This is a genomic window from Paenirhodobacter enshiensis (assembly GCF_000740785.1).
Classification (GTDB): Bacteria; Pseudomonadota; Alphaproteobacteria; order Rhodobacterales; family Rhodobacteraceae; genus Rhodobacter; species Rhodobacter enshiensis.
On record NZ_JFZB01000012.1, the window covers coordinates 112,627 to 165,802 of the forward strand.

48 protein-coding genes and 1 pseudogene (1 of these 49 cut by a window edge) are annotated in these 53,176 nt (G+C 68.4%); 17 read left to right on the top strand and 32 right to left on the bottom strand.

The window, feature by feature from the left end; all coding sequences use genetic code 11:
• The 7 genes from CG50_RS08495 to CG50_RS08525 form a co-directional block, all read right to left on the bottom strand.
• Positions 1–506, bottom strand: partial view of a MacB family efflux pump subunit gene (locus CG50_RS08495; protein ID WP_036637088.1) — the 5' portion only. It extends 1,468 nt beyond the left edge of the window; only the first 506 of its 1,974 coding nucleotides appear in the window; its start codon is at positions 504–506; the stop codon falls past the left edge of the window.
• Positions 506–1,726: an efflux RND transporter periplasmic adaptor subunit gene (locus CG50_RS08500; protein WP_051909753.1), complete on the bottom strand. Its 1,221-nt coding sequence runs from the start codon at positions 1,724–1,726 to the stop codon at positions 506–508. The genes CG50_RS08495 and CG50_RS08500 overlap by 1 nt, the downstream gene beginning before the upstream one ends.
• 280 nt (positions 1,727–2,006) lie before the next feature.
• Positions 2,007–2,663: a potassium channel family protein gene (locus tag CG50_RS08505; protein WP_036637090.1), complete on the bottom strand. Its 657-nt coding sequence runs from the start codon at positions 2,661–2,663 to the stop codon at positions 2,007–2,009.
• A 1-nt stretch (position 2,664) separates the two neighbouring features.
• The gene (locus CG50_RS08510; protein ID WP_036637092.1) at positions 2,665–3,837 is read right to left on the bottom strand and encodes a low temperature requirement protein A; all 1,173 of its coding nucleotides are present in this window, start codon (positions 3,835–3,837) and stop codon (positions 2,665–2,667) included.
• Positions 3,838–3,863: 26 nt separating this feature from the next.
• Positions 3,864–4,157 carry a DUF924 family protein gene (locus CG50_RS08515; RefSeq protein WP_036637096.1) on the bottom strand — a complete coding sequence of 98 codons (294 nt, stop codon included), beginning with the start codon at positions 4,155–4,157 and terminating at the stop codon, positions 3,864–3,866.
• Entirely contained in the window at positions 4,154–4,411 is a 258-nt protein-coding gene (locus CG50_RS08520) for a hypothetical protein (RefSeq protein ID WP_036637098.1), read from the bottom strand. The genes CG50_RS08515 and CG50_RS08520 overlap by 4 nt, the downstream gene beginning before the upstream one ends.
• Positions 4,408–5,157: an SDR family NAD(P)-dependent oxidoreductase gene (locus CG50_RS08525; RefSeq protein WP_036637101.1), complete on the bottom strand. Its 750-nt coding sequence runs from the start codon at positions 5,155–5,157 to the stop codon at positions 4,408–4,410. The genes CG50_RS08520 and CG50_RS08525 overlap by 4 nt, the downstream gene beginning before the upstream one ends.
• Positions 5,158–5,268: 111 nt before the next feature.
• Here CG50_RS08525 and CG50_RS08530 point away from each other — a divergent pair, with 111 nt between their 5' ends.
• Complete coding sequence (locus CG50_RS08530; RefSeq protein ID WP_036637104.1) at positions 5,269–6,183, top strand: LysR family transcriptional regulator; 915 nt, start codon at positions 5,269–5,271, stop codon at positions 6,181–6,183.
• A gap of 57 nt (positions 6,184–6,240) precedes the next feature.
• Here CG50_RS08530 and CG50_RS08535 read toward each other — a convergent pair whose 3' ends face one another.
• The gene (locus tag CG50_RS08535; protein WP_081880351.1) at positions 6,241–7,338 is read right to left on the bottom strand and encodes an AraC family transcriptional regulator; all 1,098 of its coding nucleotides are present in this window, start codon (positions 7,336–7,338) and stop codon (positions 6,241–6,243) included.
• Positions 7,339–7,412: 74 nt separating this feature from the next.
• On the opposite strand from CG50_RS08535, the gene CG50_RS08540 reads away from it, so the two are divergent.
• The 4 genes from CG50_RS08540 to CG50_RS08555 all read left to right on the top strand — a co-directional run bounded on the left by CG50_RS08540 (position 7,413) and on the right by CG50_RS08555 (position 11,871).
• On the top strand, positions 7,413–8,846 hold the full coding sequence (locus CG50_RS08540; protein ID WP_036637109.1) for an APC family permease: 1,434 nt from the start codon (positions 7,413–7,415) through the stop codon (positions 8,844–8,846).
• Positions 8,847–8,930: 84 nt separating this feature from the next.
• The gene (locus CG50_RS08545) at positions 8,931–10,070 is read left to right on the top strand and encodes a tyramine oxidase subunit B (RefSeq protein ID WP_036637111.1); all 1,140 of its coding nucleotides are present in this window, start codon (positions 8,931–8,933) and stop codon (positions 10,068–10,070) included.
• 9 nt (positions 10,071–10,079) lie between these two features.
• Positions 10,080–10,502 (top strand): Rid family hydrolase, encoded by a 423-nt coding sequence (locus CG50_RS08550; RefSeq protein WP_036637113.1) that lies wholly within the window; start codon positions 10,080–10,082, stop codon positions 10,500–10,502.
• Between the two features lie 76 nt (positions 10,503–10,578).
• Positions 10,579–11,871: an NAD(P)/FAD-dependent oxidoreductase gene (locus CG50_RS08555; RefSeq protein WP_036637114.1), complete on the top strand. Its 1,293-nt coding sequence runs from the start codon at positions 10,579–10,581 to the stop codon at positions 11,869–11,871.
• Positions 11,872–11,898: 27 nt separating this feature from the next.
• On the opposite strand, the gene CG50_RS08560 is transcribed toward CG50_RS08555, so the two are convergent.
• The 8 genes from CG50_RS08560 to CG50_RS08595 all read right to left on the bottom strand — a co-directional run bounded on the left by CG50_RS08560 (position 11,899) and on the right by CG50_RS08595 (position 22,008).
• Positions 11,899–13,245, bottom strand: a complete 1,347-nt coding sequence (locus CG50_RS08560; RefSeq protein WP_036637118.1) for an aspartate aminotransferase family protein — start codon at positions 13,243–13,245, stop codon at positions 11,899–11,901.
• A gap of 35 nt (positions 13,246–13,280) precedes the next feature.
• Positions 13,281–14,333, bottom strand: coding sequence for a phosphotransferase (locus CG50_RS08565; RefSeq protein WP_036637120.1), 1,053 nt, complete (start codon positions 14,331–14,333; stop codon positions 13,281–13,283).
• A 75-nt stretch (positions 14,334–14,408) separates the two neighbouring features.
• Complete coding sequence (locus CG50_RS08570) at positions 14,409–15,545, bottom strand: M20/M25/M40 family metallo-hydrolase (protein WP_036637122.1); 1,137 nt, start codon at positions 15,543–15,545, stop codon at positions 14,409–14,411.
• On the bottom strand, positions 15,545–16,702 hold the full coding sequence (locus tag CG50_RS08575; protein WP_036637124.1) for a M20 aminoacylase family protein: 1,158 nt from the start codon (positions 16,700–16,702) through the stop codon (positions 15,545–15,547). Before CG50_RS08575 ends, CG50_RS08570 begins: the two co-directional genes overlap by 1 nt.
• Before the next feature lie 40 nt (positions 16,703–16,742).
• Entirely contained in the window at positions 16,743–17,663 is a 921-nt protein-coding gene (locus CG50_RS08580) for a CobW family GTP-binding protein (RefSeq protein WP_036637126.1), read from the bottom strand.
• A complete protein-coding gene (locus CG50_RS08585; RefSeq protein WP_036637128.1) occupies positions 17,660–19,168 on the bottom strand; it encodes an amidohydrolase family protein in 1,509 nt (502 codons plus the stop codon). The genes CG50_RS08580 and CG50_RS08585 overlap by 4 nt, the downstream gene beginning before the upstream one ends.
• Before the next feature lie 24 nt (positions 19,169–19,192).
• Entirely contained in the window at positions 19,193–20,518 is a 1,326-nt protein-coding gene (locus tag CG50_RS08590; protein WP_051909754.1) for a C69 family dipeptidase, read from the bottom strand.
• Positions 20,519–20,529: 11 nt separating this feature from the next.
• Positions 20,530–22,008, bottom strand: coding sequence for an amidase (locus tag CG50_RS08595; RefSeq protein ID WP_036637130.1), 1,479 nt, complete (start codon positions 22,006–22,008; stop codon positions 20,530–20,532).
• A 199-nt stretch (positions 22,009–22,207) separates the two neighbouring features.
• Between CG50_RS08595 and CG50_RS08600 the strand changes: the two genes are divergently transcribed.
• Complete coding sequence (locus CG50_RS08600) at positions 22,208–23,632, top strand: amidase (protein WP_036637132.1); 1,425 nt, start codon at positions 22,208–22,210, stop codon at positions 23,630–23,632.
• Between the two features lie 4 nt (positions 23,633–23,636).
• Here CG50_RS08600 and CG50_RS08605 read toward each other — a convergent pair.
• From CG50_RS08605 to argE, 11 genes and pseudogenes are all read right to left on the bottom strand, one after another.
• Positions 23,637–24,500, bottom strand: a pseudogene (locus CG50_RS08605) (GntR family transcriptional regulator).
• A 79-nt stretch (positions 24,501–24,579) separates the two neighbouring features.
• Positions 24,580–25,992 (bottom strand): amidase family protein, encoded by a 1,413-nt coding sequence (locus CG50_RS08610; protein ID WP_036637135.1) that lies wholly within the window; start codon positions 25,990–25,992, stop codon positions 24,580–24,582.
• Positions 25,993–26,006: 14 nt separating this feature from the next.
• On the bottom strand, positions 26,007–27,620 hold the full coding sequence (locus CG50_RS08615) for a gamma-glutamyltransferase (protein ID WP_051909757.1): 1,614 nt from the start codon (positions 27,618–27,620) through the stop codon (positions 26,007–26,009).
• 35 nt (positions 27,621–27,655) lie between these two features.
• Positions 27,656–29,050: an amidase gene (locus CG50_RS08620; RefSeq protein WP_036637138.1), complete on the bottom strand. Its 1,395-nt coding sequence runs from the start codon at positions 29,048–29,050 to the stop codon at positions 27,656–27,658.
• 10 nt (positions 29,051–29,060) lie between these two features.
• Positions 29,061–30,590: a M81 family metallopeptidase gene (locus CG50_RS08625; RefSeq protein WP_036637141.1), complete on the bottom strand. Its 1,530-nt coding sequence runs from the start codon at positions 30,588–30,590 to the stop codon at positions 29,061–29,063.
• A gap of 9 nt (positions 30,591–30,599) precedes the next feature.
• The gene (locus CG50_RS08630; RefSeq protein WP_036637142.1) at positions 30,600–32,234 is read right to left on the bottom strand and encodes a dipeptide ABC transporter ATP-binding protein; all 1,635 of its coding nucleotides are present in this window, start codon (positions 32,232–32,234) and stop codon (positions 30,600–30,602) included.
• Positions 32,235–32,251: 17 nt separating this feature from the next.
• Positions 32,252–33,163, bottom strand: coding sequence for an ABC transporter permease (locus tag CG50_RS08635; protein WP_036637144.1), 912 nt, complete (start codon positions 33,161–33,163; stop codon positions 32,252–32,254).
• A 108-nt stretch (positions 33,164–33,271) separates the two neighbouring features.
• Positions 33,272–34,213, bottom strand: coding sequence for an ABC transporter permease (locus tag CG50_RS08640; protein ID WP_036637146.1), 942 nt, complete (start codon positions 34,211–34,213; stop codon positions 33,272–33,274).
• A gap of 7 nt (positions 34,214–34,220) precedes the next feature.
• Positions 34,221–35,810, bottom strand: coding sequence for an ABC transporter substrate-binding protein (locus CG50_RS08645; protein ID WP_051909758.1), 1,590 nt, complete (start codon positions 35,808–35,810; stop codon positions 34,221–34,223).
• Positions 35,811–36,172: 362 nt separating this feature from the next.
• Complete coding sequence (locus CG50_RS08650; RefSeq protein ID WP_036637148.1) at positions 36,173–37,099, bottom strand: 2-hydroxyacid dehydrogenase; 927 nt, start codon at positions 37,097–37,099, stop codon at positions 36,173–36,175.
• Positions 37,100–37,107: 8 nt separating this feature from the next.
• Entirely contained in the window at positions 37,108–38,235 is a 1,128-nt protein-coding gene (gene argE, locus CG50_RS08655; protein WP_036637150.1) for an acetylornithine deacetylase, read from the bottom strand.
• A gap of 276 nt (positions 38,236–38,511) precedes the next feature.
• On the opposite strand from argE, the gene CG50_RS08660 reads away from it, so the two are divergent.
• The 4 genes from CG50_RS08660 to CG50_RS08675 are packed head-to-tail and all read left to right on the top strand — an operon-like array spanning position 38,512 to position 42,487.
• Positions 38,512–39,279 carry a LamB/YcsF family protein gene (locus CG50_RS08660; RefSeq protein WP_036637152.1) on the top strand — a complete coding sequence of 256 codons (768 nt, stop codon included), beginning with the start codon at positions 38,512–38,514 and terminating at the stop codon, positions 39,277–39,279.
• Positions 39,280–39,293: 14 nt separating this feature from the next.
• On the top strand, positions 39,294–40,244 hold the full coding sequence (locus tag CG50_RS08665) for a 5-oxoprolinase subunit C family protein (RefSeq protein WP_036637153.1): 951 nt from the start codon (positions 39,294–39,296) through the stop codon (positions 40,242–40,244).
• A 42-nt stretch (positions 40,245–40,286) separates the two neighbouring features.
• Complete coding sequence (locus CG50_RS08670) at positions 40,287–41,240, top strand: hydroxyacid dehydrogenase (RefSeq protein WP_036637155.1); 954 nt, start codon at positions 40,287–40,289, stop codon at positions 41,238–41,240.
• Entirely contained in the window at positions 41,237–42,487 is a 1,251-nt protein-coding gene (locus tag CG50_RS08675; RefSeq protein WP_036637222.1) for a hydantoinase/carbamoylase family amidase, read from the top strand. The genes CG50_RS08670 and CG50_RS08675 overlap by 4 nt, the downstream gene beginning before the upstream one ends.
• Before the next feature lie 25 nt (positions 42,488–42,512).
• On the opposite strand, the gene CG50_RS08680 is transcribed toward CG50_RS08675, so the two are convergent.
• From CG50_RS08680 to CG50_RS08690, 3 genes are read right to left on the bottom strand one after another with little or no spacing between them, the layout of a single operon-like run.
• Complete coding sequence (locus CG50_RS08680; RefSeq protein ID WP_036637156.1) at positions 42,513–43,301, bottom strand: SDR family oxidoreductase; 789 nt, start codon at positions 43,299–43,301, stop codon at positions 42,513–42,515.
• Position 43,302: 1 nt separating this feature from the next.
• Positions 43,303–44,220 carry a dihydrodipicolinate synthase family protein gene (locus CG50_RS08685; protein WP_036637159.1) on the bottom strand — a complete coding sequence of 306 codons (918 nt, stop codon included), beginning with the start codon at positions 44,218–44,220 and terminating at the stop codon, positions 43,303–43,305.
• Between the two features lie 10 nt (positions 44,221–44,230).
• Entirely contained in the window at positions 44,231–44,644 is a 414-nt protein-coding gene (locus CG50_RS08690; RefSeq protein WP_036637161.1) for a VOC family protein, read from the bottom strand.
• A 102-nt stretch (positions 44,645–44,746) separates the two neighbouring features.
• Between CG50_RS08690 and CG50_RS08695 the strand changes: the two genes are divergently transcribed.
• From CG50_RS08695 to CG50_RS08725, 7 genes are all read left to right on the top strand, one after another.
• The gene (locus CG50_RS08695; RefSeq protein ID WP_051909760.1) at positions 44,747–45,664 is read left to right on the top strand and encodes a LysR family transcriptional regulator; all 918 of its coding nucleotides are present in this window, start codon (positions 44,747–44,749) and stop codon (positions 45,662–45,664) included.
• Between the two features lie 152 nt (positions 45,665–45,816).
• Positions 45,817–46,803, top strand: a complete 987-nt coding sequence (locus CG50_RS08700) for a TRAP transporter substrate-binding protein (protein WP_036637163.1) — start codon at positions 45,817–45,819, stop codon at positions 46,801–46,803.
• A gap of 92 nt (positions 46,804–46,895) precedes the next feature.
• A complete protein-coding gene (locus CG50_RS08705; protein ID WP_051909761.1) occupies positions 46,896–47,438 on the top strand; it encodes a TRAP transporter small permease subunit in 543 nt (180 codons plus the stop codon).
• 10 nt (positions 47,439–47,448) lie between these two features.
• Positions 47,449–48,747 carry a TRAP transporter large permease gene (locus tag CG50_RS08710; protein ID WP_036637166.1) on the top strand — a complete coding sequence of 433 codons (1,299 nt, stop codon included), beginning with the start codon at positions 47,449–47,451 and terminating at the stop codon, positions 48,745–48,747.
• 57 nt (positions 48,748–48,804) lie between these two features.
• Entirely contained in the window at positions 48,805–49,524 is a 720-nt protein-coding gene (gene pxpB / locus CG50_RS08715; RefSeq protein ID WP_036637168.1) for a 5-oxoprolinase subunit PxpB, read from the top strand.
• 13 nt (positions 49,525–49,537) lie between these two features.
• Positions 49,538–50,710 carry a M24 family metallopeptidase gene (locus CG50_RS08720; RefSeq protein ID WP_036637169.1) on the top strand — a complete coding sequence of 391 codons (1,173 nt, stop codon included), beginning with the start codon at positions 49,538–49,540 and terminating at the stop codon, positions 50,708–50,710.
• 150 nt (positions 50,711–50,860) lie between these two features.
• Positions 50,861–51,505 (top strand): GntR family transcriptional regulator, encoded by a 645-nt coding sequence (locus tag CG50_RS08725; RefSeq protein WP_036637171.1) that lies wholly within the window; start codon positions 50,861–50,863, stop codon positions 51,503–51,505.
• Positions 51,506–51,542: 37 nt separating this feature from the next.
• On the opposite strand, the gene CG50_RS08730 is transcribed toward CG50_RS08725, so the two are convergent.
• A complete protein-coding gene (locus tag CG50_RS08730; RefSeq protein ID WP_036637174.1) occupies positions 51,543–52,292 on the bottom strand; it encodes an SDR family NAD(P)-dependent oxidoreductase in 750 nt (249 codons plus the stop codon).
• Positions 52,293–52,454: 162 nt separating this feature from the next.
• The coding region (locus tag CG50_RS08735) for an ABC transporter permease (RefSeq protein WP_036637227.1) at positions 52,455–53,176 on the bottom strand (722 nt) is incomplete at its 5' end.

Genomic DNA, 53,176 nt, shown 5'->3' on the forward strand with positions numbered 1-53,176 from the left:
TCGGCCAGGATGATCTCGCCGCCGTTCATCAGCGCCCGGGCGATCGAGACACGCTGCTGTTGCCCGCCCGAAAGCTGCCCCGGCCGGTGGTCGGTTCTTTCGTCGAGGCCGAGCCGCACGAGAAGCTCCACGGCCCTGCGATGTCGCTCCTCACGCGGTGTTCCGGCATAAATGGCCGGAACTTCCACGTTTCCGGCCGCCGTCAGCTCGGCGAGCAGATGATAGCGCTGGAAGATGAACCCGAAATGCTCGCGGCGATAAGCGGCGAGTTCGTCGGCCTGAAAGGCGGCGACATCCTTGCCGTAAAGCCGGAAGCTGCCGGCGCTTGCGCGGTCGAGGCAACCGATGATGTTCATCAGGGTGGACTTGCCGGAGCCCGATGCCCCGACGATCGCCACCATCTCGCCCTGACCGATCGTCAGGTCGATGTCCTGCAACACCCAGGTCTGTCCGGCCCCGGAGGGATAGCAGCGCCCAATTCCTCTCAGCTCGATCACGGCGTCCATCACATCCCCATCGGCGGCATTCTTTTCGGGGCAGACGAGATGGCGGCCGTATCTCCCAGAACGACCTTCTCCCCTTCCGACAGTCCCGAGACCACCTCCGCGGTCGACTTGTCGCTCGCGCCGAGCCGGACCGCACGAACCGAGACCGTGCCGTCCTGTCCGAGAACCCTGACCGTGCGGCCACCGGATTCGTCCGGGTCCGAAAGGGCGGCCACCGGAACCGTGAGGACATCCGTGACGCTGGCGACGATGAAATGCACCTCCGCCGTCATGTAGGTCAGCAACCGCCCGTCGGCATTCGCGATATCGAAAGTGCCGATATAATAGATGGCCGTGTCGCTGCTGCTGGACGACGAGGTGGAGGACGAACTCGACGATGTGAGCGCGGAATCCTTCTCGACGTCTTCCGGCGCGGGTTCGACGAAACCGAGCTTCGCCTCATACCGGTTCTGCCGATCCCCGACGATGGTGAACCAGGCTTTCTGCCCCGGCTTCACACTCACGACATCGGCTTCCGAGATTTCGGCGCGGACGGTCATGACGTCGAGTTGCGCGACAACGACGATTGTCGGCGTCGACTGAACGGCGTTGACCGTCTGTCCCTCCTGACTCACCACCGCGATGATCGTTCCGTCGATCGGCGCCGTGATCCGGGTATATCCGAGGTCGACCTTGGCGTTGTCGACATCCACCTGTGCCTTCGTGACCTGCGCCCCCAGAGAGTCGATCTTCAGCCGGGTCACGTCGACATCGTTTTGAGCGGCATCGAGGTCGGACTTCGCGCTGCCATGGGCGGCATAGGTCTTTTGTTCGCGCTGAAGAACCCCTTCGTAATAGCCGAGGTTGATCCGTTGCTCGGCCAGCTGAGCCTGAACGTCCGCGAGCGCGGCCTCGGCGCTGCGCAGATCGTTCGTCTGGGTCGAGGGGTCGATCTGGGCGATCAGATCGCCGGCTTTCACGGTATCGCCGAGCTTCACGTTGAGCTTCTCGATCCGGCCCGACACCTGAGCACCGACCGCCACCCAGCGGTGCGGTTTCAGTGTCCCGGTGGCCAGAACGCTGCTTTCGACAGACCCCCGGGTCACCGTGGCCGTGAGATACCCGCTCTGCGGCGATGCGCCCAGCTTGCCGCGATACAGGACATAACCCGCAAGAGCCACGAGACAGACGGCCGCGATCCCGATCGCCCCCCAGCGAAACCTCGACGCGAAGACCGTCATGCCCAAATCCGATACGTCATTTTCGTCATTGCTCAAACACCCTTTGCCCGCTCTGCGCACGACAGGCGGCGCCGGCACCCGTCGCGATCTGCAACGTCGCCCCTTCGCCTCGTTCGCGGCGGCAGCCGCAGCGATTTCCGCCGCGGACCGCAAGCGCTCTGTATCTGCGCCTCGGACCGGACCGGCGCGGCGCCGGCACGCAACTTACAGCTGAGGGGTTCAACGGGCAAAGGCCCCGGTTCCGTCGGGGCCCGCACGATTTTTCATCGGGATCGCGGGCTTATTCGCGGCTGGCGTGCAACCCGACCAGCCGCGACAACAGCAGCACCGAATAGAGCGTGCCGCCGATCGCTTCGAATGCGGCGACGGACTGCGCATAGAACCCCACCGGGGTAATGTCGCCATAGCCGACGGTGGTCATCGTGACATAGCTGAAATACAGCAACTGTTGCCAGCCGACCGGCACGCCCGAACCGGCCACGAACGATCCCGGCGCCGCCCATTCGATGAGGCCCAGAAGCGCCGCGAAGCCCGAGCCGATCACCAGATAGAGCGAGGTCGCCGCCAACAGAACATCGGTCATCACCTGCCGCCCCGAGAAGGTGTATCGCACCAGAACGACAACCATCCCGAGGTGATAGAGGATCGAACTGAGATAGACCGCCAGCGCCGCTGCGGGGCCCGGGTCGCACGAATTCGCCAGACCGGCGGCCAGGACCGCCAGCCCGATGCCGGCCATGCCCGCCCGCAGCCCGCCAGATCCGCTCAGTGCCCAGGTTCCGAACACGAAGATCGAGGCATAGAACGCGTAAAACAGCGCCGGCCACGGCATCCCTGCGCCCGAGAGCGGATAAGTGAGATTGTGGATCACGATCGCGCCAAGCAAAAGGCCGTTCGCCCGCACCCGGTTGCGCGCGGCAGAGAAGCGCGCCGCCATCTCAGCCGGCCCTCCGGTGCCCGAGGGCGGCCATCGCGATCATGATGGCCAGAATGCCGGCCCCGAGGGCAAGGCCGCTCAGATGCAGGGTCAGCGCCCCACCTGCCCAGACGGCAAGTGCCGCCACCGCGACGGGATAGAGCACGCGCAGACGCCCGGCGATGACCCGATGAAAGATCGTGCACCCGAACAGGAAAAGCGACGGGCCCGAAAAGGCGACAACGGCGGTTTCGGCATGGGCCGGGTCATGCGGATGGGCCACGATCATCTCGATCGCCACGGCGGTGACGATGGCGCCGCACACGGCGATGCCATGTGCATAGGCAAGGCCTGCGCGCGCCAGGCTGGCATGGTCGGTCTCATGTGCGAAGCGGTGTTCTCCCGGCCCCGAGAGATCGACGAAACAGACCCACCAGATCGTCACGATCAGCAGGAAGCCGACCGTCGCGGCCAGCGCGGTATCGGGGTGAATCTCATGGCCGACCAGATAGCCGCCGAGCAGCAGGATCGACTCGCCAAGCGCGATGATGAAGATGAGCTGGTTGCGTTCGAACAGATGCAACCCCTTCAGCGGCCAGCTCGCCATCGGCGTGGCGCCGAGGCCCGGCAGCCAGAAACCGATATAGGGCGCGGCATAGTCGATCAGAACGGCCAGAACCCACAGCGTCAGTCGCATGTCCGGCACCAGCGCGCCGGCAATCCAGAACAGGCCTGAAATCGCACTCCAGCCGCCGAGCTGGGCATAGTTGCGCCCCATCGCCTGCCCGCGGAAGACAAGTGCCATGTAGCCCGCCCGGATCAGCGCCATCGCGACATAAGCCAGCGCGAAAAGACCCGCGCGTTGTGCGAAGGCCTGCGGCGCCGCCACTGCCATCACAAGCGCGCAGCCCATCAGCACGATCATCAGCACACGCCCGCCGGGATGGTCCGGGTCGAGCCAGTTCGCCGCCCATGCGGTATAATTCCACGCCCACCAGACCGCGGCGAAGAGCGTGGCGAATTCCAGCGCCCCGAGCCCGCTCGCATGGTCCAGAAGGTAATGCGACAGCTGCACGATGGTGAAGACGTAGACCAGATCGAAGAACAGCTCCATCGTGGTCACACGAGGGGTCTGATCCGGCGAGAGATCGCGCAGGGCACGCGGCGGAACGAGGCGGGACAGAAGACGGGGCATGGACTTCTCCTGACTGGAACGCGGTATCATCCCCGGAATCCGCCACCGGCCAAATAATGGGTCTCGTCGGGGGTCAGAGGCGTGCCCGGGATCGGCAGACGATGCGCAAAGCGGGCGATGATGTCGCGATGGCGCCCGGCCCGGGCATCGCTATCATACATCCGGCGAGTGCCGCGAAAGGCGTTGCGCTGATACCGATCGGGCAGGATCGCGAGCGCGAGGCAGCCCTCGGCTGTGTCCTGCCCGCCATCGAGACCGCCCGCCTCATCCGGACGCGCGCGCCACCGGCCGATACCCCGGCAGATCCGCCCCTCATTCATCCGAAGCGCCGCGCGATCAGCCAGGCAAGCGCCACAGGCAGGGCGAAAACCAGCGCGAAGACCGGCACCTCCTCGCGCAGCGCATATCCCGCATGGGCGACGCCAACCCACAGATTGACCGCCGCCGCCAATGCCCAGAGTCCGGCGAACACCGGCACGATCCGGACAAGCGGAATCCCGCGCCAGACCCCGAGACCGAAGAGCGCGGCCATCAGAACCAGACCGCCGAGAATGACCGCCAGGGTATGGCTCACAGGAACATACCGCCGGATACTTCAATTCTCTGGCCATTGACCCATTTCGCACCCTCCGAGCACAGGAACGCCACCACCGATCCGATATCGTCGGGACGTCCGGCCCGGCCAAGTGCCGTCTGCCCCGCGATGAAGGCGTTGATCTGGGCATTGTCGCGCACCGCGCCCCCGCCGAAATCGGTCTCGATCGCACCGGGGGCCACCGCATTCACCCGGATGCCGCGCGCACCCAGCTCCTTCGCCTGATAGCGGGTCAGCACCTCGACCCCGCCCTTCACCGCGGCATAGGCCGCATATCCCGGCAGCGCGAACCGCGCGAGTCCGGTCGAGATGTTCACCACCCCACCCCCGTCGCGCAGCAACGGAAGAAGCTTCTGCGTCAGAACGAAGGCAGGCCTGAGATGCGTTGCAACCATCTGGTCGAACTGCGCCTCGGTGGTCTCGGCGAAGGGGACATTGATACCGACGCCCGCGTTGTTCACCAGATAGTCGAGCCGGTCCGCACCGAGGCCCGCGATCACCGCCCCGAGCGTGGCGATGAAACTGTCATAGCCCGCACTGTCGGTCACATCGAGTTGCAGCGCGGCGGCCTGCCGGCCCATGGCCCTGATCTCGGCGACCACCGCATCTGCCTTGTCGCGATTGCCGAGGTAGCTCAGCACGACGTCGGTTCCCGCCCCGGCGAGGGCAAGGGCCATGTCACGGCCCAGCCCCCGGCTGGCGCCCGTTACAAGTGCAAGTGTCAATCCGGCTCTCCTGCGAAGTCCGCTTCCGTCGAGAGGACCATAGCCTGTGCAGGCCAGCCGGATAAACCTGCGACACTTGACATCATTTACCAGAATTTGCGAACAATTCTCATGGACCGAATTCAACAGATGCACGTTTACGTCCGGGTCGTGGAAAGCGGCAATTTCACCCGTGCGGCCGAGGCACTCGGTCTGCCGCGTTCGACGGTCTCGGCCACGGTGCAGGCGCTTGAAGATCGTCTCGGCGTGCAACTGCTGCAACGCACGACGCGCGTGGTGCGCCCGACGCAGGAAGGTCTGCAATTCGTCGAGACGGCGCGCGAGCTGATCGACGCCATGGCCATGGCCGAGGGACAGTTCCGCCATCGCCCCGAGGAGATTTCGGGCCGGCTGCGCATCGACATGCCCAGCCGGATGGCGCGGTGCCTGGTGATCCCGCATCTGGAGACCTTCCGCGAGCGCTTTCCCGCGGTGACGCTCGACCTCAGTGCCACGGACCGGATGGTCGACCTCGTTTCGGAAGGGATCGACGCGGTGGTGAGGATGGCCGAACTCGGGGACAGCGAACTGATCTGCCGCAAGATCGGCGTCGTGTCGATGCTGACCTGTGCCAGCGCCGGATATCTTGCCCGACATGGGCGACCGGAGCATCCCGGGGACCTCGGCGCGCATCTGCTGGTCAACTATGCGCTGCGGATGCCGGCAACATCCGCCGAGTGGGACGGGACCGAAAACGGCCGGCCGATCGCCGTCCCGATGCAGAGCCATCTTTGCGTCGACAATGCGGAAAGCTATGTCGCCGGGGCACTGGCGGGACATGGGCTGATTCAGGTGCCCGCTCATGACGTCAACGGCGATCTCGCTGCCGGTCGGCTGGTCGAGGTTCTGGCCGGTTTTCGCCCGGCCCCGGTGCCGATCTCGATCCTCTACCCCCGCAGACGCTATCTTGCGCCGCGCCTGCGGGTCTTCATGGAGTGGATCGCCGATTTGCTGCGCTCAGAGGGGTTCGTGGCGCCGGAGGCGTGACGGTTTGCGCGACCTCCATTCCGGGCCCGGAGCGCTCCGGACCCGATTGCGCCTGGCTCAGGGTGCGTCAGGACGAGCGCGCGCGCGGACCGAGGGGGCGTGGCCCGTCCAGCCCCGGTAGGCGCGCCAGAACGCCGTTCCGTCCGCGTAGCCAAGGGCGGCGGCAATCGCCTCGATCGGCTGCGTGCCCGCGTGCAACATCTTCTCGGCCATCTGCCGCCGGCATCGCTGAACGAGACCGCTGAGCGACGTGCCCTCGGTCGCAAGCTGCCGCTGCAGGCTGCGCGGCGACATCTCCAGTGCCGCGGCGACCGAAAGCAGGTCGATGGGCTGCAACCCGAGACGGCGCGAGATCAGCGCGTCGACCTGCTCCGTCAACGAGCGCGCGGGGTCTGACAGGCTCATGTCCATCAGGTGGCGCTCGATCAGGGCGATCAGATCGCGGTCCTCGGTGCGGTGCTGACGGTCGGCCTCGGCGGCCGACATCAGAATGCGGTTGGCGGATTGGCCGAACAGCACCGGACACCCGAACCAGCGTTCCAGAAGCGCCCGGCGGTCGTGCGCGGGATGAAGGAAGTGCACCTCCTCCGGCCGCCAGCGCCGATCGAAGGCGGTGCGCACCAGTCCGCACAGCGCGGCCAGCGTGAATTCGGCATCCTGCCGCGAGGGCGCGATGCCCGGCGCGACGATGCGGTAGCTGAGCACCAGCCTCTCCCCGCCGTCTTCCAGCGCGACGGCGGTGCCGGTCTGCAACGCCGGACCGAACCGCGCCATCGCCGAGATCCCTCCGCGGATCGTGCCGGCCTGGATCGCCAGAAGACCGATGGGGGCCAGGTCTCCGGGACGACAGGCGAAACCCAGACGCGCCCCCAGAACAGGATCCCCGGCCGCCTCCGCCGCCTGCTCGAACAAGGCCAGATAGGCGCGCAGGGGAATCGGGGCATAGGGGTCCGTCGGCCGAGTCGTCGGCAACCCGTTCGCGCGCAGCAGTTTTCGTATCGTGCCGTCGTTTTCAGCGAAGTGGCCCAAAATCGGCTGAAGAACTGACGCCCGTATGGACAGGATTTTCGGCAGCGCAGGCGTGGTTGCGGACAAAGTGACCCCGATCCGGTCATGACGGAAGATTTGGCGCATATTATCGGATAACTGGCGCATTGTGCAATAGATCGCCGCCCGGACCGCTCTGTTAGTCGGTGCATCCAACGAAAAGAAGCACAACGGGGAAGGTCATGGCACATCAGTCGCAGGGCGGAGAAAACCGCCTGCAGGGCAATTCGATCGGCATAGCGCATATCGTGTTTTTCGTCGTCGCGGCGGCGGCTCCGATGACGGCGGTGGTGGGCGCGACGCCGCCTGCCTTCGCCTTCGGCAACGGGGCGGGCGTGCCGGGGTCCTTCATCCTGTCGGGCCTGCTCTATCTGCTGTTCTCGGTCGGGTTCACCGCGATGAGCCGCCACGTGAAAGGGGCGGGCGCGTTCTATGCCTATATCTCGCGCGGGCTCGGCCCGATCGTGGGGATCGGCGGGGCGTTCATGGCGCTGCTTGCCTATTTCGCGGTTCAGATCGGCATCTATGCGCTGTTCGGCGTGTTCATGGCGGGCACGATGGAAGGGCTCGGGATCGCCGCGCCGTGGTGGGTGTGGGCGCCTCTGGCCCTGATCGTCGTGGTGCTGTTCGGGCGGCGCAACATCGCGATCTCGGGGCGCATCCTGGGCGCGTGCATGTTGGCCGAACTGGCGATCTTGCTGGTTCTCGACATCGCCATCGTCGTGCACGGCGGCGCCGAGGGGCTGAGCTTCGCCGGCTTCGAGCCCGCGCAGGTCTTCGCCCCCGGCCTCGGCGCGACGCTGGTCTTCGTGCTGGGCTCCTATGTCGGCTTCGAGGCGACCGCGATCTTCGGCGAGGAAGCCCGTCAGCCCGAGCGCACCATTCCCCGCGCCACCTATGTCGCGGTGGTGCTGATCACGCTGTTCTACGCGTTCTCGACCTGGGCCATCGTGCAGTTCTACGGCCCCTCGACGGTGCAGCAGACGGCTGCTGCCTCGCTCGACGGGTTCTATTTCGCCGCCGCCGAGACGCTTCTCGGCCCCTGGGCGGTGGGGCTGATGAACATCCTGCTGCTGACCAGCCTGTTCGCCTGCCTGCTGTCGTTTCACAACACGCTGAACCGCTACTTCTACACGCTCGGCAAGGAGGGGCTGGCCTGGGCCGCGCTCGGAGCGGTGCATCTGCGGCACGGCTCGCCCCATGTGGCGGGCGTGGTGCAGGCGGTGCTGGTGGCGCTGATCCTTCTGGGCTTCGCGCTTTCGGGGGCCGACGCCTACACGGTCGTGTTCTCCTGGATGTCGGCGCTGACGGTTCTGGCGATCCTGGCGGTTCAGGCGCTGGTTTCGGTCGCGGTGATCGCCTTCTTCCGCTCGGCCCCGGGCGCGCGCCCGTCCTTCACCACGACAATCGCGCCGGCACTGGCGACGATCGGACTGAGCGGGGCGTTCGTGCTCGTGTGCTCGAACCTGCCGATGCTGACCGGCAGCGACAGCCGCCTCGTCATGGCGCTGCCGGTGCTGGTGATCGGGATCGGCCTTCTCGGCGGGGCGATCGCGCTGTGGCTGCGCGCTGCGCGCCCGGTGCTGTTCGCCCGCCTCGGCCGGACCTTCGAGTGACCCGGCCGGCGAAGACCCGTCCGACGAAACACCTCGCGTTCCGCCCGGAGCGGTGCGCGCAATCCTCTGACAGAAAGCAGACCCATGACCGACCCGACCCGAATTGACTTCATCTACCTGTCGGAACCCGACATGATCCGCGCCGGCGTGACCGACATGCCGGCCTGCGTCGACACGATGGAAGAGATGTTCGGCCTGCTCCACACCGGCGATTATCGCATGGCGGGCGCGAACAACGACAGCCACGGCGCGATGGTGGTGTTCCCGGAAAGCTCGCCCTTCCCCGACATGCCCAAGCCCACCGCGGACCGCCGCTTCATGGCGATGCCGGCCTATCTGGGCGGTCGTTTCCGCACCGCCGGGGTGAAGTGGTATGGCTCGAACATCGCGAACCGCGAAAAGGGGCTGCCGCGCTCGATCCTGATGTTCACGCTGAACGACGCGGATACCGGGGCGCCGCTGGCGTTCATGTCGGCAAATCTGCTGTCGGCCTATCGCACGGGGGCGGTGCCGGGCGTGGGCGCGCGTCACCTCGCTCGCAAGGATGCGAAGGTGGTGGGCATTCTCGGGCCGGGGGTGATGGCGAAGACCGCGCTCTCCGCCTTCATCGCCGTCCGGCCCGGCATCGACACCGTGAAGGTCAAGGGCCGGGGCCAGAAGAGCCTCGACAGTTTCCTCGCCTGGCTGGCCGAGACCTTCCCGCAGGTCACCACCGTCGAGGTCGTCGACAGCCTCGAGGCGGTGGTGCGTGGCAGTGACATCGTGACCTTCTGCAGCTCGGGCGAGGTGGGCGATCCCGAGACCTATCCGACGGTGAAACGCGACTGGGTGAAGCCCGGCTGCTTCCTCGCGATGCCGGCGCTGTGCAATATCGACGCGGGGATGCAGGCCGCCGACGTGCGCAAGGTTCTCGACAATACCGGCCTTTACGAGGCCTGGTTCGAGGAAGTGCCGAAGCCCGCCCACAAGGTGATCCCGGTGATCGGCGTGAAGTTCATGGACATGATCCACGAGGGCAAGATGACCCGCGACCAGATCGAGGATCTGGGCGCCATCGTCAAAGGCGATCTTCCCGGACGGCGCAACGACGACGAGATCATCCTGATGTCGGTCGGCGGAATGCCGGTCGAGGATGTCGCCTGGGGCACCGTTGTATATCGCAATGCCATCGCCCGGGGGATCGGCGTCAAGCTGAACCTGTGGGATGTGCCGACGCTGCGCTGAGGGAGCGACATGAGCAAAATCATCAAGGTCAAGAGCGGCAACCGGCTCGAGGATATCAGCAGCTATTCGCGCCTCGTCGCGGTCGGCGACTGGATCTTCGTGTCGAACACCGCAGGGCGCAACCCCGAGACCAGGGAGATCCCCGAGGACGTCACCGCCCAGACCGAGCAGGTCTTCGCCAATATCGAGGCCGCGCTGAGCGCGGTGGGCTCCGGGCTTGGCGATGTGGTCTCGGCCAGGGTGTTCATCCAGACACCCGCCGACACGCCGGCCGTGATGGAAATCTTCGGCAACCGGTTCCGCGGGGTCGATCCGGCCCTGACGGTGACCTGCCCGCCGCTCGGTTCGACCGTCTACAAGGTCGAGATCGAGGTGACCGCCTTCCGCGGCGCGGCCCACGCCGAAACGGAGCGGCTCTCGACCGCGCGCTGAGCGCCCCCCCCCGAACAACCGGGGCTGCCCTGCGGGGCGGCCCCTCCCGATCAGGCCTCTTGCTCAGGAGCACCCCATGGCCCCCGCCGTCTTCCCCGTCGAGACATCTTCCCATATCCCCGAGGCCACCACCGTCGTGGTGATCGGTGCGGGCATCGTCGGACTGACGGCGGCGCTGACACTGGCCGAGCGGGGCATCCCCGTCGTCGTTCTGGAAAAGGGACGTCTGGCGGGGGAACAGTCGTCGAGAAACCTCGGCTGGGTGCGCAAGATGGGCCGGGCGCCCGCCGATGTGCCGATGGCCGTGGCCGCCGACCGGCTGTGGGCCGAAATGCCCGCGCGCACCGGGATGGATGTCGGCTACAGGCAGGCCGGGATCATGTATCTCGCCCGCACCGAAGCCGAAATGGCGATGCACGCGGGCTGGCTGAAGGCGGTCGACGCGCTCGGGCTCGACGCGCGGCTGCTGACGGCGGGAGAGATCGACGCGCTCGTGCCCCGGGGACGGGGCACCTGGGCGGGGGGCATCGTCACCCCCTCGGACGGGCGCGCCGAACCCGGACTGGCCGCAAGCGCCATCGCCCGCGCCGCCATCGCGAAAGGCGCGACGATCATCGAGAACTGCGCGGTGCGCACGCTTTCCCTCTCGGCGGGAAAGGTCAGCGGCGTGATGACCGAACAGGGTGAAATCCGCTGCGATCAGGTGCTTCTGGCCGGCGGGCTGTGGTCGCGCCGGTTTCTGGGCAACCTGGGCGTATCGCTGCCCACGCTGCCGCTGGTATGCTCGGTCTTGCGCACCGCACCGATGGAGGGGCCGGGCGAGATTGCCGTGGGGGGGCCGGATTTCTCGTTCCGCAAGCGGCTCGACGGCGGTTACACGATCACGCAGCGCGGCGCGCTGAACGCGCCCATCCAGCTCGACCATCTGCTGATCGGGATGCGCTATCTGCCGACGCTGCGCGCGCAGCGGCAATTTCTGCGTATCAAGATCGGGCGGGATTTCCTGCGCGATCTTGCCCTGCCGCGTCGCTGGGGGCCCGCTGGCCCGTCCCCGTTCGACCGTGTCCGCACCATGGATCCGCCGACCGACCCGGGCCTGAACGCCGAGGCCATGAAGAACCTGTGCGCCGCCTGGCCCGAGTTCGACGCGGCGAAGATCGTCGAGACCTGGGCGGGGACGATGGACATCACCCCGGATTCGACCCCGGTGATCGACCGGGTCGGGCGCATTCCCGGGCTGACCGTGGCCTCGGGTTTCTCGGGGCACGGCTTCGGCACCGGGCCGGCGGCGGGCCAGCTCGCCGCCGATCTGGTGACGGAGGCAAACCCGCTTATCGCACCCGATCCCTATCGCCTGTCGCGGTTCTGAGGGCGGCCCTGCCCCGCCCCGCCCGCCTTACAGCGCCGCGAGGACTGCGGAGAATTCACTCAGCAGCCAGTCGGCATCGGTGTCCGAGAACACCAGCGGCGGGCGGATCTTGAGGACATTGGCCTCGGGCCCGGTGGCCGAGATCAGCACCCGGCGCTCGCGCAGATCGTTGACGATCCGCGCGGCGAGCGCGGCATCGGGGGTGCGGGCGGCACGGTCGCTGACCATCTCGACGCCGATATACAGGCCCGCGCCGCGGATGTCGCCGATCGCCTCGTGCCGGGCGGCAAGCGCCGTCAGCCCCTCGCGGATGCGGGCGCCGACGCGGGCGACATTGCCCTGCACGTCCTCGTCGCGCATGAAATCGACCACCGCCTGCGCGGCGGCCATCGCCACGCCATTGCCGCCGAAGGTGTTGAAATACCGCGTGTCGCGGCCGAAGCTCTCGACGACCTCAGGGGCGACGGCGATGCCCGCGACCGGGTAGCCATTGCCCATCGGCTTGCCCATCGTCACGATGTCGGGGTCGATGCCGTGGCGCTGGAAGCCCCAGAACCGATCCCCCGAACGCGCGAAGCCCGATTGCACCTCGTCGGCGACGAACAGCCCGCCCGCGGCATGGACAGCCTCGGCCACCGGCTTCAGCACGCCCGGCGTCGCGAAAATCCCGTCCGAGGAGAACAGCGAATCCGCGATGAAGGCGGCCAGCCCGTCGCCGTGGCGCTTCAGCTCCCAGGCCTGCTCCGCCACCGCCTCGGCCATCTTCTGGCCGAGTGTGTCGGGATCCATACGATAGGAATCGGGCGCGGGCACCCGACGCACCCAGGTGCCCAAGGGCGATGCATCGCCGAGCGAGGGCGAAAACCCGGCCGTCAGATGCGAATTGCCGTGATAGGCCTCGGCGGTGACGATGATGCCGTTGCGCCCGGTGCGATGGCGCGCGATCCGCATCGCGAGGTCGTTCGCCTCGGACCCGGTGCAGGTGAACATCATGTGCCCGTTCGCCGCGATCCGGCCGCCGAATGTCGGCAACATCTGCTCGGCGTAATCGAGGATGCCGTCCTGAATGTAGCGGGTATGGGTGCACAGCGTGCCCATCTGGCGCGCCACCGCCTCGACCACGCGCGGATTGGCGTGCCCGACCGAGGCGACGTTGTTGTAAGCGTCGAGATACTCGCGCCCCTCGGCATCGAACAGCCGCGTGCCCTCGCCACGACAGACCGCGACCGGGTGGCGATAGAACAGCCGATACGCCGGGCCGAGCAGCCGCGCACGCCGCGCCACCGCCGCTTGCGTCGCGGCATCGAGGCCTTCCGTCGCCGCCGGATTGAAAGCGTTCACCATCTTGCCGGGGGCGGAGCGTTCGGGGGACATGCGGGGGCTTCCTTCCTGTCAGTTGGGATATGCGTTCAGAGCAGCAGCGCCGAGACCTCGTCCGGGCTCTGTGCCAGGAACCAGTCGAGCTGCGCCCACCCCTGCGCGGTATTGCGCAGGATATAGCGGCTGTTGTCGGGAAACTGCGCGGCGCGCCACAGCGACAGCAGCGCGCGCGTCACCAGCCGGCCCATCACCAGATGCGGGATCAGCGATAGCTCCTCGTCGCTCAGGGCTGCTTCGGAGAGATACCCCGCCAGCACCGCGCGGGGGCCGGCGAACATGTCGTCCGACGGCTCGTCCTCGCGCGGGAGCTGGTTCAGAAGCGCGGTCGAGACGTCGATGGCGATGGCGGTATGGACCACATCGCCGAAGTCGATGATGCCGGCGATGCGCGGATGGGGGCCAGAGCGGTCGACGACCAGATTCGAGCGGTTGAAGTCGTTGTGCAGCACCTGGCGCGGCAAGGCCTCGATCCGCGGCAGCAGGTCCATGAAGCGGGCGAAGGCCGTTTCCAGCCGGCGGCGCTGGCCGGGATCGGTCACGGTGGCGATCAGCGGCTCGAGGTCGGGCAGCCGGCGCACGTCCCAGGCGATGGTGCGCCCTGCGGCCGGATGCCCGAACCCTTCCATCGCCAGGCGCAACCGCGCCGCGGTGCGGCCGATCTCATATTGCTCGGCCCGGTCGGGGGGCAGCGTGTCCAGAACCCTGCCCGGCAGGAAGCTCATCAGCCGGGCAAGGCGCACCCCCTCGGCGGTCTCGAGCGCGGCGAGCGGTCCCTCGCGGGACGGAAACACCCGCGGCACCTGAAGATCGGGAGCGTTATGGGCGATATGGTCGAGCGCGGCGATCTGCAGGTCCAGCTCGTCGCGCGGCTCGGCCGGATTGGCGATCTTGAGCACAAACGCGCTGCCCTCTGGCGTATCGAGGCGAAAGGTGTCGTCCTTCTCGGTCTCGAAACGGCGCAGCACGCCCGTCACCCCCCACTGGTCCGCGGCGAAGCGGGCGGCCGCTTCGGGGGTGACAGCACGGCACTTTGCCGATAACGACCCGAGGTCGATTGTCGTGACAGCCTGGACCTCTTGCATATCGGCTCCCTGGATCGGATCTGGAACCGGTGTATGGCGATTGTCGACAATAGTCAATCTTCAGCCACGGCCCGCTTACCCGCCAAGCGTAGCGAGCAACCCCGCGAACAGCCGCGCGCGCAGCGGCAGGCTGGCGGCCTCGATATGTTCGTCAAGGGTATGCAGCCCCGCCCCCGCCACGCCGAGCGAACACAGCGAAGCGATGCGCAGCGCCCCCGAGAAATTGGCGTCCGACCCGCCGCCCGAAGAAACGCAGGGCAGCTCCATCCCCATCTCGGCCGAGAGCGCGCGGGCGACCTCGTAAAGCGCCATGGTCTCGGGCTGGCCGTTCGCCCATACCGGACGCACCACCGTGGTCTCGACGGTGAAGGCGACACCGTTACGCTCTCCGGCGAGCGCGAGGATCCGCGCCGTGCCGGCATCGAGATCGGCCTGTTCCTTCGCCATCGACAGCACCTGTGCGCGCGCGAAGCTCGGCACGCAGTTCACCCATCGCCCCGAGGTCACGTCATTGACCGAGAAGGTGCAATCGGGGGTGGTCATCGCCTCGATTTCGAGGATGCGGCGGGCGAGTTCGCGCACCGCGGAGACGCCCCCCTCGACATCCGCGCCGGCGTGGCTCGGCCGGCCGGAACAGGCGATCTCGTAGCGCGCGATGGCATAGCGGCCGGTGGTGACGGCATTGCCGGGATGCGCGGGTTCGGGACACAGGAAATAGCGGTTCGCAAGCGCCTCTGTCTCGATCAGGCCGCGGGTCGAGGGCGATCCGACCTCTTCGTCGGGGGTGAACAGGAAGGTCACCGGCAGGGGTGTCGCGATCTTCGCGCGCGTCAGCTGGCGCATCGCTTCGAGCGCGATGAAATTGCCCGATTTCATGTCCTGCACGCCGGGGCCGTAGACCCGGCCGCCCTCCACCCGGAACGGATTCTTCGCGAGCGTGCCGATGGGATGCACCGTGTCCATGTGGCCCGAGACCAGAATCCCCGGCTTGCCGAGGTCGGGATGCGGCATTCGCGCCCGCACCGAGGGGCCGAAGCCCATCCGGCCCGGGATGATCTCGACCGTGGCGCCGAGCGCGGCACAGTCGAAGGCCACCAGATCCATCATCCGCGCCACCGCGGCGGCGTCATAGGTCGGGCTTTCGCACTCGATCCAGGGGCGCAGCCCGGCGATCATCGCATCGGTGTCGAAAGGCAGCTCCGGAAGGCTCATCACAGCGCCCCCCGCGTCTCGACGAGATGGGCGTAGAGGCTCGCCCCCACCGGAAGGATCGCGTCGTCGAGCACGAAGCCCGGGTTGTGCAGCGGCACATCGCCGCCGTGACCGAGGGTGCAATAGGCCCCGGGAACCAGTCTGAGCATGTCCGCCATGTCTTCGGATCCTGTCTGAAGGGTGGTTTTCTCGAAACTGTTGTCGGCGCCCACGATGTCGGCGGCGCAGGCGATCATGTCGGCCGAACGCGCCGGATCGTTGTAAAGAACGTCGAACACGTTCCACAGCCGCAACTCGATTTCGCAGCCATGGGCGCGGGCGAAGCCGTCGCACAGGGCCTGAAGGCGGGCGGCAATGGTGCGGCCGGTCGCGGCGTCGAAATAGCGGATCGTGCCGGACAGCAGCGCGCTGTCGGGGATGACGTTATAGGCCGATCCCGACTGGAATTTCGTCACCGAGACCACGGCCGGATCCGTCGGCGCGAGGTTGCGCGAGACGATGGATTGCACCTGCCCGACCAGCGCCGCGCCGATCACCACCGGGTCGATGCTGTCTTGCGGCATCGCGCCATGGCTGCCGCGCCCGCGCACGGTGATGTCGAAGAAATCCGATCCCGCCATCGCCGGGCCGGGCTTCACGCCCACGCGGCCGGGAGCGTGATCGGGGGCGTTGTGCATTCCGTAAAGTTCGTCACAGGGGAAGCGCTCGAACAGGCCGTCGCGGATCATCGCGCGCGCACCGCCCAGCCCTTCCTCGGCCGGCTGGAAGATGAACACCGCGGTGCCGGCGAAATCGCGCGTCCCGGCCAGATAGCGCGCGGCGCCGAGAAGCATGGTGGTATGCCCGTCATGGCCGCAGCCATGGAACACGCCGGGGGTTTCGGACGCCCAGGGCAGGTTGGTCATCTCCTGCATCGGCAGCGCGTCCATATCGGCGCGCAGCCCGATCCGGCGCCCCGGCCGGCTGCCGTGCAGCACGCCCACCACCCCGGTGCCGCCGATGCCGCGGGTGACCTCGATCCCCCAGCTTTCCAGCAGTTCGGCCACCCGGCCCGAGGTGCGGACCTCCTGAAAGCCAAGCTCGGGGTGACGGTGGAAATCGCGCCGGATCTCGGTCAGATCGTCGGCGAAATCGGCAATGCGGTCGAGAACGGGCATGACGGTTTCCTTCCTTTTGCAATGGTGCGGGTGACGTGCCTCAGCCGCGCGCCCGGTCGAGCGCGTCGAGAAGATCCTGTGCGGCGAAACGGTCCCGCTCGCCGATGAACACCAGCCGGCAGGGCGTATCGTCCGGTTCCGCCGTGACCGGCGTGAAATTCGCCCGCTGGCCGACGAGCTGGAACAGGTAGCGCCGGCCCGGACGCTCGGCGAAGGTCGCGAAGCCCTTGGCGCGCAGCAGCCCCCGACCATGCGCATCGAGCGCCGCCTGAAAGGCTGCAAGCGACAGCGGCGCCCGCGCCTGCCACTCGACCGTGACGAAGCGTTCGGCATGGACATGCGGGCCGGTCGGAACGGTGCGCTGCGCGGAACCGGGGGCGTGACCGAGCATCGCCTCGACCGGCAGCGGCAGGGCGTCGATGTCGAACACCGGCTTGCCCGCCGCGGCGCAGATCATGTCGAGCCGCGCGCGATCGCCGGCGCCGACCCCCTCCGTCTTGCCGATCAGCACGAAATCCGAGAACTGCATCTGTGCAAGCCACAGCGGATCGCGGGCGCGTTCGGGCGTCATCGCCAGATCGGCGGCATCGACCAGACAGACCACCGCATCGAGATCGACCGCATCCCACAGCGCCGGGTCCATGATCGTCTCGACGATGCCGCGCGGATCGGCGGCGCCGCTCGCCTCGATCACGATGCGCTCGGGCCGGGGGGTGCGGCCCAGCACCAGCCGCAGCGTGCGCAGCAGATCGCCCTGAAGCGAGCAGCAGATGCAGCCGTTCTGCAGCCCGATCACCGTGTCGCTCGCCTCGGCCAGCAGTTCGGCGTCGATGTTGATCGCGCCGAAATCGTTGACGATGGCGGCGATGCGCTCGCCATGACCGGCCGCCAGAAGCCGGTTGATCGCCGTGGTCTTGCCCGCCCCGAGGAACCCGGTGACCAGCAGAACCGGCGTGCTCATGCCCCGGCCCGCCGCTGGATCGGCTGGCCGGGCCGCGCCTCGGTCTGAAGCTCTCCGTTCCGGATCACCGGCGCGCCGTTGACGAGGAGATGCACCACCCCCTCGGCCGGGCGGTTCATCGCGGCAAAAGTCGCGCGCTCGCCGATGGTCTCGGGGTCGAACACCGTCACATCCGCCACGGCCCCCGGTTGCAGCCGGCCGCGCCGGCGCATCCCGGGCGCGCAGCCCTCAACGACCGAGGCCGGGATCAGCGTGCATTTCGCGATCGCCTCCATCAGCGGCACCAGCCGGCGTTCGCGCACATACTGCCGGAAGAAGCGGGTGAAGGTGCCCGAAGAGCGCGGATGGGCGAAGACATCCTCGGGCAGGGGCCAGTCCTCGCCCTCGTAGATCGCGCCCGTCGCATCGACCCAGGGCATCGCGTCCGAGGCGATGGAGCCGCCCGGAAAGGTCACCGAAACATCGAGATAGCGCTGATGCGGCCCGCCGTTCTCGACATCGAGGAAATGGTGCAGGATCAGCTCGCCCGGGGTCTTCGCCGCGGCCTGCAGCAGATCGTCGCGGCTGGTGAAGCGATAGCCCGTCGTCACCACCTGAACCGCGTCGTAATCGCGCCCGGTGCGCGTGCGGTAATTCGGATCGGCGAAGAAGGCCGCGCTGACCACGGTCGAGGCGGTGCCGTAGGGATAGGCCTCGACGGTGATCGGCAGGCCCTGCGCCTGCGCCTTGCGCAGCAGTTCGGCCGCGCGTTCCACATCGAGGCCCGAGGTGCTGTTCAGATGGCAGATGTGCATATGCGCGCCCGTCGCCCCGGCATAACCGATCAGGCGGATATAGGCCTCGATGCTGCTGCGCGGGTCGACGTTCGAGACGAAGGCGACATGGGTGAAGGTGGGGGTGCCGGTATCGGCGGCAAGCTGGCAGACCTCGGTCATCTCCTTGACGCCGGCGCCGGGGGCGTAGGCGTTGGGGATGCCGATGCCGATGCCGCCCGCCTCGATCCCCTCGCGGATCAGCGCGACGATCCCGGCGACCTGCGCGTCGTCCGCGACGTCCTGCTGCCAGCGCAGATCGTCGATCCGGTCGCCCATCATGGTCAGCGCCGAGACGTCGCGCGGCTGATAGCCGACCATCACCTGCTTGCGCGCCGACATCCAGGCGGCGGCGGTGCCGTAGTTCAGCACCCGCCCCTGACGGCGGTGCTTGTCATACCACGGTGCCACCGGCAACGTGCCGACCTCGAGTTCGAGCGAGGTGGTCACCCCGTCGAAGGCCTGCATCCGGTCGGCGGCAACCGACTGTCCATGCGCGTGAATGTCGATGAAGCCGGGCGCGACGATCAGCCCCGCGGCCGCAAGCTCGACCTTGGCCGGGCCGAGGTCCGGCCCGATGGCGACGATCTCGCCCGCGCGGATCGCCACGTCGGCGATCTCGTCGCGGCCGGTTTCAGGGTCCATCACCCGGCCGCCGCGGATCACGAGGTCGAAGGGTTCAGTCGAAGACATCAGAATATCCTTTGGTTCCGGCCCTCAGGCCGCGGGGCGGGCGGTGTCGGGAATGTCGGAGGAAACCTCGGCCAGATAGGCGCCGCGCGGGTCTTCACTCCCGGCCGTGACGCCTTCCAGCATGACAGTGAGCGCGGCGAGCGCGGCCGCATGATCCGCCCCGAGGGCACGGGTCAGCGCGCCCCTCGCACTGGCCGGGGCCCGCACCGGCAGCGCCGCGACGGCGGCGAGACCGCGCGCCTCGACGGGATCGAGGGCCGCGCGCACCGCGGGCGCGAAGCGGGCATAATCGCGTTCGGCCAGACGCTGCATCCGCTCGGTCTGCCACCAGATGTCCGGCGCGCCGGGGGCGGGCTGCGCCCATCCCTCGGGGAGATCCGCGTCGATCCACACCGGCACGAAGGCCGACAGGCAGGGCGAGCCGGGCGCGCACCACAGCACCGGCGGGCCATCGGCCGAAAGCTCTGCCACCATCGCTGCCGCCGTCTCCGACCCCTGATGCGCCGAGACCGCGTGCATACAGACCCGCCCCTGACCGCCCGCGCCCGGATGCGGGCACTCGTCGCCGTGATCGCGCAGCCGCGCGAACATGTCCGCGACCGTGACCGGCTGCGCGGCGACGAGACCGCCCATCCCCGCCCGCGACATCTGCAACCGCGCCTGACAGGTCGGGAAATTCGCCCGTTCGGTATCGCTGAAGCTCGCCGCCCAGTCGAAGCGCGTCCCCGCCCGGTGCCAGCCCTGTTCCGTCGCGAAAGCCTCGGCGCCCGCCGAGATCCGGTCATAATCGCTGCCGATGGAATAAAGGTTCGAGATCGAGGCCCAGCCCCGCACCCGCTTCGCGACCCAATGCCGCCCCGCGGTTTCGAGAACCCAGCCCGATGCCGCATCCGCGAGGATGAAAGCGTTGTGATAGAAGTGATCGCGCGCCACCGCCGCACGGCCCGATTGTCCATAGCGCTCGACCAGCGCGGTGAGCACGGCAAGCCCCTCGTCCGCGCTCGCCGCCCGTTCGAGGGTGAGGCGCAGCAGATCCATGCCGAGCAACCCCGGCTCGCGCCCGGCCGGCAGTCGCGACCAGACCGCCTCATTGCCGATGGCGAGGCCGTGCTCGTTCACGCCGTGCTCGAACCCCCACATCCACCACGGGCGAGAGCCGATCAGCGCATGGGTATGGGGGACCTGTGGGATCTCGACATAGCTCGCGCGCAGGGTCGCGCCGGGGGCATGGTCGGCCGCGGGAACCCGGGTCAGATACTGCGCCTCGTTCGGCTCGCGGTCCGAGTTCTTGGCAAACAGCGTCCGCCCGTCGCGGGTCAGCGGGGCAAGGGCCACCATCGTATCGCACATCGTCCCGCCCCTCAGCCGAGCTTGGTCACATGCACCTCGGGCAGCGCACCGAGGGTCCATTTGCCCGCGATCGCGCGCTCGACCTGCGCGGCAAGCTGCACCAGCAGCCCATCGTTGCCCTGCCGGGTGTGGATCTGCATCCCCAAGGGCAATCCGTTCTCGTGCACCGCCAGCGGCAGCGACATGCCCGGCGTGCCGCACAGATTGCTGAGCGGCGTATAGGCGAAGAAGCCCCACAGGTTCCCGAACCAGTCGAGGGCCGAGGGGTTGTCGCTCAGCGTCAGATATTCCGTGGTGCCGATCCGCGGCGTTTCGCGCGCCGTGGTGGGGGTGAGCAGGATGTCCCACTCCTCGTAGAACGCCCCGAAGGCGCGGGCGGTCTCGTTGAACACCGCCTGCATGTCGGCGCGCTCGGTGTAGCTCGCGTCCTTGCCCTGTTCCCAGATGCGGATGTTCATCGGCTCGATCAGATCTGGGGGCGGTTCGCTGACGCCTTTCGAACGCAGCAGGTTGTTCACCGTCTGGGCGAAATTGGTGATGTAGCAGGTGGTCTGCGCGGCATAGGCGCGCTCCAGATCGACCTTCGGCACCACCCATTCGACATGATGGCCGAGGCTTTCGAAGAAGGCCGCGACGCGGGCCAGCTCGGCCGCGATATGCGGCGTCGCGGCATAGGGGCCCCATTCATGCGATACCGCGATCTTCAGCGGCGCCGGATCGCGCGCGATCATCTCGGTGAAGGGCAGGTCCGGGCGGCAATAGGGCATGAACTCGCCCGGCGCGCCGCCACGGCAGGCATCGACGAAGGCGGCGGTGTCGCGCACCGTGCGGCTGATGCAGCCCTGCGTCGATACGACCGAGGTGAAATCCGACCCGTAAGGTGCGATGGAGAACGTCCCGCGCGAGCTTTTCAGCCCGATGGCACCGCAGCAGCCCGCCGGAATGCGGATCGAGCCGCCGCCGTCGGTGCCATGCGCGATCGGCAGCACCCCCGCCCCCACCATGACCGAGGACCCCGCCGAAGACCCGCAGCTGGTATACTCGGTGTTCCACGGGTTGCGCGTGACATAAAGCGCCGGGTTCTCGGCCGAGCTGCAACAGCCGAACTCGGGCGTGGTGGTGCGCCCGATGATGTTCAGCCCCGCCGCCTTCATCTTCGTCACCAGAAAGCTGTCCGAGGTCGACCGGTGCCCCTTGAAGAACAGCGATCCCTGTTCCTGCAACCGGCCGGCGAGCGTCGGCCCCAGGTCCTTGAGCAGAAACGGCAATCCGGCGAAGGGGCCATCGGGTGCCGCACCGTTCACCGTCGCATCCGCCACGGCATCGTCGAACAGCTCGACCACGCCCGAGATCTTCGGATTGACCGCGACGATGGCCTCGGCCGCCTGCGAGGCGAGTTCCTCCGCCGTCACCTCGCCCTTGCGCACCAACTCCGCGAGCGCCGTTCCGTCATGGGCGAACCACTCGCCCCAGCTCATCACCCTGGTCATTCCGGCCCCTGTTCGCTGCATCTGCCGGCCGCCCTGTCAATCCGGGCGCCGTCCTTGGGGAAAGGTTAATTTGATTGTCGACAATGGGCAATTGTCGTGGAATAGATTCCGGCAAGGTTCGGACGCGGACCGCGGAACTGACCATTTAATGGGCGCCCGCCCTCCGGACCGCCCTTTTCACGCGAAGGACAGGCCCCAGATGACCGACGACGCGACGACCCTTTCGGCAACCGAGCTTTCCGCCGCGATCCGGACCCGGCGGCTGTCCTGCACCGAGGTGATGGAGGCCTGTCTCGACCGGATCGGGGCACTCAACCCGCAGATCAACGCCATCCTCTACCTGCGCCCCCGCGCCGAGCTGATCGCCGAGGCCCGCACCGCCGATGCCGAGCTTGCCGCCGGCCGCTACCGCGGCTGGATGCACGGGATGCCCCATGCGGTCAAGGATCTGGCCGAGGTCTCTGGTCTGCCGACGAGCTGGGGATCGCGCGCCTGGCGCGACCACCTCTCGCATTCCGATACGCTGCATGTGGCGCGGATCCGGGCGGCCGGGGCGATCTTCGTGGGCAAGACCAACACGCCGGAATTCGGCCTCGGCTCGCACACCACGAACGCGCTGCACGGCCCGACGCGCAACCCCTGGAACCTCGCGAAAAGCGCGGGCGGTTCGTCGGGGGGCGCGGGGGCGGCGCTCGGCGCACGACTGATGCCGGTCGCGGATGGCAGCGACATGATGGGCTCGCTGCGCAATCCGGCGGTGTTCAACATGGTCTTCGGCTTCCGCCCGAGCTTCGGTCGCGTGCCGGGCAGCGGCAAGGGCGACGTGTTCCTCGGTCAGCTCGGCACGGCTGGGCCGATGGGGCGCACCGTCGCCGACATGGCGCGGCTTCTCGGCACGATGGCGGGCTACGATCCCACCGATCCGCTGTCACTGCCCGACGAGGATCTGACGCTGCACGAGACCACGGATTTCGCCGGCACCCGCATCGCCTGGTTCGGCGATCTCGGCGGCCATCTGCCGTTTGAGGAGGGCGTTCTCGACACCGACGCCAATGCGCTCAAGGTGCTGGCCGGTCTCGGCTGCGAGATCGAGCCGGTGGTGCCGGAATTCGACATGAACGCGCTGTGGCAGGCCTGGCTGGTGCTGCGCGGATTCGCCGCCACCCCGGCGCTGACCCCGCTTTACGCCAACCCCGAGACCCGCGCGCTCCTCGGCCCTCAGGCGATCTGGGAGGTCGAGACCGCGATGGGGCGCAGCGCGGCCGAACTGCACGCCGCATCGGTGCTGCGCACCCACTGGTATCGCACCCTGTGCCGGCTGTTCGAGCGCTATGATTTCATCGCGCTGCCGGCGACGCAGGTCTTCCCCTTCGACGTCGAAACCCCCTGGCCCGCCGAGATCGCCGGACGCAGGATGGACACCTATCACCGCTGGATGGAGGTGGTGATCGGCCCGACGCTCGCCGGTCTGCCGGTCGCGGCCCTGCCCGCCGGTCTCTCGGCCTCTGGCCTGCCGACGGGGATCCAGCTCGTCGGCAAACCCCGCGCCGACCGGCACACGCTGGAACTCGCGCAGGCCTATGAATGGGCGGCGGGGCTGCCGGTGGCTCAGGCGCCGGTTTGATCGTTCAGGCCTGATCGCCCGCAGACTCCCGCGCGCGGATCCAGCTCATCAGCCGGTTGCCCTCGCTCTCGTCATGCAGCCATGCCGCCTGCGCCGCGGCCTCGCCATCGCCCGCCCGAAGCGCGGCGATCAGCGGCTCGTGCTGGGCGACGATATCGGAAGGCCCCGTCGCCACGCGCGAATTGCTGGTTGCGATGAACAGCCGGACCTACTGCTCGACCACGTGATACTGCGCCGCCAGCCGACTGTGGCCCGAGGCATCGACAATCGCCCGGTGCAGCGCAAAATCGGCCGCGTTCATGCGCGCGAGATCCCCCGCCGCGCAAGCATCGAGAAACTCCGAGATCGCCGCCTCCAGCGCCGCGCGCACCTCGGGCTCGCGCCGCGTCGCCGCCAGCCGCGAGGCAAGGCTCTCAAGGCTGCCGCGCAGCGTCCAGATCTCCCACACGTCTTCCGCGCTCAGCTGCGCCACCTGCCAGCCGGTATAGGGGATCTGCACCACGATCCCCTCGGCGGTCAGCCGCAGCAGTGCCGCGCGCAGCGTCGCCCGCGCTACGCCCAATTGCTCCGAGAGCGCGATCTCGGTCAGCCGCTGACCGGGCGGCACCTCGCCCGAGACGATATATTCCCGCAAGGTATCGGTCACGATCGCCTCGGTCGACTGACGCGAGATCGGGCGAAGTTTGCTCGTGGACATCCGGTCTCCTCCCGAAACGCTGTCTGGCGCCATTCGCGCCGATCTAACCGCCCCTGCCCCGCGGAACAAGTTCCGAACTGCGCGCGGGCCCGTCTCCCTTTCGATTCGCCGCAAATATCCCGGGGGTGAGGGCCGAAGGCCCGAGGGGGCAGAGCCCCCTCTCTTTACCATCTGCGGGGCAGAGCCCCCCTACTTTTCTTTCCGTGGGTCCGTGGGAAAGACCCCTTCGTTTCGACCCCGCGGAGGCGGCTCAGCCCGCCATCGCGATCGGGGCAACCTCGCCCCGGGCCTCAATCGCTGCGGCGGCGTCAAACGCGACATCCTCGCGAAACCGCGGCGCGACGATCTGCACCCCGAGCGGGATACCGCCTTCCGTCAGCCCGGTATTCAGCGTCAGCACCGGCAGCCCGGTCACCGGCAGGCCGATCATCGACATCTGCGCCGTCCACACCCGCCGGTAATCGGCATCGCTCTTCAGATCCAGATTGTCGGCAAACGGCAGCTCAGCCGAAGGCGGCAGCAGCACCACCGGGAAACGCTCAAGGAACAGGTTCCACTCCCGCGCGATGCCGATGCGCTTCACCAGCGCCGCCGAGAAATCCGCCATCCCGAGCGAGAGCGCGAAATCGCGCTGCCCGGCCAGCGCCGCGATGGCACCCGGATCGCCCTCGCGCCCGGCCGCGGCCACCTGGCCCGCGTAATCGTCGCCGAACCACAGCGTCAGCTGAACCGCCACCGCGTCGCGGATCGGCGGCAGCGTATCGACCTCCTCGACCAGCCATCCCGCGTCGCGCAGCTTCTGCGCGCTCTCAAGCAAAGCCGTCACCAGCTCGGGCGCGGTGTCCATTCCGTCGGGACGCAGGCACAGCGCGGCGCGGCGCGGCAGCTCCGCCCCGCTCAGCGGCATGGGCACATGCCAGGGGTCGCGCGGATCGGGCCGTGCCATCGCGGCCAGCGCGATCCGCATGTCATCGACCCGCCGCGCCAGAGGCCCCGAGACCGCCATGATCTGCGCCCCGATCGCCCGGTCCCGGCCCGAGGCATTCCACGCCGCCACCCGGCCGAGAGACGGGCGCAGCCCGTGCACCCCGCAGGCATAGGCCGGGTAGCGCACCGATCCGGCGATGTCGGTGCCATGCCCGATGGCGCAGATCCCCGCCGCGACCGAGGCCCCGGCACCACCCGACGATCCGCCCGGCGTCAGCCCATGACCGCGCGGATTGTGGGTGTGACCGTGCAGCAGGTTGTTGGTGAACCAGCGATAGCTGAACGCCGGCGTATTGGTGCGCCCGACCGACACGGCACCCGCAAGAAGCAGGCTGTCAACGACCGGACTGTTCGTCGTGGCGATCAGATCCTTCTGCGCTTTCAGACCGTTGGTCGTGGCATGGCCGATCTGGTCGACATTGCACTTGATGGTGATCGGCACGCCGGCGAGCGGGCCGGGATCGCGCCCGGCGGCAATCGCGGCATCGACCGCGGCGGCGGCGGCAAGCGTCTCCTCGGGGTTGCAATCGACCACGGCGTTGATCGCGGGATTGACCGCATCGAGACGGCCGAGCGCGGCCTGCGCCACCTCGGTCGCACTGACGGCGCGCGCGTGCACCAGAGCGGCGATCTCGGTCGCGGACAAAGCCCACAGCGGGGCGGAAGGAAGCGTCATCGTCAACTCTCCTGTCAAAGCGTCACGGCGGGCATCAGCGCCTCGCCCTCGGCCACGGCCTCGGACCACAGGTGCCAGGGCTCGGCCATGCCTTCGTTCATGCCATCCTTGCGGCGCACCGCACCAAGCGTGGTGAAGGCGTTCGGGTGCTCCATCCGCTCGCTCACCACCACCGGGAATTGCTTCGCGAGCGCGGCGACGGTCTCGGCCCCGAGGCGGGCATCGGCGACCACCACCGGCGGCGCCGACAGATCGAAGCGCGGCGCGGCGATGGCGGTTTCCAGATCCTGCCCGTGATCGGCGACATGGATCAGCGCCTGGAACACCGCGGGCAGGATCTTGCGCCCGCCAGAGCCGCCGATGGCGATCACATCCTCACCCGGGCCCACCATCATCATCGGCGAATAATTCGCCAGCGCCTTCTTGCCCGGCCCGATGCAGTTCACCCGCCCCGGACGCGGATCGAACCAGTTGACGCCGTTGTTCAGCAACACCCCCGTGCGCGGCGACACCACGCCCGAGCCGAACAGCGACAGCTGCGTCTGGGTCAGCGACACCGCCATCCCCTCGCGGTCGACGACGCTGAAATGCGTGGTGCAGCTCGGCAGGCTGCGCTCGGCCCCGTCGCCGAGGTTGGCGAAGCGGTGCTCCCATGCGCGCGCGAGCGCCGCGCAGCTTTGCACGACCTCCGCCGGGGTCGGCACGGCACCTTCAGGACGGGTCCGCGCCGAGAGATCGCGCAAGGCCAGCGCGACCGTCACGCCGCCGTTCAGCTCGGGCACCAGATGGAGCGTGAACTCGCGGTAAGGTTCGGTCTTCGAGGGGGTCTCGACGGCCGCGAAACCGGCGAGGTCGTCGCAGCTCAGATAGCCGCCAAGCGCCTGCACATCGCCCGCCAGTGCCTCGGCGATGGGGCCGGTGTAGAACGCCCCGGCGCCCTCCGCCGCGATGGTGGCAAGCGTGCGCGCAAGTGCCGGATTGGGCAGCCGCTTCACCTTGCCCGTCACCGCAGCCGGCGCGACCGGGGGCAGACCGCCCGGCAGGAACCACTCGGCGCAGGCCGCGTTGCGCCCGATCCGCGCCATGTCCGAGGCGATCCACAGCGTGGTGTGCGCATCGACCTGCGGCCCTTCGGCGGCGAGCGCCACGGCCGGCGCGACGAGATCGGCCCAGGGCAGCCGGCCGAACCTTGCGTGCGCGCGCTCAAGCCCGCGCAGGATCCCCGGAATGCAGATCGACTTCGCGCCGATGACATTGCGGTCTTCGACCACATTCGGCCAGCCGAACAGATCGGCGTCCGCCCCTTCGGTCAGCGGGAAATCCGCCGGATCGAGCGCCGCGGGCGCCCGCGCGCCTGCGTCGATGGCGGTCACCGCGCCGTCGCTTGTGCGCACCAGCATCGCGCCGACGCCGCCGATGCCGCTCATCCACGGCTCCAGCACGCCGATGGCGAAGGACACGGCGATCGCCGCATCGACCGCCGATCCGCCGCGTTCGAGGATCCCCGCCCCGATATGGGCGGCAAGGCGGTTGTGCGCGGTCACGATGCCCTTGTCGCTGCGCGTCGCGGGTTTCGTCAGCGTCAGGTGGCGCGACAGGTTCGGGGACCGGATATCGGTGAGGGTCATGGTCTGTCCTGAGAAGTTCGGAAAGTCATGGAAAATTAGACGGTCAGCGGGTCGATGGGGGCGGGCGGGGTGCCGCGGGCGGCAATTGCCTCGCCGGCGGCCAGACACAGGTCTTCGCGCATCCGCCCGGCGAGGATCTGCACCCCCACCGGCGCGCGCCCCGACAGCCCGGTCGAGACGGTCATCGCCGGCATCCCGATAGCCGGAGGGCCGGCCATGAAATATTGCCGCTCCGTCAGCCATTCGAAGCCGTTCTTCAGATCGGCATCGACGGCGAAGGGCAGGCAGGAAGACGGCGGCAGCAACAGCACCGGCCAGTCCTCGAAAAACCGCGCCCAGTCCCGCACGAGGCTCGCGCGGCGGGTCAGCGTGTCGCCGAACTCCGTCAGCGACACCGGCCCGACCCAGTCGATGGCACCCTTCATCGAGAAGATCGCACCCGGGTCGCCCTCGGCCTCGGCGGCGGCGAGGATCCGCTCGGGCGCATCGGCGACCCAGAGCTTGTGCATGATCCGGCTGGCTTCCTTCAGGGGCGGGATCGCGTCGAGCTCGACCACCGTCCATCCCGCATCGCGAAGCCGCGCGGCCGCGTCGCGCAAGGCCGCCTCGACCTCGGGGGCGGTGTCGATCCCCTCGGGATGGGCGCAGAACGCCGCGAGGCGCGGGGTATCGGCGGGCTCCGGCGCCTCGAAATACCACGGATCGCGAATGTCGCGGCGCGCCATCGCACCGAATGCCAGGCGCACGTCATGCACCGTGCGCGCAAGCGGACCCTGCACCGACATCAGCTGAAAGCCGATGCTGCGGTCCGGCCCGGTCTCGTTGAAGGTCGCGACCCGGCCGAGGCCCGGACGCAGGCCGTGGATGCCGCAGGCATAGGCCGGATAGCGCACCGAGCCGCCGATGTCGTTGCCATGCCCGATGCAGCCGATCCCCGCCGCCGTCGCGGCCGCCGCCCCGCCCGACGATCCGCCCGGCGTCAGCGCCGGATCGCGCGGGTTCTTCGTCGGGCCGAACAGCTGATTGTCGGTGAAATAGCGCGCGCTGAACGCCGGCGTGTTGGTGCGCCCGAGAAGCACCGCCCCGGCCGCCAGAAACCCCTCGACCACCGGATTGTTCGAGGTCGCGATCAGATCCGCCTTCGAGCGCAGCCCGTTCGAGGTCGCGTAACCCTTCTGGTCGACGTTGATCTTGATGGTGACCGGCACCCCTTCGAGCGGGCGCACCGTGCCCCCCGCGGCAAGACGCGCGTCAATCGCCGCGGCCTGGACCAGAACATCTTCGGGGTTGCAGTCGACGACGGCATTCAGCGCCGGGTTGACGGCATCGAGACGGGCGAGCGCGGCCCGCGCGACCTCGCTCGCCGAGGCCTGTTTCAGCCCGATCGCAGTCGCGGTCTGCGCGGCGGAGAGTTGCCAGAGTTCGGTCATGCGGAAATCCTCACAGCGGGGTGGAAGAGGCGGCGCGGACCTCGGCGAAGGTGGGGCCGCAGGGCATCATGCGGATCGCGTCGGGCAGGTTGCGCCAGCGCCAGCCGGTGGTGCGCATGAGCATCGCGCCGGGGGCGGTGGCGGTCAGGATCTCGCCGGCGATCGGGGCGAAATCGGCGCGGAAATGGATCGCGCTTTTGACGACGAGGATGTCCTCGGCCTCGGGCTCGATGCCGAGGAAGCGGAACATCTCGCGGTCCGCCATCTGCGCCTTGCGCGAGGCGACGACGACCCGCACGCCGCCGATGCGCAGGCACGCCGCGGGGCCAAGGTCCATGTCGAGATCGCCGAAGAACGGCCCCCTGGTGTGCAGCCGGCCGTCCGACAGCGCCGCGACCTCGCATTCCGTGACGAAAGGCGCGTCATCGGCAAGGCCAGAGTGCCCGCCGAGCGCGAGGGTCAGCCGCGCGCCGAGCCCCGCGGCATGGGCAGCCGCCGCCGCAGCAGGATCGTGGAGCACGCCAAGCGCCGCGCGCGGCACCCCCGCCGCGACCAGCGCGCGCAACAGCCCCGTTGTGTCGGAACTGCCGCCCGCGCCGGGGTTGTCCTGTGCATCGGCGATCACCACCGGGCGCACACCGGCCGCATTGAGCGCAAGCGCACGTTCGACCGCCTCGGCCGCGTCGAACAGCGGGCCGGCGAACTCTGCCTCGGCGGCCAGAACCGCGCGGGTCATCTCGTCGACCGCCGCTTCGGCGGTGGCTTCGCTCTCGGCATAGCCCCAGACGGTGGGGCTGCATCCGGCGATGTCGGCGGCGGCGAAGCCCATGGCGAAAGACAGGCTGATCGCACCGCTTTCGGCCTCGACCGTGCCGAGCCGGGCGTAAAGCGGGCCGGCCGGCGCCCGGTCCGTCGCCTGCCAGCAGATCGGCACCAGATAGGGAATGCGCCGCAGCGCCCGTGCGAAGGGCCGTCCAAGGGCGATCCGGCGTTGCAAAAGCGCGAAGGCCCGCGCCCCGGTCCGCGCCATGTCGACATGCGGATAGGTGCGGAACGCCACCAGAGCATCGGCGAGCGCGACCATCCGCTCGGTCACATTGGCATGAAGATCGAGGCTGACGATCACCGGCAGATCCGGCCCGGTCACCGCCCGCAGGCGGTCGAGAAGCGCGCCCTCGCCATCGTCGAGATGCGCCGCCACCTGCGCCCCGTGCAGATCGAGATAAACCGCATCGGCGGGCAGCGCGGCGCGCACCCCTTCGACGATCTCGGTGGCGATGCGTTCATAAGTGTCGCGCGCCACCGGGCCCGAGGGGCAGGCCGCGCACCACAGGACCGGCACGACCTCCGCCCCCGCGGCCCGTGCGGCGGCGAGGAAACCCGCGCCTGCGATGTTCGCGCCGGGGCCGAGGCGTTCGGTCACCTCGGCGCCGCGGCACAGGCCGGGAAACCCGCCGCCATGCGCGAAGGCCGCATCGTCGGCGACATCGGCCGAGAAGGTATTCGTCTCGTGCTGGAAACCAGCGAAAACGATGCGCATCGCTGCCTCCTAAATTGCCTGCCGGGCGGGGCGGAAGTTCTGGAAATCCCACTCCGGCGCCGGGGCGGCCTCGATCAGGGTCCGGGTGTAGTCATGCACCGGCGAAGCCAGCACATCGCGCGCCGGGCCCTGCTCGACGATCCGGCCGCGCTGCATCACGACGATGGTGTTGCAGATCTGCGCCGCGACCCTCAGGTCATGGGTGATGAACAGGATCGACATGCCGAAGGTGGAGCGGATCTCCTCGAACAGGCGCAGAACCTGAGCCTGCACCGTCACGTCGAGGGCAGAGACCGCCTCGTCCGCGATCAGCAGGCTCGGCCGCATCACCACGGCGCGGGCGATGGCGATGCGCTGGCGCTGCCCGCCCGAGAACTGATGCGGATAGCGGCTCATCACCGAGGCGGGCAGGTTGACGAGTTCGAGCGTCTCGCCCGCCAGACGGCGCGCCTCCAGTTCCGGGGTGCCGTAGTTGATGAGCCCCTCGGTCAGCGACTGGCCGATGGTGCGGCGCGGGTTGAGCGAGCGGTAGGGGTCCTGAAAGATATACTGCACCTGCTTGCGCACGTCGTGGAGGTTGCGCAGCGGAACGATGTCGCGCCCGTTCAGCACCACCGCGCCCTCGGTCGGGTCGGTCAGCCGCATCACGCAACGCGCCACCGTCGATTTGCCGGAACCGGATTCGCCGATGATCCCGGTGATCTCGCCCTGCCGCACGGTGAACGAAATGCCCTGCGCCGCGACGACCGAGGTATCCTTCAGCAACCCCTTCTCGCCATAGCGCTTTTCGAGGCCGATCACCTCCAGAACCTTCGGCTCCTTGCCCATCGGCGCGCAGCGCGGAATGAGGCTCGGCACCGAGGAGACCAGCATCCGGGTGTAGTCCTGTTTCGGCCGTTCAAGGATCTCGTCGCGGCTGCCGGTCTCGACCAAATCGCCGCGGTTCATCACCACGATGCGGTCGGCGATCTCGGACACCACGCCGAAATCATGGGTGACGAAGACGACGGCGGTGCCTTCCTGTTCCTGCAACTCCTTGATGAGATGCAGGATCTGCTTTTGCGTGGTGACATCGAGGGCGGTCGTCGGCTCGTCGGCGAGCAAGAGCCGCGGGCGCAGGATCAGCGCCATGGCGATCACGATGCGCTGGCGCTGCCCGCCCGAGAGCTGATGCGGATAGCTCGCATAGATGCGCGCGACATCGGGCAGATGCACCCGCTCCATCATCGCCAGAACCTTCTGGCGCCGTTCGGATGCCGGCATCCTGGTGTGCAGCCGCAGCACCTCGTCGATCTGGTCGCCCACGGTCTTGACCGGGTTGAGCGCGGTCATCGGCTCCTGGAACACCATCGCCACTTTCGAGGCGCGCAGTTCGCGCATCCGCGCCGGGCTGACCTGCAACACATCCTCGCCATCGAGGAGGATGCGCCCCCCGGTGACCTGCAATGCGTCCTTCGGCAACAGCCCCATCACCGCCATCGAGGTCACCGACTTGCCGGAACCCGACTCGCCCACGATACAGACGGTCTCGCCCTCGCGCACGTCGAAGCCGATATGGCGCACGATGCCCTTCTCGCCCTTCGGGCGGGTGTCGATGGTCACGTCCTCGACCGAAAGGACGACCTTGGCGTCGGATTGGATCATGTCGGATCTCCTTCGGGTCAGAGGCGCTTGGCCATGCGCGGATCGAGCCGGTCGCGCAGCACGTCGCCGAGCATGTTCACGCTCAGCACGGTCAGCGACACCATCAGGCCGGGGAACAGGATCAGCTCGGGCTTGAGCTGGAAGTAGACCCGCCCGTCGGCCATCATATTGCCCCAGGACGGGGTTTCGGGCGGGATGCCGGCGCCGAGGAAGCTGAGGATCGCCTCGGTCATGATCGCGGCGGCGAAGATATAGGTGCCCTGAACCAGCAGCGGCGCGACGGTATTGGGCAGCAGGTGGCGCCAGACCATCTTCCACACCCCGGTGCCGAGGACCGAGGCCGCCTCGACATAGGGTTCGGCCTTCACGCCGAGGATGACGGAGCGCACCATGCGCGCGACGCGGGGGATTTCCGGGATCGAGATCGCGATCAGCACGGTGGTCAGCGTCGCGCCCGAGATCGCGACCAGCGCGATGGCAAGCAGGATGCCCGGGATCGCCATCAGACCGTCCATGAAGCGCATCACGATCAGGTCGGCCCACCGGAAATAGCCGGTCAGCACGCCGAAGAACACGCCGAACAGCAACGACACGATCACCGTTCCCGCGCCCACGACGAGCGAGATCCGCGCGCCGTAGACGATGCGCGAATAGACGTCGCGCCCGAAGGTATCGGTGCCGAGCCAGTGCTCGGGCGACGGCGGTTTCAGCCGCAGCGAGGGGTTGATCGTCACCGGATCGACCGTGCCGAGCCAGGGCGCGCAGATCGCCATCAGCACGATCAGCCCCAGCACCAGCGCCGAGATGCGCGCGGGCCAGGACGACAGCGTGTCGCGCAACAGCTTCAGCGGATCGCGCCGCTCCTTCGGGCTGTCGAGGTCGGGCAGGGCAAGCGTGGGGGCGGAGGCGGGTTCGGTATCCGATGTCATCTGTGCGTCCAGTCTCGGACCTCGTCGGGGCGGGGAGGCGCTCTGGCGAAAGATCCGGTTTCGGGGAGAAGATCGGTCCGGGCCCCGAACAGGCCCGGACCTTCGGCATCAGTAGCGGATGCGCGGGTCGAACAGCCCGTAGAGCAGATCGACCGCCAGGTTGATGAACACGTAGATCGTCGAGAACAGCAAGATCACGGTCTGGATCACGGTGTAATCGCGCGCCAGAACCGACTCGAGCACCAGCCGGCCGAGGCCCGGGATGTTGAACACCGATTCCGTCACCACCACACCGCCGATCAGCATCGCGATCGACACGCCGATGATCGTCACGATCGGCACCGCGGCATTGCCGAGCGCGTGATCCATCAGCACGCCGCCCTCGGTCAGCCCCTTGGCACGGGCGGTGCGGATGTAATCCTCGCCCATCACCTCGATCACGTTGGTGCGCACGATGCGTGCGATCAGCGCGATATAAGGGAAGCTGAGCGCCACCGACGGCAGCACCAGCCGGACCGCGAAGGGGCCGAAGCCGTCCGAGAGCGGCTTGTAGCCCTGCACCGGAAACCAGCCGAGGCCGCGGGCGAAGATCAGGATCAGGATGTAGCCGACGATGAACACCGGCACCGAGAACCCGAGCACCGAGCCCGCCATCACCAGCCGGTCGATCCACTTGCCCTGCTGCCAGGCCGCCAGCACGCCGAGCGGAATGGCCACCGCGACCGCCAGAACGATGGTCGACAGGCTGAGTGCGAGCGTCGGCCCGAAACGGTCGAGGATCAGCTCGGTCACCGGCTTGCCGGAGATCAGCGAGACGCCGAAATCGCCGCTCAGGATCTGACCGATCCACAGGAACAGCTGTTGCAGCAGGGGCTTCGTCAGCCCCATGCTCTCGCGCAGCGCCTGGAGCTGATCTTCCGTCGCGCTCGGTCCCGCGATCATCAGCGCCGGATCGCCCGGCGACAGGCGCAGCACCAGGAAGACGATGATCGCCACCATGATGAGCACCGGCACCGCCGACAGGATTCGCTTGACGACAAATGTCAGCATCTGCGGATCACTTCGCCTTCTCGACGTTCCAGAACACCGGCGCCTCGGCCGAGATCTCGCCCTTCAGCTTGCTCGAAGCGACCATGACCTGCTGGAACTCGCCCATCGGGATCATCACGCCGTTGTCGATCACCAGATGGTCGATCTGTTCGGCGATTTCCTTCTGTTTCGCCGGATCCGAGGCCTTGGCCATGTCGAGGCGCAGCGTCTCGATTTCCGGCACATCTGGCCAGCCGAACCAGGCGCTCGAACCGCCCGCCGCGACGCCGATGAAGCCGATCGGATCGCCGACGTCGGGGCCGACATTGGTGGTCGAGAACATGTTCCAGCCGCCTTCCGCGACCGGCTGCTTGTTGGCGCGCCGCGCCACAACGCTCGCCCAGTCCATCGACACCATGTCGACGTTGAAGCCCGCATCGCGCAGGTTCTGCGCGATCACCGGCCCCTGCGGCGCGAGGCTGGCAAGGTCGGTCGCGTGCATCAGCAAGATCGGCTTGCCGTCATAACCGGCTTCCTTCAGCAGCGCCTTCGCCTCGGCCGGATGCGCCTTGATGATGTCGTCCGCGCGGTAGGTCGAGGGGTAAAGGCCGGTGCAGCCGAACACCGAAGCGCAGACCTTGCCGTATTTCGAGCCGGCGCCGACCTGGGCATCCAGCATCTGCTGCTGATCGAGCGCGAGCAGCGCCGCCTGACGGATCTTCGGATTGTCGAACGGCGGCAGGGTGAAGTTCATCCGCACCAGGTTCTGGTTGACCTGCTTCGGGAAGACGATGGTCTGCAGATCCGGGTTGCCATCGACCAGCGGCAGCAGGTCGTGCGGCGCCTGTTCCACCATGTCGATCTCGCCCGACATCAGCGCGTTCATCGCGGTCATCGGATCGGGCATGGTGGTCCAGACCACCTTGTCGACCTTGACGACCTTGCCGCCCGACAGCCCGTCGGCGGGCTCGGAGCGCGGCACGTAATCGGTATTCTTGACGAAGGTCGCGCCGACGCCGGGCTTGTAGTCGGCAGCGACGAACTTGAACGGGCCCGAGCCGATGGTCGAGGTGATCGGCTGCCCGACCGGGGTTTCCGCGACCGCCTTCGGGAACATGAACGGCGCGACGCCCGAGGGCTTGCTCAGCGCGATCAGCGCGATGCCGGTCGGCTCCTTGAAGGTCATGACGAAGGTCTTGTCGTCGGTGATGTCGTAACGCTCGAGCAGCTTCGCCATCACCTGCCCGGTCTTGTCGACCTGGCTCCAGCGCTTGAGCGAGGCGACCGCGTCCTCGGCCTTGACCGGGGTGCCGTCATGCCATTTCAACCCGTCGCGCAGGGTGAAAGTATAGGTCTTGCCGTCGTCCGAAACGGTCCAGCTTGCCATCTGCGGTTGCGGCTTGCCGGCGGAGTCGCGCGCCAGCAGCGTATCGTAGACCATGTAGCCGTAGTTGCGCAGGATATAGGCCGTGGAGATCACCGGATCGACCGCGCGCAGCGGGGCGTGCATCACCGCGGTGATCGTCGTTTCCGCCTGAGCGGCAAAGCTGATCGACCCCAGACAAAGCGACAGAACCGTCGCTTTCACCAGAGTCGAGGGATTTCCGAGGGCAAGCATTCCACATCTCCTGATCATGGGGGGCGCAGCAATGACGATTGTCGCCAATCTATGATCGAACGTAGATCACGCCGTCTTGACCTCACAACGATAAATGTCCCGCGATCTGCCCGGCTACACCTGCGGATCCGCCTCACCCGCGAGGCCAAAAATAATTTCCTTATAAAACAATGGCAAACATGGCGATAGCTTGCTGCCTAATATATATGCGCCGTGCGGATTGGAGCGAAAACCAGCGCGAAACAGCGATTTCCGCTCCCGGTGGGGCGAACCGCAAAGCCCGGCAAGAGGGGCAGCCTCCTGCCGCGGCAGGGCACAGGGGAATCGGAATTCCGGTGCGTCGGCGCGCGATCCGCCGGGGCTCAATACCCGCGGCGGGCCTCGACGACACCGGGAAGCGGAGCGCCGGCGGCTTCGGCGCGCAGCACCTCGACCATGTGGCGCGCCAGCGCATCGGCACGGGTCTGGCAAGCGATATGCGGGGTGACGATGACGCGCGGATGGTGCCACAGCGGATCGCCCGCGGGCAGCGGCTCCGGTGCCGTCACGTCGAGGATCGCCCCCGCCAGATGCCCGCTGTCGAGCGCCGCGCGCAACGCCCCCGGATCGAGCTGCGCGCCCCGCCCGACATGAACGAGCGTCGCCCCCACCGGCAGCTTGGCGAAGAGCGCGGCATCCAGAATTCCCTCCGTCTCGGGCGTCAGCGGCAGCAGGCACACCAGGATATCGCTTTCGGCCAAAATCGCGTCGAGGCCCTCGTCGCCGGCATGACAGCGCACGCCCGCGATCTCGCGCGGGCTGCGACTCCAGCCAGAGAGCGCGAAGCCGAAGGGCGCGAGCGCGTCGAGCACCGCCTGACCGAGCTGACCGAGGCCCAGAACACCCACCCGCCGTTCCGCCGCCAGATGCACCGGCAGCGGCGCCCAGACCTCGGCGCGCTGCTGGCCGAGGTAAGCCGGCAGATCGCGATGCGCCGCCAGAACGCTCATGCAGACGTAATCGCGCATCATCGACGCGAGCCCCGGATCGACCAGCCGCACCAGCCGCACATCTTCGGGGAAGGTGCGGACGTCGAACTGATCCACCCCGGCACCGAGCGAGAACACGATCTTCAGGTTCGGAAAGCGGTCGAACATCCCCGCAATCGCCTGCCAGGTCACGAGATACCGGACCTCGGGGCCCTCGACCGCATCGAGCCCGATCTTCACCGGCAGATCCGGAAAGACCCCGGCCAGCGCGGCGGCGACCACTTCGCCGCGCGCGGCATCGGAATTGAACAGAACGGTCATCGGGCCTCTCAAAGCGTTGCGGCGCGGGAAACGACGGCGCGCACGAAGGCCGTGCCTGCCGCCAGCTCGTCGCGGGTGATGTATTCGTCGGGTTTGTGGGCGCGCGCGATGTCGCCCGGCCCGCAGATGATCGAGGGGATGCCGGCGCGCTCGAACAGACCTGCCTCGGTGCCGAAGCTGACCGCGGCGACGGAAGGCTTGCCCGCCGCCCTCTCGACCAGCGCGGCGAGCGGATGATCCGCCGCCAGCGCCATCGCCGGATAGGTCGAGCGGATCGCGTGCGACACGTCATAGCCCTTCGCCCGCAGCCCCGCGAGCCGATCGAGCACCGGAGCGAGCAGACCTTCCGGATCGACGCCCGGAATGGCGCGGACCTCGATCTCCATCGCGGCGCGGTCGGGGATGATGTTGACTGCCTCGCCGCCCGAGAACACACCGGCCTGCATCGTCGACCAGGCGGGCGCGAAATCGCCGGCCTTCGGCCCGTGCTCCAGCGCGCCCGCGGTCTCGATCACGCTGTTGAGAACCTCGGCCATGCCATGGATCGCGTTCAGCCCGAGGTCGGGGCGCGAGGAATGCCCGGTGCGGCCGCGCACCTCGACGCCGAGCGCGGCCTTGCCCTTGTGGCCGCGGATCGGCTCAAGGCAGGTCGGCTCGCCGATCACCGCGCCCCAGGGACGCGCGCACAGACTGTCGAGCCGCGCGATCAGCGCGGGCACGCCCAGACAGCCCAGTTCCTCGTCATAGGAGAAGGCGACATGGACCGGGCGTTCGGGCGAGAGCGCGGTGAATTCGGGCGCGACGGCGAGGACGCAGGCCAGAAAGCCCAGCATGTCCGAGCTGCCGCGCCCGTAAAGCCGGCCGTCGCGTTCGGTCAGCGTGAACGGATCCGAGGCCCAGTCGGCGGCGCGCGCGGGCACCACATCCATGTGGCCGGACAGGATGATCCCCTCGCGCTCGCGCGGGCCGAAGGTGGCGAAGACGTCGAAACGGTCGCCCTCGGGGCCTTCGATCAGCGTGACCTCGGCGCCGGCTGCGCGCAGCATATCGGCCGCCCAGCCGGAAACCGGCGCGTTGGGCGAGCCCGCCACCGGCGCGAAACCCACCAGTTTCGCCAGATTGTCTTCGGCTGTCATCCTGCGTTCCTTTCGCGCCGGCTGCGCCCGGCGCCCTGCCTGCCAGAGCCGTGCTGATCTGCCTGCCCCCGGTTTATCTGTTCCGCCGCCGCACGATCTGCCTTTGTGCCCGGCCGGTTCGCGACAATCGTCTGCCTCGGGCCGCGAAACGGCAAGAGCCCCCGCCGGCAAAATCCGCACGATGGCCGCACGGCCACGTTGCGCCGCAGCCGCCACATCGGTATACCATTCGTATTCCAATTTTCAATGGCGTTCCCGCCGCCCCACGGAGGCCCCATGCGCACCCTGGATCTCAACTGCGACATCGGCGAGAGCTTCGGCGCCTGGAGCGTCGGCGAGGACGCCGCGATGCTCGATCTGGTCAGCACGGCGAATATCGCCTGCGGCTTCCATGCCGGCGATCCGATGGTGATGCGCGACACGATCCGTCTGGCGCGCGAGCGCGGCGTCAGCATCGGCGCGCATCCCTCGTTCTTCGACCGCTTCGGCTTCGGCCGGCGCCGGATCAGCGGCGAGCCGCCCGAGGATCTGGAGGCCCAGCTGATCTATCAGATCGTCGCGATGCAGGGCATGGCCGAGGTCTACGGTCACAAGATGACCCATGTGAAGACACACGGTGCGCTCGGCAACATGGCGGCGGTGGACCCGGACCTCGCCCGCGTCTGCGCCCGCGCCGTGGCGGCGGTCGACCGCTCGCTCGTCTATGTCTCGCTGCCCTATTCCGAGACCTATGCCGCCGCCGAGGCCGCGGGCCTCACCGTCGCGTGCGAGATCTATGCCGACCGCACCTATACCGACAAGGGCGAGCTGACCCCGCGCAGCCAGCCGGGCGCGGTGATCCACGATCCGGCGCAAAGCCTCGATCAGGTGCTCGAAATGGTGCTGAACGGCCATATCCCGACCACCGGCGGCAAGCGTCTGCCGGTGGACCCCGCGACGCTGTGCGTGCATGGCGACACCCCGGGCGCGGTCGGGATCACGCGCAACCTGCGCGGCGCGCTCGAGGCCGAGGGGATCGTCATCGCCCCCTTCGCCCGCGGCTGAGCGGAGGAGGCATCATGGCTGACCTCAGGATCGTTTCCCCGGGCCTGATGATGACGGTTCAGGATCTGGGCCGCACCGGGTTGCTGAGCAACGGCGTGTCGGGCTCGGGCGCGATGGACCCCGAGGCGTTGCAGATCGCGAATGCGCTGGTCGGCAATGCGCCGGGGGCGGCGGCGCTCGAATTCGCGCATATGGGCGGCAGTTTCACCGCGACCGCGGAGTGCCTCGTCGCGGTCTGCGCCGCGGCCCCGGGGCTGAGCATCGCCGGCAAGCCCGCCGCGCCCTGGCAAAGCCACCGGCTGCGCGCGGGCGAGACCGTCACCGTCGGCGCGACGCCCGGCACGGTGTGGGGCTATGTCGCAATCTCGGGCGGGATCGCGACGCCCGCCGTTCTCGGCTCGCGCGCGACGCATCTGCGCAGCGGGATCGGCGGTCTCGACGGGCGCAGCCTGCAGGCGGGCGATGTGCTGCCTCTGGGCACGCCCGGGGATCTGCGCCCGCGCCGGTTGCGCAATCCCTGGCGGGTGCGCTCGGGCGCCATAGACGTGGTGATGGGGCCGCAGGCCGATGCCTTCACCCCCGAGATGCAGCACCGCTTCCTGAGCGCGACTTTCACCGTCAGCGCGAAACGCGACCGGATGGCGATGATCCTCGACGGCCCGGCGATCGAGGCGGCGGCGGGCCATGACATCGTGTCGGACGGCACGCTGCGCGGCTCGGTCCAGGTGCCGGGATCGGGCCATCCGATGGTGCTGATGGCCGACCGGCAGACGACGGGGGGCTATCCGAAGATCGCCACCGTGGTCTCGACCGACCTCGCGCGGCTGGCGCAGCTCGCGACGGGGCAGCGCTTCCGCTTCCGCGCGCTGAACCAGGAGCGCGCCGAGGACAAGGCCATCGCCGCGCGCCGCGCCCTCGCCGATGCGCTGGCCGAGATCGCCCGAGAGGAACCGATGACGGCATGAGCCCGCGCGGCTCTGCCTCTCGCAGACTGGAGTTCAGGAAGAATGCCCCGTTGTCTCATCGTGCAGCCGATGCACAAGGCCGCCCTCGACATGCTGGCCGACGCCGGTGTCGAGGCGGTGATCTGCCCCGACACCCTGCCCGAAACCGTGGCGCGGCTGGCCGCGGGCGTCGATGCGGTCATCACCCGCGATGCCGGTTTCGGTGCCGCGGCGATGCGGGCCGCCGGCCCCTCGCTGCGGGTGGTGGTGGCCCATGGCGCGGGCCACGACGCCATCGACAAGGCCGCCGCGACCGAACTGGGCATTCTGGTGTGCAACACGCCCGGAGCGAATGCGCGCTCGGTGATGGAGCTGACGCTCGGCCTCGCCATCGCGGCGGCGCGCAAGATCCCGGCGGCCGACCGGGCCGAACGCGGCGGCGAGGCCGGGTTTCGCGCCCGCGCCGTGACCGCGGAGCTTTCGGGCAAGACCGCGCTGGTCGTCGGCTGGGGCCATATCGGACAGGGCGTCGGGCGGATGCTGCACGACGCCTTCGGGATGGAGATCCTCGTCCATTCGCCGAGGGCGCGCGATACCGGCGGTTTCGAGCGCGTCGCGACGCTGGCCGACGGGCTTTCGCGCGCCGATCTGATCACGCTCCACACCCCGATGCGGCCCGAGACCGAAGGGCTGATCGGCGCGGCCATCCTCGCCGCCTGCAAGCCGGGCGCGATCCTCGTCAACACCGCCCGCGCCGGGCTGGTCGACGAGGCGGCGCTCGCCCGCGCGCTCGCCTCTGGCCGGATCGGGGCGGCGGCGCTCGACGTCTACAGCCCCGGAGCGCCGCAGGGGCCGCTCGGGCGGTTCGAGCAGGTGATCTTCACCCCGCATCTCGGAGGCTCCACCCCCGAGGCGATGATCCGCGTCGGTCAGGGCAGCGTCGCGCATGTCCTCGACGCACTGTCGGGCAAGCGCCCGGCGACGGCACAGAACGACCCGAAGGGATGGAACCGATGAAAGACGTGATCGCCGAGACGATCGACGCGATCCTGAGCGAGGTGAACGCCATTTCGCTGCCCGGTCCGGGCTATACCCGGCCCTCTTACAGCCCGCTCGAATCCGAGGCGCATCGGGTGATCGAACGCCGGGCCGGGGCGCTCGGGCTGACGGTCAGCCGCGATGCGGGCATGAACCTCTTCGCGCGCCTGCCCGGACGCGACCGCACGGCGCCCGCGCTGTTCGTCGGATCGCATCTCGACACCGTGCCGATGGGTGGTGCCTATGACGGCGCGGCGGGCGTCGCGGGCGCGATGGCGCTGGCCGCGGCCTTCGTCGAGAGGGGCGAGACACCCCCCGTCGATCTCGTCGTCACCGTCACCCGCGCCGAGGAAAGCACCTGGTTTCCGGTGTCCTACATCGGCTCGCGCGCGGCGCTTGCCCGGCTGAAGCCCGAGGAGTTCGAAGCCCGCCGCTCCGACACCGGCCGGACCCTGGCCGAGCATATGCGCGACGAGGGCGGCGACCCCGAGGCGGTGTTGCGCGGCCCCGGCCTGGCCCCGGCGCAATTCGTCGAGATACATATCGAGCAGGGTCCGATCCTCGACACCGCGGGCGAGCCCTTCGCCCTCGTCGAGGCGATCCGCGGCGGGGTGCGCTATCGCAACGCGCAGATTCACGGGGTCTGGGCGCATTCGGGCGGGGCACCGCGCGAGGGCCGCGCCGATGCGGTCTTCGCCTTCGCCGATCTGGTGACCGCCATGGACCGGATCTGGGGAGGGGAGCTGTCCTCGGGCCGCGATCTCGCGGTGACCTTCGGCCGCGTCGATGCCGCCTCCGGGGAACATGCCTTCGCCAAGGTGCCGGGCGAGCTCGGTTTCTGCGTCGACATGCGCAGCAACGACGATGCCGAACTCGACCGCGCGCTCTCGCTGTTTCACGAGGCCTGCGAGACCGTGGCCCGTGCCCGCGGCGTGCACTTCGATCTCGGCGCGCTGTCGCGCAGCCGGCCGGCCGTGCTGTCCGAAGGTCTGATCGGGCGCATCGCCGAGGGGGCGGCGCGTCTCGGCATGGGCCCGCGGCTGATGGTCTCGGGCGGCGGTCACGACACCGCGGCGTTCCGTCAGGCGGGCTGGGAAGCGATGATGGTGTTCATCCGCAACTGGGACGGCAGCCACAACCCGCGCGAGGGGATGAATCCCGCCGATCTGGCCGAAGCGGTGCGCGCCCTCGCCGCGAGCTGGGGCGATCCGCAGGGACGCGCCTGACGGCGCGCCCCCGGGGCGGCCGGGATCAGATCCCGGCGATCTTGCCGCCATCGCAGCGCAGCTTACTGCCGGTGACGTAAGAGGCCTGCGCGCTGCACAGGAAGGCAGCGACTGCGGCGAATTCCTCGACCGTGCCATAGCGGCGCATCGGGATCGTCGCGCGCGAGGCGGCGCGCACCGCCTCGATCTCCGTGCCGGTCTTCTGTGCCCGCGCGGCGTCGAGCTGATCGACCCGGTCGGTGTGGATGCGTCCGGGCAGCAGCAGGTTGCAGGTCACGCCCTCGGCCGCGACCTCGGTGGCCAGCGTCTTGTTCCAGCCGACCAGCGCCGCGCGCAGCGTGTTCGACAGCGCGAGATTGGCGATCGGCTCCTCGACGCCGGAAGAGGCGAGCGTCAGCACCCGGCCCCAACCGCGCGCGCACATCGCGGGCAGCAACAGCCGGGTGATCTCGGTCACCGGGGCGAGCATCGAGCGCGCGGCCTCGATCAGCACATCGGCCGACATGTCGCGCGCCGCACCGGGCCGCGGCCCGCCGGTGTTGTTGACCAGAATATCGACCCGGCCGAGCCGTTCGACAGCCTCGGCCGCGAGCTTCGGCGCGAAATCCGCGGCCGAAAGATCGGCCGTCACCCAGTCGGCCCGCCCCTGCCCGCGCGCGGCGATCGCGGCCGCCGCAGCCCCGAGCGCCGCCGCGTCGCGGCCCGAGAGCAGCACATCCGCCCCCTCCGCCGCCAGCGCCTGCGCCACCCCGAGCCCGAGCCCCTTCGACGAGGCCAGCACCAGCGCCTTGCGTCCCTTCAGTCCGAAATCCATCTCACATTCCCTTCGTCTTCGCCCCGGTGCGCGCGATCAGCCGGTCGAGTTCGGCGATATCCGTCGCCGTCAGCTTCGGCCCCGGCGCCCGGGTATCGGCACAGGCGATCGCACCGCGCCGCATCAGCGTATATTTGCGCACCGCAAGCCCCCAGCCCGGCTGTTGCTCGTGGCGCAGGATCGGCAGGTAGCGGTCGAACAGATCCTCGGCCGCGTCGGGCTGACCGGCGCGGAACAGCCGCACCGTCCCGACCAGCGCCTCGGGGAAGGCGAAGCCGGTCATCGCGCCATCCGCACCGCGGGCCAGTTCCTGCGGCAAGTAAAGCCCGCCGTTGCCGGTGAGGATCGACAGCCGCTTCACCCCGCCCTCGGCCTCCTCGGCCCGCAGCGTGGAGATCTTGTTCAACCCCGGGCAATCCTCGTGCTTGAGCATGACGATCTGGTCGAGGTCTTGCGACAGCCGCCGGATCAGCGCGGGCGAGACCGGCACGTTGGTCGATTGCGGAAAGTCCTGAAACACCACCGGCGCCTCCGGCCCGAGGGCACGGCAGGCGGCGTGGAAGAAGCTCTCCACCCGGTCCTCGCGCGCAGGGCCTGCGGAGGGCGCGATCATCAGCCCCGCCGCCCCCTTGTCGAGCGCGTAGTTCCCTAGATCGGCAAGGTTCGCGATCCCGGCATCCGACACGCCGACCACCACCGGCAGATCGGTGCGCGCCAGAACCCGGTCGATGACGGCGTGGCGCTCCTCGATGGTCAGCTTGTTCGCCTCGCCCATCATGCCGAGGATGGTCAGCCCGGTGACGCCGGCCGCCGCGTAGAAATCGACCAGCCGGTCGATGCTGGCGAAATCCACCGCGCCCGACGCATCGAAAGGCGTCGCCGCGATGATGAAGACGCCCGAGGTGTGACGGTCGATCATCGGTGTTTCCTCACTTCGCGAACAGGCCGTCGAAATCCTTGAACCCCTTGATCTCGATGGGGTTCCCCGACGGGTCGAAGAAGAACATCGTGCGCTGTTCGCCGGGCTGGCCGGCGAAGCGGATCACCGGCGGAATGTCGAAGGCGACGCCCTTCGCCTCCAGCCGCGCCGCAAGCGCCAGCCAGTCGTCGAGGCCGAGCACCGCGCCCAGATGCGGCATCATCACCATGTGATCGCCGACCTTGCCGGTGCGGGTGGTCTCGAAGGGCTTGCCCAGATGCATCGACAGCTGATGGCCGAAGAAGTCGAAATCGACCCAGGTCTCGGTCGAGCGGCCTTCCTCGCAGCCGAGGACATCGCCGTAGAAGCGGCGCGTCTGGTCGAGGTCGGTGACGTGGAAGGCAAGGTGGAACACGGATTTCATGGCAACTCCGGCAGTCGGGGGAGATTTCTGTTGGGTCCGGCGTAGCGAAACCGTAGAGAAAGGAAAAACGAGAAATTTCGTCTCTGAGAAACAGGAAAACTTGTGGACACGCGTTTTCTCGAAAGCCTGATCGCGGTGGCGGAGCAAGGCTCCATCGTCGCGGCGGCCCGCGCGCAGGGGCTGACCCCGGCCGCGGTCAGCCAGCGCATCCAGGTGCTGGAGCGCGACCTCGGCGCCGCTTTGCTCACGCGCCGCGCGAATGCCGCGCTGCCGACGCGGGCGTGCCGCGATCTGCTGCCGGCGATGCGGCAACTGGTGGCGCAGGCGCGCGCTCTCGAACTCGAAGCGCGGCCCGACACGGCGGCGGGGATCTTCCGGCTCGGCGCGATCTCGACGGTGCTGACGGCTTTCGTGCCGGATCTGCTGCACCGGCTGCATGCCGCGGCGCCCGCGCTTGAGCTGCGCATCGAACCGGGCAGTTCCGCCGCGCTGTACGAGGCGCTGACGCAGGGCGCGCTCGATGCCGCGCTGATCGTCGAGCCGCCCTTCGCGCTGCCCCCGGATCTGGTTTCGCTCACCTTGCGGCGCGAGCCGCTGCGACTGCTCGCGCCCGAGGGTCTGGCGGGGCACGATGTCGCCGGGGTCTTCGCCGCGCTGCCGCTGATCGCCTACGATCCGCGCTCCTGGGGCGGGCAGATCGCCGGGCGCTATCTGAGCGACCATGCCATCGCGCCCGAAACGCTGTGCGAGCTCGATGCGCTCGAAGCGATCTCGAAGCTGGTCGCACGCGGCATCGGCGCGGCGCTGGTGCCGGACTGGGCCGAACTCGGCGCCAGCCGGGCGCTGCCGGACGGCGATCTCTATGCCCGCAAGATCGTGGCCGTGGCGCCGCGCCTGCCCGCCCGGCCGGCCTGTCTGCGCGCGTTCCGCACGGCGCTGCACGCAGTGTGGCCCGACATCGTGGACGGCCTGCCTCCCCCGATTCCCGCTTTCTCCCGGGCCGGGCCGCCTGCCCGATAGCCATCACCCGCCCATAAAACGCCCGGAACCGACCGGGACAGATCAAAATCCGGGCAATACGACGGGGCGATCCGCTTCCGCGCCGAACATGGCCTTCCGGATGAATACTATTGGTATACCAAAAGAGGAGACGTCCAACACGGGGATCCGCAATGAAGATGAAATCCGCCGCGGCGCTGGCCGCTGCCTGCACTCTTGCCCTCACCGTCACCGCCGCCGAGGCAAAGACGACCTGGGACATGTCCCTTGCCTGGCCCGAGGGCAACTTCCACACGAAAGACGCCCATGACTTCGCCAAGGCGGTCAGCGACGCGACCGGCGGCGAGGTCGAGATCACGGTCCAGTCGGGCGGTGCGCTCGGCATCAAGGGACCGGAGGCGATGGCCGCCGTGCGCGACGGCATCGTGCCGATCGCCGATGTGCTGCTGAATCAGCAGGTCGGCGAGGCGCCCATCCTCGGCATCGAGAGCCTGCCTTACCTCGCGCCGACGCTGCCCGACCTCGCCCTGCTGCACAAGTTCTTCCGCCCCGCCGTCGACGAGGTGGCCGCGAAGATGAACCAGAAAGTGCTGTATGTCGTGCCCTGGCCCGGGCAGGCGGTCTACTCGCCGAACCGGATCGACACGCTCGACGATCTGAAGGGGCTGAGTATCCGCGTCGTCGATGCGAATGGCAGCAATTTCTTCAAGGCACTCGGCGCCACCCCGGTGCAGATGCCCTGGGGCGAAGTGGTCCCGGCGCTCGCCGCGGGCACGATCAAGGGCGTGACCACCTCGTCCTCCTCGGGCGTCGACGGTGCGTTCTGGCAGTTCACCAAGCACATGACCCGGTTCAACTGGCAGTCGTCCTCGGATGCGGTCAGCGTCAACCTCGATGCCTGGAACGAACTGTCGCCGGAGAACCAGAAGGCCATCGAAGCCGTCGCCAAGAAGATGGAAGCGCAGTTCTGGGTCAACAGCGCCAAAGAGGACACCCGTCAGCTTGCCAAGCTGAAGGACAACGGCATCGAGATCGCCGACCCCTCGCCCGAACTGCGCGCCGCGCTGCTTGAGAAGGCGAAGCCGCTGTGGGCCGATTTCGAGGCCAAGGTTCCCGCCGCGAAGCCGGTGATCGACGATTACCTGCTGTTGCTGAAGTGACCCCCCCGGGCGGCACCGCCGCCCGAAGCGCCCCCGGGCGGGCCCCGTCGCGGCCCGCCCTCTCCCCCCATTGCGCCCGTCGGAGACCCCGGATGACAGATCACAAGCAAGACTTCGGCCAGATATTCGGCCCGGCCATCGGGCTCATCGACCGGCTGACCGGGTGGGGCAGCCTGCTGTCGGCGCTGTGCCTCCTCGGCATTCTCGTTCTGATGATGATGGAAATCGTCGCGCGCAACCTGTTCGACAGCTCGTTCGACTTCACCTGGGACATCGCGGGCTACCTGATGGGCGCCTGCTTCACGCTGGCGCTGGCGGGCGCGATGAAGAACGGGCTGCATGTGCGGGTGACCGCGCTTCTGGACGCGCTGCCCGCACGTGCAGCGCATCTGATCGAGGTGGCCGCCTGCCTCGTCGCGGTGGCGATCTGTGCGGTGATCGCCACCGCATTCGTCCAGCTCGCCTGGCTGTCATGGACGCGCGACACCACATCGGCGACGGCGATCCGCGTGCCGCTGGTCTATCCGCAGGCGGTGCTGGCAACCGGCACCGTGCTGATGACGCTGCAGTGCATCGCCCAGGCCCTGCGCCTGTTGCGCGGCGAGCGGCTGAGCGTCGCCGAAGCGATCGAATGAGGCCCCGGACATGAGCAAAGTCGTCTTTTCCCTGTTCGGCCTTCTGGCACTGTTTCTGGCCGGCGGGATATGGATCGGGCTCGGGCTCGTCGGCACCGGCGGCCTGCTGATCGAGATGTTCCGCCCCAACATGCCGGTCCTGAAACTGATCGCGCAGCAAAGCTGGAACACCCTGTCCTCGGCCGAACTTCTGGCACTGCCGCTGTTCATCCTGATGGCCGAGATCCTGTTCTGCACCCGCATCTCCGAAGCGCTGATGAGCGGGCTCGCCCCCTGGCTCGGGCGGGTGCCGGGGCGGCTTGGCCATGTGACGGTGCTCGGCTGCACGATCTTCGCCTCGGTGTGCGGATCGTCGGCCGCGACCACCGCGACGGTCGGCCGCATCACCGCGAAAGAACTGATTTCCAAGGGCTATGACCGGCGCCTCGTCGAGGGCAGCCTGGCCGGGGCGGGCACGCTCGGCTTTCTGATCCCGCCGTCGACCATCATGATCATCTATGGTGTGATGGCCCAGCAGTCGGTGTTGCAGCTGTTCGCCGCGGGCGTTGTGCCGGGGCTGCTGCTCGCACTGTCCTACATGGGATATATCGCCATCCGCTCGGCCCTGCACCCGGAGCTGGTGGGCGCGCCCCCGCCGCGCACCAGCCTGCGCGAGAAGCTCGTGGCGCTGAAGGATCTCGGGCCGCTGCTGATCCTGATCCTCGGGGTGATCGGTTCGATGTATGGCGGGCTGGCGACGCCGACCGAGGCGGCGGCGGTCGGGGTCACCGTCTCGATCCTGATCGGGGTGGGACAGCGCACGCTGAACCTGCGCATCCTGCTGCAGGCCGCGAAACAGGCAGCCGAGAACTGCGCGATGATCGGGCTGATCATGATCGGCGCCTCGTTCCTGTCGACGACGCTCGGCTATCTCGGGATCCCGCGCTACATCGCGCAGGAAATCCAGGGCTGGGGCATGTCGGATTTCATGCTGATCGTGGTGTTGCTGATCTTCTACATCCTGCTCGGGACGGTGATGGAGGGGCTCGGTATCATCGTGATGACGCTGCCGATCACCCTGCCGCTGGTGACCGCGGCGGGCTACGATCCGATCTGGTTCGGCATCTTTCTGGTGATCGTGGTCGAACTCGCGCAGATCACCCCGCCCGTGGGCTTCAACCTGACGGTGATCCAGCGGCTGACCGGCGACAGCATCGCCCAGATCGTGCGCGCGACGTTGCCGTTCTTCTTCATCACCACGGCCTTCGTGCTGGTGCTGGCAGTCTTCCCGGGAATCGTCAGCTTCCTGCCGAACCTGCTCTACCGCTGAGGACTGCCCCGGTGCCCCCCGCAGGGTGCGCCGGCATCTCACTGAAACGAAACGAAAATGCACCCCACCATCCTTCCTGCCGGCGACAGCGCCTTCGTCTTCCAGCTCGGCACCGAGGTCTCGTCCGGGATCAACGACCGGATCATCGCGCTCGCCGAGGCCATCGCCGCCGCCGCCCCGGAGGGGCTCATCGAGCTGGTGCCGACCTATCGCTCGCTGATGGTGTGCTACGATCCCGTCAGGGTGCGCGGCCGGGATCTGGCCGCGCAGGTCTGCGGGATCTACGAGGCCCTCGGCCCGGTCGGGGCCGCCACCCGCCGCATCACCGTGCCCTGCGTCTATGGCGGGCCGGTCGGGCAGGACCTCGACGAGCTGGCCGAGATGAAGGGGCTGACCCCGGCCGAGGTCATCGCGCTGCATTCCGGGGCGGATTACCGCGTCTACATGATCGGCTTCGCGCCCGGCTTCGCCTATCTGGGCGGGTTGCCCGAGAAACTGCACACCCCGCGCCTCAAGGTGCCGCGCCAGCATATCCCGGCCGGTGCGCTCGGCATCGGCGGGCAGCAGGCCAGCATCAGCTCGGTCGCGGGGCCGTCCGGGTGGCGGTTCCTCGGCTGGACGCCGGTGCGCGCCTTCGCCCCCGAAAGCGCCACGCCCTTCCTGTTCCGCGCCGGCGACCGGATCCGGTTTCGCGCCGTCGAACAGAAGGAAGCCGACGAGATGCTGAAGCGCCAGGCTGCGGGCGAAAGCATCGTCGACATCGAACTGCCGCAATAGGAAGGCGAGAGATATGGATCCGTTTCAGAGCGACCCGCTGCGGGGAACCGAAGCCGTCTTCCCCGAAGCCGAATTCGCGACCCGCATCGCGCGCCTGCAGACCCGCATCGCGCCGCTTGGTGTCGACGCGCTGCTGCTGACCGGGCCCGAGAACATCTTCTGGGCGACCGGACGCCAGACCGCGGGCTATTTCGCCTTTCAGGCACTGATCGTGCCCCTGAGCGGCGATCCCGTGCTGCTGGTACGTCAGCTCGAGACCACCGGCGCGCGCACCGCGACCTGGCTTCGCGACATCCGCGCCTGGCAGGACGGCACAGATCCGGCGGCGGCGCTCGGATCGCTGGTGCGCGAGTTGGGGCTGAAACGCGTAGCGATCGAGCGCACCGGCTGGTTCATCCCGATGGACTTCGCCGAGCGCCTCGGCACGGCCCTGAAAGGTGTCGCGCTGAGCGACGGATCGGGGATCGTCGAGGGCCTGCGCATGGTGAAATCCCCGGCGGAACTTGCCGCGATCCGCACCGCGGCGGGCTATGCCGAGGCGGCGATGGCGGCCGCCCTCGACGCCACGCGCGAGGGCGCGAGCGAGAACGACATCGCCGCGCGGATGATCGGCACCGCCGTTGCTGCCGGCTCCGAAGCCTGGGCGATGGAGCCGCTGATTTCCTCCGGCCCGCGCTCGGGCATTCCGCACGCGACCTGGCGTCGGCGCAGGCTCGAAGCGGGCGACGGCGTGTTTCTGGAACTCGCCACCAGCCACGACCGCTATCACGCCGCGCTGATGCGCAGCGCCTGGATCGGCACCCCGCCCGCCGAGGCGCGCGAGATGATGGACGTGGCGTTGCGCGCGCTCGATGCGGCGCTCGGCGCGATGAAACCGGGGGTGCCCTGCGCCCTGCCGCACGAGGCGGCGCAAAGGATCGTCGACGACGCCGGCCAGACCGAGGCGTTCCGCAAGCGCATCGGCTATTCGATGGGCGCGGCCTTCGCCCCCGACTGGGGCGAGGGGGCGTTCCTGTCGCTGTTCACCGGAGTGAAAACGCTCCTCGAACCCGGGATGGTGTTTCACCTGCCGATGACGCTGCGCCGCTACGGGGCGTTCACCGTGGGTGCCTCGGAAACCGTGATCGTCACTGAAACCGGGATCGAGACGCTGTCGTCGCTGCCGCGCAGCATGATGCTGCGCTGACGTTGCGCTTGCGTGCGCCCGCTTATATTGGAACACCGTTACATTATCGGACACGAACGCCCGGCCCGCGCGCGCGCATATTCATCTTCCGGGCCGGCCCGCAGACGACGGACGGCCCTATTCGCCCCGATCCCAGTGAGGAGGACAGCGATGCTGCAACCGCAGGACAAACGCCTGGCCCTGCAGGCCTACGAGCAGATCCTCGACCTGATCCAGAGCAAACGCGCCCAGCCCGGCGAGATCGTGACCGAGAGGCGGCTGGCCGAGATGCTCGACATGTCGCGCACCCCGATCCGCGACGCGCTGCTGATGCTCGAGGGCGAGGGGCTGCTGATCCGGCGCGGCACCCGCGGCCTTCAGGTCAAGCAGATCCGCATCGAGGATTTCATGGATGCGCTGCAGATCCGCTCGTTGCTGGAACCGGCGATGGCGCGCATGGCGGCCGGGAGGATCCCGGCGGGTGATCTCGACAGCCTGCGCAACCAGTTGCAGACGCTCGCCGCGGGCGGCGAAAACGACCGCATGTCGGTGCGCGAGGTCGATGAACGGCTGCACGAGATGATCGCCCGCGCTGCCGGCAACCCGCAGCTCGAACAGATCATCCGCACGGTCCGCCGACAGACCCAGATGTTCGATCTGCGCTCGATGCCGGAACGTCTGGGCGACACCTGCGCCGAACATATCGCCATCGTCGACGCCATCGCCTCGGGCAATGCCGAGGCCAGCGCCAAGGCCATGGCCGACCATCTGAGCGCGGTGCGCCGCGCCATCGTCGCGCGTCTTACCGGGGGCTGATCACCAGCCGGTCCGGGGCGCGCGCGCGCGAAGCCTGTCAGCGCGCGGTATAGCCGCCGTCGACCAGATGATAGCTGCCGGTGATGAAGCTTGCCCGATCCGACAGAAGGAAGGTCACCAGCCCGGCGACCTCATCGGCCCGGCCCAGCCGGCCGACCGGATGCAGCCCCGTCAGAGCGTCATACTGCTCGCGCGACATCTGGCTGAGCAACGGCGTATCGATGAACCCCGGAGCGACGCAGTTCACCCGGATGCCCTTCGTGGCATAATCGAGGGCCGCGGTCCTGGTCATGCCAACCACCGCATGTTTCGCCGCCACATATCCCACCGTGCCGTTGAAACCGACCGAGCCGAGGATCGAGGCCATGTTGACCACCGCTCCGCCGCCGGAAGCCAGCAGCGCCGGAATGCCGAAATGCAGCCCGTAGAACACTGCATTCAGATTGACGTCGATCACCCGCTTCCAGCTGTCGACCGGATAGTCCGCGACCGGCGCGTTCGACCCGCCGATCCCGGCATTGTTGACCAGCAGATGCAGCCCGCCGAGGCTCATGGCACGAGCGACCGCCGCCTCGACCGCCGCCGGGTCGGAAACGTCGCCGACCGAGACCTCTGCCTTGCCGCCCCGGGACACGATGCCATCGGCGACCGACTGCGCGGCCTCCTCGTGAAGGTCCGCGCAAACGACATGAGCGCCCGAAGCGGCAAGCTCGGCGGCGATGGCGGCCCCAAGACCGGATCCGGCGCCGGTCACCAGCGCGATCTTTCCGTCAAATCGGATATCCATCAATTCCTCCTGCCTGTCGCGGCGATGCCGGCGGGAGGCCGGCACGGACCCGCGGTCGTCGCGGAAAGCCTAGAAGCCCGGACCGGGGCGGTCGACAGAAATCGCCGGCGCAGACCGGCCTCAGGCGACAAGCTGCCTGCGGCCGGCCTTGCGCCGCGATCGTCAGCGCTCGCCGCGGACATAGGCCTCGCCAAGTGCTGCGGGCAGGCGCGCACCGCGACCGGCGACCAGCAGCACCGCCATCACCGCGGCGAAGGGCAGCATCTGGATGATGTCGGTGGGCACGTCGACGCCTGCCAGCTGCAACGCCGTGGTGGCCGACAGGCAGGCGCCGAAGACCAGCGCGCCGCCCATCACCCAGCTGGGCCGGCCACGCGCCAGCATCGCCAGCACGATGCCGATATAGCCGTTGCCATGCGTCATGAAGGGCACGAACACTCCCGCCCCGACGATCGCCATGAACGCCCCGCCAAGCCCGACGAGCGTGCCGGTGATCAGAACCGCCACCGTGCGGATGCGCAGCACGCTGACCCCCGCGGTATCGAGCGCCGCCGGCTTGTCGCCCGCCGCCTGCAGCATCAGCCCGAGCTGCGTGCGCCGGAACAGTCCCACGATGAGCGGCACCAGCAGAAACGCCACATAGACCACCGGCTCGCGCACGAACAGCGCCGGCCCGAGAACCGGGATCTGCGACAGCCCAGGGATCGCCAGCTTGTCCATCACCGGCAACCGCGGATACAGCCGCGAGAACTGCTCGTAATGCAGCAGCGCCGTCACCCCCCCCGCCCCGACCGTCAGCGCGATGCCGACGACGATCTGATTGAGCCCGAGCCGCACGCAAAACAGCGCCATCAGCGCACCGACCGCCATGCCTCCGAGGCCGC

Coding starts and splice junctions, on each gene's coding strand:
- CG50_RS08500 (WP_051909753.1), bottom strand. CDS start 1,726: ATGACGGTCTTCGCGTCGAGGTTTCGCTGGGGGGCGATCGGGATCGCG.
- CG50_RS08505 (WP_036637090.1), bottom strand. CDS start 2,663: ATGGCGGCGCGCTTCTCTGCCGCGCGCAACCGGGTGCGGGCGAACGGC.
- CG50_RS08510 (WP_036637092.1), bottom strand. CDS start 3,837: ATGCCCCGTCTTCTGTCCCGCCTCGTTCCGCCGCGTGCCCTGCGCGAT.
- CG50_RS08515 (WP_036637096.1), bottom strand. CDS start 4,157: ATGAATGAGGGGCGGATCTGCCGGGGTATCGGCCGGTGGCGCGCGCGT.
- CG50_RS08530 (WP_036637104.1), top strand. CDS start 5,269: ATGGACCGAATTCAACAGATGCACGTTTACGTCCGGGTCGTGGAAAGC.
- CG50_RS08535 (WP_081880351.1), bottom strand. CDS start 7,338: ATGCGCCAGTTATCCGATAATATGCGCCAAATCTTCCGTCATGACCGG.
- CG50_RS08540 (WP_036637109.1), top strand. CDS start 7,413: ATGGCACATCAGTCGCAGGGCGGAGAAAACCGCCTGCAGGGCAATTCG.
- CG50_RS08545 (WP_036637111.1), top strand. CDS start 8,931: ATGACCGACCCGACCCGAATTGACTTCATCTACCTGTCGGAACCCGAC.
- CG50_RS08550 (WP_036637113.1), top strand. CDS start 10,080: ATGAGCAAAATCATCAAGGTCAAGAGCGGCAACCGGCTCGAGGATATC.
- CG50_RS08555 (WP_036637114.1), top strand. CDS start 10,579: ATGGCCCCCGCCGTCTTCCCCGTCGAGACATCTTCCCATATCCCCGAG.
- CG50_RS08560 (WP_036637118.1), bottom strand. CDS start 13,245: ATGTCCCCCGAACGCTCCGCCCCCGGCAAGATGGTGAACGCTTTCAAT.
- CG50_RS08565 (WP_036637120.1), bottom strand. CDS start 14,333: ATGCAAGAGGTCCAGGCTGTCACGACAATCGACCTCGGGTCGTTATCG.
- CG50_RS08570 (WP_036637122.1), bottom strand. CDS start 15,545: ATGAGCCTTCCGGAGCTGCCTTTCGACACCGATGCGATGATCGCCGGG.
- CG50_RS08575 (WP_036637124.1), bottom strand. CDS start 16,702: ATGCCCGTTCTCGACCGCATTGCCGATTTCGCCGACGATCTGACCGAG.
- CG50_RS08580 (WP_036637126.1), bottom strand. CDS start 17,663: ATGAGCACGCCGGTTCTGCTGGTCACCGGGTTCCTCGGGGCGGGCAAG.
- CG50_RS08585 (WP_036637128.1), bottom strand. CDS start 19,168: ATGTCTTCGACTGAACCCTTCGACCTCGTGATCCGCGGCGGCCGGGTG.
- CG50_RS08590 (WP_051909754.1), bottom strand. CDS start 20,518: ATGTGCGATACGATGGTGGCCCTTGCCCCGCTGACCCGCGACGGGCGG.
- CG50_RS08595 (WP_036637130.1), bottom strand. CDS start 22,008: ATGACCAGGGTGATGAGCTGGGGCGAGTGGTTCGCCCATGACGGAACG.
- CG50_RS08600 (WP_036637132.1), top strand. CDS start 22,208: ATGACCGACGACGCGACGACCCTTTCGGCAACCGAGCTTTCCGCCGCG.
- CG50_RS08610 (WP_036637135.1), bottom strand. CDS start 25,992: ATGACGCTTCCTTCCGCCCCGCTGTGGGCTTTGTCCGCGACCGAGATC.
- CG50_RS08615 (WP_051909757.1), bottom strand. CDS start 27,620: ATGACCCTCACCGATATCCGGTCCCCGAACCTGTCGCGCCACCTGACG.
- CG50_RS08620 (WP_036637138.1), bottom strand. CDS start 29,050: ATGACCGAACTCTGGCAACTCTCCGCCGCGCAGACCGCGACTGCGATC.
- CG50_RS08625 (WP_036637141.1), bottom strand. CDS start 30,590: ATGCGCATCGTTTTCGCTGGTTTCCAGCACGAGACGAATACCTTCTCG.
- CG50_RS08630 (WP_036637142.1), bottom strand. CDS start 32,234: ATGATCCAATCCGACGCCAAGGTCGTCCTTTCGGTCGAGGACGTGACC.
- CG50_RS08635 (WP_036637144.1), bottom strand. CDS start 33,163: ATGACATCGGATACCGAACCCGCCTCCGCCCCCACGCTTGCCCTGCCC.
- CG50_RS08640 (WP_036637146.1), bottom strand. CDS start 34,213: ATGCTGACATTTGTCGTCAAGCGAATCCTGTCGGCGGTGCCGGTGCTC.
- CG50_RS08645 (WP_051909758.1), bottom strand. CDS start 35,810: ATGCTTGCCCTCGGAAATCCCTCGACTCTGGTGAAAGCGACGGTTCTG.
- CG50_RS08650 (WP_036637148.1), bottom strand. CDS start 37,099: ATGACCGTTCTGTTCAATTCCGATGCCGCGCGCGGCGAAGTGGTCGCC.
- argE (WP_036637150.1), bottom strand. CDS start 38,235: ATGACAGCCGAAGACAATCTGGCGAAACTGGTGGGTTTCGCGCCGGTG.
- CG50_RS08660 (WP_036637152.1), top strand. CDS start 38,512: ATGCGCACCCTGGATCTCAACTGCGACATCGGCGAGAGCTTCGGCGCC.
- CG50_RS08665 (WP_036637153.1), top strand. CDS start 39,294: ATGGCTGACCTCAGGATCGTTTCCCCGGGCCTGATGATGACGGTTCAG.
- CG50_RS08670 (WP_036637155.1), top strand. CDS start 40,287: ATGCCCCGTTGTCTCATCGTGCAGCCGATGCACAAGGCCGCCCTCGAC.
- CG50_RS08675 (WP_036637222.1), top strand. CDS start 41,237: ATGAAAGACGTGATCGCCGAGACGATCGACGCGATCCTGAGCGAGGTG.
- CG50_RS08680 (WP_036637156.1), bottom strand. CDS start 43,301: ATGGATTTCGGACTGAAGGGACGCAAGGCGCTGGTGCTGGCCTCGTCG.
- CG50_RS08685 (WP_036637159.1), bottom strand. CDS start 44,220: ATGATCGACCGTCACACCTCGGGCGTCTTCATCATCGCGGCGACGCCT.
- CG50_RS08690 (WP_036637161.1), bottom strand. CDS start 44,644: ATGAAATCCGTGTTCCACCTTGCCTTCCACGTCACCGACCTCGACCAG.
- CG50_RS08700 (WP_036637163.1), top strand. CDS start 45,817: ATGAAGATGAAATCCGCCGCGGCGCTGGCCGCTGCCTGCACTCTTGCC.
- CG50_RS08705 (WP_051909761.1), top strand. CDS start 46,896: ATGACAGATCACAAGCAAGACTTCGGCCAGATATTCGGCCCGGCCATC.
- CG50_RS08710 (WP_036637166.1), top strand. CDS start 47,449: ATGAGCAAAGTCGTCTTTTCCCTGTTCGGCCTTCTGGCACTGTTTCTG.
- pxpB (WP_036637168.1), top strand. CDS start 48,805: ATGCACCCCACCATCCTTCCTGCCGGCGACAGCGCCTTCGTCTTCCAG.
- CG50_RS08720 (WP_036637169.1), top strand. CDS start 49,538: ATGGATCCGTTTCAGAGCGACCCGCTGCGGGGAACCGAAGCCGTCTTC.
- CG50_RS08725 (WP_036637171.1), top strand. CDS start 50,861: ATGCTGCAACCGCAGGACAAACGCCTGGCCCTGCAGGCCTACGAGCAG.
- CG50_RS08730 (WP_036637174.1), bottom strand. CDS start 52,292: ATGGATATCCGATTTGACGGAAAGATCGCGCTGGTGACCGGCGCCGGA.